The organism is Microbacterium sp. F1-18, assembly GCF_052921305.1.
This window is the reverse complement of record NZ_JBREVD010000004.1, coordinates 1-56727: the sequence shown is the minus strand read 5'-3', so window position 1 is coordinate 56727 and position 56727 is coordinate 1. Positions and strand designations below refer to the sequence as shown.

General features: G+C 70.2%; 53 protein-coding genes (1 of these 53 only partly in view). 26 read left to right on the top strand and 27 right to left on the bottom strand.

Going from position 1 to position 56727, the window contains the following annotated elements:
• The 5 genes from ACU6RU_RS12255 to ACU6RU_RS12235 form a co-directional block, all read right to left on the bottom strand.
• Nucleotides 1-531 carry the 5' portion of a hypothetical protein gene (locus ACU6RU_RS12255; RefSeq protein WP_446726664.1) on the bottom strand. 225 nt of this gene lie to the left of the window's left edge, so the window shows 531 of its 756 coding nt (coding positions 1-531); the start codon lies at nt 529-531; its stop codon lies off the left edge, out of view.
• A gap of 161 nt (nt 532-692) precedes the next feature.
• On the bottom strand, nt 693-1667 hold the full coding sequence (locus ACU6RU_RS12250) for a hypothetical protein (RefSeq protein ID WP_446726663.1): 975 nt from the start codon (nt 1665-1667) through the stop codon (nt 693-695).
• Nucleotides 1664-2878: an amidohydrolase gene (locus tag ACU6RU_RS12245; RefSeq protein WP_446726662.1), complete on the bottom strand. Its 1215-nt coding sequence runs from the start codon at nt 2876-2878 to the stop codon at nt 1664-1666. The genes ACU6RU_RS12250 and ACU6RU_RS12245 overlap by 4 nt, the downstream gene beginning before the upstream one ends.
• Before the next feature lie 53 nt (nt 2879-2931).
• Complete coding sequence (locus ACU6RU_RS12240) at nt 2932-3936, bottom strand: LacI family DNA-binding transcriptional regulator (protein ID WP_289330622.1); 1005 nt, start codon at nt 3934-3936, stop codon at nt 2932-2934.
• A gap of 15 nt (nt 3937-3951) precedes the next feature.
• Nucleotides 3952-5667, bottom strand: a complete 1716-nt coding sequence (locus tag ACU6RU_RS12235; protein ID WP_446726661.1) for a glycoside hydrolase family 13 protein — start codon at nt 5665-5667, stop codon at nt 3952-3954.
• A 78-nt stretch (nt 5668-5745) separates the two neighbouring features.
• On the opposite strand from ACU6RU_RS12235, the gene ACU6RU_RS12230 reads away from it, so the two are divergent.
• A complete protein-coding gene (locus tag ACU6RU_RS12230) occupies nt 5746-6264 on the top strand; it encodes an adenine phosphoribosyltransferase (RefSeq protein ID WP_446726660.1) in 519 nt (172 codons plus the stop codon).
• 335 nt (nt 6265-6599) lie between these two features.
• Here the strand turns inward: ACU6RU_RS12230 and ACU6RU_RS12225 are convergent, their stop codons facing one another.
• The 3 genes from ACU6RU_RS12225 to purS are packed head-to-tail and all read right to left on the bottom strand — an operon-like array spanning nt 6600 to nt 8522.
• The gene (locus tag ACU6RU_RS12225) at nt 6600-7529 is read right to left on the bottom strand and encodes a 2-hydroxyacid dehydrogenase (protein WP_446726659.1); all 930 of its coding nucleotides are present in this window, start codon (nt 7527-7529) and stop codon (nt 6600-6602) included.
• 46 nt (nt 7530-7575) lie between these two features.
• Nucleotides 7576-8280: a phosphoribosylformylglycinamidine synthase subunit PurQ gene (gene purQ / locus ACU6RU_RS12220; RefSeq protein ID WP_446726658.1), complete on the bottom strand. Its 705-nt coding sequence runs from the start codon at nt 8278-8280 to the stop codon at nt 7576-7578.
• The gene (gene purS / locus ACU6RU_RS12215; protein WP_446726657.1) at nt 8277-8522 is read right to left on the bottom strand and encodes a phosphoribosylformylglycinamidine synthase subunit PurS; all 246 of its coding nucleotides are present in this window, start codon (nt 8520-8522) and stop codon (nt 8277-8279) included. Before purS ends, purQ begins: the two co-directional genes overlap by 4 nt.
• 233 nt (nt 8523-8755) lie before the next feature.
• Here purS and ACU6RU_RS12210 point away from each other — a divergent pair, with 233 nt between their 5' ends.
• The 5 genes from ACU6RU_RS12210 (at nt 8756) to ACU6RU_RS12190 (ending at nt 14594) form a co-directional block, all read left to right on the top strand.
• The gene (locus ACU6RU_RS12210) at nt 8756-10018 is read left to right on the top strand and encodes an ABC transporter substrate-binding protein (protein ID WP_120263804.1); all 1263 of its coding nucleotides are present in this window, start codon (nt 8756-8758) and stop codon (nt 10016-10018) included.
• A 71-nt stretch (nt 10019-10089) separates the two neighbouring features.
• Nucleotides 10090-11145, top strand: coding sequence for a carbohydrate ABC transporter permease (locus ACU6RU_RS12205; RefSeq protein ID WP_396652157.1), 1056 nt, complete (start codon nt 10090-10092; stop codon nt 11143-11145).
• Nucleotides 11142-12059, top strand: a complete 918-nt coding sequence (locus ACU6RU_RS12200) for a carbohydrate ABC transporter permease (protein WP_120263803.1) — start codon at nt 11142-11144, stop codon at nt 12057-12059. Before ACU6RU_RS12205 ends, ACU6RU_RS12200 begins: the two co-directional genes overlap by 4 nt.
• Nucleotides 12056-13573 (top strand): GH1 family beta-glucosidase, encoded by a 1518-nt coding sequence (locus tag ACU6RU_RS12195; RefSeq protein ID WP_259455285.1) that lies wholly within the window; start codon nt 12056-12058, stop codon nt 13571-13573. The genes ACU6RU_RS12200 and ACU6RU_RS12195 overlap by 4 nt, the downstream gene beginning before the upstream one ends.
• A 7-nt stretch (nt 13574-13580) precedes the next feature.
• Nucleotides 13581-14594 carry a LacI family DNA-binding transcriptional regulator gene (locus tag ACU6RU_RS12190; RefSeq protein WP_120263802.1) on the top strand — a complete coding sequence of 338 codons (1014 nt, stop codon included), beginning with the start codon at nt 13581-13583 and terminating at the stop codon, nt 14592-14594.
• Nucleotides 14595-14606: 12 nt separating this feature from the next.
• Here ACU6RU_RS12190 and ACU6RU_RS12185 read toward each other — a convergent pair whose 3' ends face one another.
• From ACU6RU_RS12185 to ACU6RU_RS12175, 3 genes are all read right to left on the bottom strand, one after another.
• The gene (locus ACU6RU_RS12185) at nt 14607-15482 is read right to left on the bottom strand and encodes a VOC family protein (protein ID WP_446726656.1); all 876 of its coding nucleotides are present in this window, start codon (nt 15480-15482) and stop codon (nt 14607-14609) included.
• 141 nt (nt 15483-15623) lie between these two features.
• Entirely contained in the window at nt 15624-16964 is a 1341-nt protein-coding gene (locus tag ACU6RU_RS12180) for a uracil-xanthine permease family protein (protein ID WP_446726655.1), read from the bottom strand.
• A 133-nt stretch (nt 16965-17097) separates the two neighbouring features.
• Nucleotides 17098-17976, bottom strand: coding sequence for a phosphoribosylaminoimidazolesuccinocarboxamide synthase (locus tag ACU6RU_RS12175; RefSeq protein ID WP_446726654.1), 879 nt, complete (start codon nt 17974-17976; stop codon nt 17098-17100).
• Nucleotides 17977-18064: 88 nt separating this feature from the next.
• Between ACU6RU_RS12175 and ACU6RU_RS12170 the strand changes: the two genes are divergently transcribed.
• Nucleotides 18065-18688: a PadR family transcriptional regulator gene (locus ACU6RU_RS12170; RefSeq protein ID WP_120263798.1), complete on the top strand. Its 624-nt coding sequence runs from the start codon at nt 18065-18067 to the stop codon at nt 18686-18688.
• Nucleotides 18685-20178, top strand: coding sequence for a DHA2 family efflux MFS transporter permease subunit (locus ACU6RU_RS12165; RefSeq protein ID WP_289330632.1), 1494 nt, complete (start codon nt 18685-18687; stop codon nt 20176-20178). Before ACU6RU_RS12170 ends, ACU6RU_RS12165 begins: the two co-directional genes overlap by 4 nt.
• 123 nt (nt 20179-20301) lie before the next feature.
• Here the strand turns inward: ACU6RU_RS12165 and purD are convergent, their stop codons facing one another.
• Nucleotides 20302-21573: a phosphoribosylamine--glycine ligase gene (gene purD / locus ACU6RU_RS12160; RefSeq protein ID WP_446726653.1), complete on the bottom strand. Its 1272-nt coding sequence runs from the start codon at nt 21571-21573 to the stop codon at nt 20302-20304.
• A 35-nt stretch (nt 21574-21608) separates the two neighbouring features.
• Here purD and ACU6RU_RS12155 point away from each other — a divergent pair, with 35 nt between their 5' ends.
• The 7 genes from ACU6RU_RS12155 to ACU6RU_RS12125 all read left to right on the top strand — a co-directional run bounded on the left by ACU6RU_RS12155 (nt 21609) and on the right by ACU6RU_RS12125 (nt 29251).
• Complete coding sequence (locus ACU6RU_RS12155; RefSeq protein WP_120263795.1) at nt 21609-21977, top strand: sterol carrier family protein; 369 nt, start codon at nt 21609-21611, stop codon at nt 21975-21977.
• 51 nt (nt 21978-22028) lie between these two features.
• The gene (locus tag ACU6RU_RS12150; RefSeq protein ID WP_446726652.1) at nt 22029-22943 is read left to right on the top strand and encodes an HtaA domain-containing protein; all 915 of its coding nucleotides are present in this window, start codon (nt 22029-22031) and stop codon (nt 22941-22943) included.
• 2 nt (nt 22944-22945) lie between these two features.
• A complete protein-coding gene (locus ACU6RU_RS12145; protein ID WP_259455350.1) occupies nt 22946-24049 on the top strand; it encodes a heme/hemin ABC transporter substrate-binding protein in 1104 nt (367 codons plus the stop codon).
• The gene (locus ACU6RU_RS12140) at nt 24046-25095 is read left to right on the top strand and encodes a FecCD family ABC transporter permease (protein ID WP_120263793.1); all 1050 of its coding nucleotides are present in this window, start codon (nt 24046-24048) and stop codon (nt 25093-25095) included. Before ACU6RU_RS12145 ends, ACU6RU_RS12140 begins: the two co-directional genes overlap by 4 nt.
• A complete protein-coding gene (locus tag ACU6RU_RS12135; RefSeq protein WP_289330636.1) occupies nt 25092-25877 on the top strand; it encodes a heme ABC transporter ATP-binding protein in 786 nt (261 codons plus the stop codon). Before ACU6RU_RS12140 ends, ACU6RU_RS12135 begins: the two co-directional genes overlap by 4 nt.
• A gap of 104 nt (nt 25878-25981) precedes the next feature.
• Nucleotides 25982-28864 carry an HtaA domain-containing protein gene (locus tag ACU6RU_RS12130; RefSeq protein ID WP_446726651.1) on the top strand — a complete coding sequence of 961 codons (2883 nt, stop codon included), beginning with the start codon at nt 25982-25984 and terminating at the stop codon, nt 28862-28864.
• Nucleotides 28865-28927: 63 nt separating this feature from the next.
• On the top strand, nt 28928-29251 hold the full coding sequence (locus ACU6RU_RS12125) for a potassium transporter Trk (protein ID WP_289330638.1): 324 nt from the start codon (nt 28928-28930) through the stop codon (nt 29249-29251).
• Between the two features lie 136 nt (nt 29252-29387).
• Here the strand turns inward: ACU6RU_RS12125 and ACU6RU_RS12120 are convergent, their stop codons facing one another.
• Complete coding sequence (locus tag ACU6RU_RS12120) at nt 29388-29999, bottom strand: zinc-binding alcohol dehydrogenase (RefSeq protein WP_289330639.1); 612 nt, start codon at nt 29997-29999, stop codon at nt 29388-29390.
• A gap of 73 nt (nt 30000-30072) precedes the next feature.
• Nucleotides 30073-31992 (bottom strand): N-acetylglucosamine-specific PTS transporter subunit IIBC, encoded by a 1920-nt coding sequence (nagE, locus tag ACU6RU_RS12115; protein WP_446726650.1) that lies wholly within the window; start codon nt 31990-31992, stop codon nt 30073-30075.
• Nucleotides 31993-32090: 98 nt separating this feature from the next.
• Between nagE and ACU6RU_RS12110 the strand changes: the two genes are divergently transcribed.
• The 5 genes from ACU6RU_RS12110 (at nt 32091) to ACU6RU_RS12090 (ending at nt 38515) form a co-directional block, all read left to right on the top strand.
• Complete coding sequence (locus ACU6RU_RS12110; RefSeq protein ID WP_446726649.1) at nt 32091-33236, top strand: ROK family transcriptional regulator; 1146 nt, start codon at nt 32091-32093, stop codon at nt 33234-33236.
• Between the two features lie 69 nt (nt 33237-33305).
• Nucleotides 33306-34091, top strand: a complete 786-nt coding sequence (gene nagB, locus ACU6RU_RS12105; RefSeq protein WP_446726648.1) for a glucosamine-6-phosphate deaminase — start codon at nt 33306-33308, stop codon at nt 34089-34091.
• A gap of 618 nt (nt 34092-34709) precedes the next feature.
• Nucleotides 34710-35828, top strand: a complete 1119-nt coding sequence (gene purM / locus ACU6RU_RS12100; RefSeq protein ID WP_120263785.1) for a phosphoribosylformylglycinamidine cyclo-ligase — start codon at nt 34710-34712, stop codon at nt 35826-35828.
• A gap of 6 nt (nt 35829-35834) precedes the next feature.
• Nucleotides 35835-37295: an amidophosphoribosyltransferase gene (purF, locus tag ACU6RU_RS12095; RefSeq protein WP_120263784.1), complete on the top strand. Its 1461-nt coding sequence runs from the start codon at nt 35835-35837 to the stop codon at nt 37293-37295.
• Complete coding sequence (locus ACU6RU_RS12090; protein ID WP_446726647.1) at nt 37292-38515, top strand: MFS transporter; 1224 nt, start codon at nt 37292-37294, stop codon at nt 38513-38515. The genes purF and ACU6RU_RS12090 overlap by 4 nt, the downstream gene beginning before the upstream one ends.
• Nucleotides 38516-38524: 9 nt before the next feature.
• On the opposite strand, the gene ACU6RU_RS12085 is transcribed toward ACU6RU_RS12090, so the two are convergent.
• Nucleotides 38525-38701, bottom strand: a complete 177-nt coding sequence (locus ACU6RU_RS12085; protein WP_023953093.1) for a DUF3073 family protein — start codon at nt 38699-38701, stop codon at nt 38525-38527.
• A 148-nt stretch (nt 38702-38849) separates the two neighbouring features.
• Here ACU6RU_RS12085 and ACU6RU_RS12080 point away from each other — a divergent pair, with 148 nt between their 5' ends.
• Entirely contained in the window at nt 38850-39380 is a 531-nt protein-coding gene (locus ACU6RU_RS12080; RefSeq protein ID WP_120263782.1) for a universal stress protein, read from the top strand.
• A gap of 44 nt (nt 39381-39424) precedes the next feature.
• Here the strand turns inward: ACU6RU_RS12080 and ACU6RU_RS12075 are convergent, their stop codons facing one another.
• The 3 genes from ACU6RU_RS12075 to ACU6RU_RS12065 form a co-directional block, all read right to left on the bottom strand.
• On the bottom strand, nt 39425-40033 hold the full coding sequence (locus ACU6RU_RS12075) for a PadR family transcriptional regulator (RefSeq protein WP_120263781.1): 609 nt from the start codon (nt 40031-40033) through the stop codon (nt 39425-39427).
• Between the two features lie 2 nt (nt 40034-40035).
• Entirely contained in the window at nt 40036-40995 is a 960-nt protein-coding gene (locus ACU6RU_RS12070) for a DUF4097 family beta strand repeat-containing protein (protein WP_446726646.1), read from the bottom strand.
• Nucleotides 40996-41201: 206 nt separating this feature from the next.
• Nucleotides 41202-41366 (bottom strand): hypothetical protein, encoded by a 165-nt coding sequence (locus ACU6RU_RS12065; RefSeq protein WP_023953086.1) that lies wholly within the window; start codon nt 41364-41366, stop codon nt 41202-41204.
• A 318-nt stretch (nt 41367-41684) separates the two neighbouring features.
• Here ACU6RU_RS12065 and ACU6RU_RS12060 point away from each other — a divergent pair, with 318 nt between their 5' ends.
• Complete coding sequence (locus ACU6RU_RS12060; RefSeq protein ID WP_120263779.1) at nt 41685-41954, top strand: DUF7218 family protein; 270 nt, start codon at nt 41685-41687, stop codon at nt 41952-41954.
• 1 nt (nt 41955) lies between these two features.
• Complete coding sequence (locus ACU6RU_RS12055; RefSeq protein WP_446726645.1) at nt 41956-42918, top strand: DNA topoisomerase IB; 963 nt, start codon at nt 41956-41958, stop codon at nt 42916-42918.
• Between the two features lie 78 nt (nt 42919-42996).
• Here ACU6RU_RS12055 and ACU6RU_RS12050 read toward each other — a convergent pair whose 3' ends face one another.
• From ACU6RU_RS12050 to ACU6RU_RS12015, 8 genes are all read right to left on the bottom strand, one after another.
• Nucleotides 42997-44391 carry an MFS transporter gene (locus ACU6RU_RS12050; RefSeq protein ID WP_259455284.1) on the bottom strand — a complete coding sequence of 465 codons (1395 nt, stop codon included), beginning with the start codon at nt 44389-44391 and terminating at the stop codon, nt 42997-42999.
• 154 nt (nt 44392-44545) lie between these two features.
• The gene (locus ACU6RU_RS12045) at nt 44546-45316 is read right to left on the bottom strand and encodes an SDR family NAD(P)-dependent oxidoreductase (RefSeq protein WP_120263777.1); all 771 of its coding nucleotides are present in this window, start codon (nt 45314-45316) and stop codon (nt 44546-44548) included.
• An 11-nt stretch (nt 45317-45327) separates the two neighbouring features.
• Nucleotides 45328-46299, bottom strand: coding sequence for a 3-hydroxyacyl-CoA dehydrogenase family protein (locus ACU6RU_RS12040; protein WP_446726644.1), 972 nt, complete (start codon nt 46297-46299; stop codon nt 45328-45330).
• Between the two features lie 23 nt (nt 46300-46322).
• Nucleotides 46323-47270, bottom strand: coding sequence for a sugar phosphate isomerase/epimerase family protein (locus ACU6RU_RS12035; protein ID WP_120263775.1), 948 nt, complete (start codon nt 47268-47270; stop codon nt 46323-46325).
• Nucleotides 47271-47363: 93 nt separating this feature from the next.
• Entirely contained in the window at nt 47364-48086 is a 723-nt protein-coding gene (locus ACU6RU_RS12030; protein WP_120263774.1) for a GntR family transcriptional regulator, read from the bottom strand.
• A gap of 31 nt (nt 48087-48117) precedes the next feature.
• The gene (locus ACU6RU_RS12025; RefSeq protein WP_289330649.1) at nt 48118-48858 is read right to left on the bottom strand and encodes a triose-phosphate isomerase family protein; all 741 of its coding nucleotides are present in this window, start codon (nt 48856-48858) and stop codon (nt 48118-48120) included.
• Nucleotides 48859-48868: 10 nt separating this feature from the next.
• The gene (locus ACU6RU_RS12020) at nt 48869-49324 is read right to left on the bottom strand and encodes a ribose-5-phosphate isomerase (RefSeq protein WP_120263772.1); all 456 of its coding nucleotides are present in this window, start codon (nt 49322-49324) and stop codon (nt 48869-48871) included.
• A gap of 1 nt (nt 49325) precedes the next feature.
• Nucleotides 49326-51050: a dihydroxyacetone kinase family protein gene (locus ACU6RU_RS12015; protein WP_446726643.1), complete on the bottom strand. Its 1725-nt coding sequence runs from the start codon at nt 51048-51050 to the stop codon at nt 49326-49328.
• 117 nt (nt 51051-51167) lie between these two features.
• On the opposite strand from ACU6RU_RS12015, the gene ACU6RU_RS12010 reads away from it, so the two are divergent.
• The 3 genes from ACU6RU_RS12010 to ACU6RU_RS12000 all read left to right on the top strand — a co-directional run bounded on the left by ACU6RU_RS12010 (nt 51168) and on the right by ACU6RU_RS12000 (nt 55520).
• Nucleotides 51168-51572 carry a fluoride efflux transporter FluC gene (locus ACU6RU_RS12010; RefSeq protein WP_259455283.1) on the top strand — a complete coding sequence of 135 codons (405 nt, stop codon included), beginning with the start codon at nt 51168-51170 and terminating at the stop codon, nt 51570-51572.
• Nucleotides 51569-51955: a fluoride efflux transporter FluC gene (locus ACU6RU_RS12005; protein ID WP_259455282.1), complete on the top strand. Its 387-nt coding sequence runs from the start codon at nt 51569-51571 to the stop codon at nt 51953-51955. Before ACU6RU_RS12010 ends, ACU6RU_RS12005 begins: the two co-directional genes overlap by 4 nt.
• Nucleotides 51956-52076: 121 nt before the next feature.
• Nucleotides 52077-55520, top strand: coding sequence for an efflux RND transporter permease subunit (locus ACU6RU_RS12000; protein WP_446726642.1), 3444 nt, complete (start codon nt 52077-52079; stop codon nt 55518-55520).
• Nucleotides 55521-55758: 238 nt separating this feature from the next.
• Here ACU6RU_RS12000 and ACU6RU_RS11995 read toward each other — a convergent pair.
• Nucleotides 55759-56727 (bottom strand): hypothetical protein (locus ACU6RU_RS11995; protein ID WP_446726641.1); only part of this gene is annotated, 969 nt, incomplete at its 5' end.

Sequence of the window (56727 nt, the reverse complement as noted above, 5' to 3'; positions counted from 1 at the left end):
GAACTCAGACGTTATGGGCACTGTCTGTACTTCGTTCGCCCGGATGCTCACCCACGTCGGGATGCTGTATTCATCTCGCGGCTTGTTGCCGTCGACGAAGATCATGTCGTACAGGGTGAATCCGGCCCAGTCGTAGATCGTGTAGTCGGGGAAGTGGCTGCCGTCTCCGGTCTGGACACCGAGCTGAGGTTCGGTTCCGAACGCCTCGGTCAGAGCGGCGACGGCGGGCCCGACCTCATCGCGCCAGCGGAACTCGAGCAGCGTCGACCCGTCGTCGGCAACGATCGTGAAACCTGTCGCCGCCATGACGATCTCGGCCGCGAGGGGAGCGGCATCTGTCGGCGTCGTTGTCGGCGTGGGTGTTGGGGTAGGCGCCGGTGTCGCGCTGGTCGGAGCCGGCGACGACGGCGCCGCCGCGGGCGCGCCATCGCGCTGCGTGAGCAGGAACACGGCGACCGCCGCGACGATCAACAGCACCCCGGCCACGATCGAGAGCACGATGAGGGGCCGCCGCGATGTCGCTGTGGTCATACTCGCCATCCTGGCAGGGCAGTCACCGCCGGCGGCATCCCGGGGCGGTACGCGGATGCAACGAATCGGTCACAACGCGCCGCGTGCGGATGCCGCGCCGCGGCGTGTCGGTGACGAACCCTTGCATCGGCGTCCCCGGCACCCGGCGCCGGGGACCCGGATCAGCGACCGGCGCGGAAGGTGTAGGTGACGGTGACCTTGCTGCCCTCGACCGTGACGGCTGCCCCGAAGCGGCGCTGACCGTCCTGGTAGAACGTGTTGCGGTCCGAGCCGAACACGAACGACCCGCCCTGCCCGGAGTCGGGACCGAGCGCGGCGACCTCGTCGGCCGACATGTCGAGCTCGACGCCGAAGTCGTCGGTCACCGGGACGTCGATGTCGGAGTCGTACGAGATGAACGTCGGTGCGGGCACCTCGGCACGCGGACGGTTGCCCTCGCTCAGGAAGACGTCGTACAGGCGGAAGCCCTCCCAGGCGTAGATCTTGTACGCGTAGTTCTCGGCGTCGCCGTTCTGGAAGTCCTCGGTCGGCGCGGCACCGAAGAGCTCGGTGAGGGCAGCCACGGCGGGAGCCGCGTCATCCGCCCATGCGTGGGTGAAGACGGTCGAACCGCTCGCGTCGGCGATCGTGAACCCGTCGGCGGTCACCGCGACGCCCGACGTCGCCGCGGGGGCGCTCGGGCTCTCCGATGGCACCGGGGTGTCCGACGGCTGCGGAATCGACTGCGTCGCCGGAGCGGTCGGCACCGGATCAGCCGCGGGCTCCTGGCGCTGCGACTGCTGCGTCAGGTAGATCACGAAGACCACGACGACCGCGACGACCAGCAGCCCCGCGATGCTCGAGAGGATGACGAGCAGACGGCGGTCGCCGCCGCCTCCGTCGTCGTGCTGATCGGCCAGACGCGGCGCGAGGGGCTCGTCGGGCCAGCCCGCCATGACCGGCGCCATCCCCGACGCCTTCTCGCGCTTGGGTCCGGGCTCACGCGACGCGCGGGGCTTCTTCTCGCGAGGCTCGCGCTGCTCGCGAGGCGCCTTCTCACGAGGCTCGCGCGGCGTCTTCTCGCGCTTCGCGCGCCCGGGCTTTTCCGGGGGCTCGTACGGCTCGAAATCGGCGAACGGGTCGTTGGGGTCGCTCATGCGAGGAACTCCTTGGCTGCCACGACGAGGTTCTCGACACCGCGCTCGATCGTGGGGTGCATGACCGGCGCGAAGAACGGGGAGTGGTTTGTGGGGATGTCGCGCTCGACGGTCCCCGCCGCGACGGCATCCGCGAACTTCTGCGGGTCGACGCCGCCCCAGAACCAGAACACGAGGGGAACGCCGGCCTCGCGCGCGAACCACGAGACGTCCTCGCTGCCGGTGAACATGCCCGGGTCGACGACGCTCCCCTCGCCGAAGGCGCGCTCGAACGCGGCGCTCAGGCGGGCTGTCGCCGTGTGGTCGTTGATCGTCGGGGGCAGGGTGTGGTCGACGGTGATGGTGGGCTCGGTCTCCGCGCCCGACGCCGCCGCTTCGGCCCGCACGATGCGTTCGACCTTCGCCATCACGCGCTCGCGCGCGGCGTCGTCGGGGTAGCGCAGGCTGAGCTCGAGCTTCGCCTCGGCCGGGATGATGTTGTTCTTCAGGCCGGCGTGGATCGAGCCGACCGTCACGACGGCCACATCGCGAGGGTCGACCTCGCGCGAGACGATCGTCTGCAGGCGCATGACGGTCGCTGCCGCCATGACGACGGGATCGATCGTCGAGTGCGGGCGCGAGCCGTGTCCGCCGCGACCGTGCAGCACGACGCTGAGGCCGTCGGATGCCGCCATCTGCGTGCCGGGCCGCACGCCGATGACACCCGCGGGCAGGGGCGTGACGTGCTGGCCCAGCACGATGTCGGGCTTCGGGAAGCGGTCGAGCACGCCGTCGGCGATCATCGCCTGCGAGCCGGCTCCGTACTCTTCGGCGGGCTGGAAGACGGCGACGACGGTTCCCGACCACTCGTTCTGCGTGGCGATGAGCTGTTCGAGGGCGCCGAGGAGCGCGGTGACGTGCATGTCGTGGCCGCACGCATGCATGACGGGCACGTCGTTGCCGGCGGGGTCGACGCCGCGCGCCGTCGAGGCGTACTCGAGGCCGGTCTGCTCGGGCACCGGGAGGCCATCCATGTCGGCGCGCAGCCAGACGACCGGGCCGTCGCCGTTGCGGATGGCGGTGGCGACACCGGTGCGACCGATGCCTTCTTCGTACTCGAGGCCGAGCTCGCTCAACCGGGCCGCGATGACAGCGGCCGTCCGCGTCTCCTGGAACGACAGTTCCGGGTGCCGGTGGAGGTCCGTGTACAGGGCGTCGAGGTCCAAAGCCATACATCGAGCCTACGGGAGCGCACCTGCACGCTGCCCGGGATGCCACGGCGGTTTCAGGCGGGCGGTGCGGTGCTCGACCGCTCCACGAGCGCGAAGTCGAGGTCGGCGGGGGGTTCGGATGCTGCCCCGCGCAGCCCCGCGATCATCGCCGAGGCCACGCGCTCGCCCTGTCGTCCCGGAAACTGATCGACCGTGGTGAGGCCGAAGAACCCGCCGAGGTCGTGGCCGTCGACCCCGATCACCGACAGGTCCTCCGGAACGCGCAGCCCGAGCTCGCGCGCGGCGAGCATCGCGCCGATCGCCATCTCGTCCGAGGCCGCGAAGATCGCGGTCGGGCGGGTCTCGGCGCCACGGAGCAGCCGCGTCGCGGCCTCGTGGCCGCCGGCCATCGTGAAATCGGCAGCCGCGAACCGGTCGCCACGCGCGGGCAGGCCGGCCTCGGCCAGTGCGGCCTCGAACCCGCGTCGCCGCTGTGACGGGATGTGGAAGTCGCCCTCGAACTGCGGATGCAGGCCGATGTGGGCGATGTCGCGGTGCCCGAGGTCGAGGAGATGCTCGGTCGCCGTCCGGGCGACCTCGATCTCATCGACGGTGAGCGAGCGCAGGCCGGCGAGCTGCCCGCCCATGGCGATCACCGGCAGGCCCAGGTCGCCCAGCTGCGCGATCTCGTCGCGGGCGAGGGCCATCGACACCACGATGACCCCGTCGACCCGCTGGCGTCGCAGCGAGGTGGCGAACACCCGGCGGCGCTCGTCGGCCTCGGCGGTCAGGGCGTACAGCGCGACGTCGTAGTCGTCACGCTGGAGGGTCGCGGCAATGCCTGTGAGCACGCGCGAGAAGAACCACCGGTCGAGCATCGGCACGAGTACGCCGATGTTGCGGGTGCGCCCGGATGCGAGACTCGACGCCGCCGACGAGACGACGTAGCCCAGGTCGGATGCCGCTCGCAGCACGCGCTCGCGCGTCGTGGGTGACACCGGGCCCCGGCCGCTGAGGGTGCGGGAGACGGTCGCCGTCGAGACCTCCGCGCGTCGCGCGACGTCGTCGATGCCGACCATCTCCCGCTCCTTCCGTCAGCTCGTGCGGATCCAGACCGCCGCGTCGACGGGCAGCTCGGAGCTTCCCGAGGTCGTCCCGGTGAGCCCCGCGACGCTCGAGACCAGGATCTCACCGGCGGGGAGCGTCACCGCGCTCGTGCCGGTGTTGGCGACGACGAGCACGTCGCCGTTGCGGAACGCCACGACGTCGTCGCCGAGCTGCAGGTCGACCCACTCGAGCGTGCCGGCGCCGAGGTCGTGCTGGCGACGAGCGGCGAGCAGTTCGCGGTAGAGGGTCAGGGTCGAGGCGGGGTCGCCGTCCTGGACCGAACGCGCGAGGTCGTGCCATTCCTCGGGCTGCGGCAGCCACGAGGCGCCCGTCGGGCTGAACCCGTAACCGGGGGCGTCGGCCTCCCACGGGATCGGCACGCGGCATCCGTCACGGCCGTAGCGCTCGCCGTCGGTACGGAACCAGGTCGGGTCCTGACGGGCGTCGTCGGGCAGGTGCACGACCTCGGGAAGCCCGAGCTCCTCGCCCTGGTAGAGGTAGGCCGAGCCGGGGAGGGCGAGCATGAGCGTCGTCGCGGCGCGGGCGCGGGCGAGTCCCACGACGGCATCCGGCTGGCCGGGGGAGTCGGGTCCGAGCCCGTGGCCCTGGGGGTTCTCCGCCGTGAGAGCCAGGCGCGAGGCGTGTCGGACGACGTCGTGGTTGGAGAGTACCCAGGTGGCGGGCGCGCCGACGGCGGGGAACGCGCGCAGCGACTCGGAGATCACCTCGGTGAGGTGATCGGCGTCCCACTCGGTCTGCAGGTAGGGGAAGTTGAACGCCTGGTGCATCTCGTCCTGGCGGACCCACAGGGCGGTCTCGTCGACGGTCGGCAGCCACGCTTCGGCGCACAGGGCGCGGTCGCCCTCGTACTCGGCGAGGATGCGGTTCCAGCGGCGGTAGATGTCGTGCACGCCCTCCTGGCCCCAATAGGGGACGTCGAGGCTGTCGCCGCCCATCGATCCGGCGTCCTCGGCCGGCACGAAGTCGGGCAGGCCGTCGGACTTGACGAGGCCGTGGGCGACGTCGACACGGAACCCGTCGACGCCGCGGTCGAGCCAGAACCGCAGGATGCGCTCGAACTCGTCGCCCACCTCGGGGTTGGCCCAGTCGAAGTCGGGCTGCGTCGAGTCGAACAGGTGCAGGTACCACTGGCCCGGGGTGCCGTCGGGGTTGGTCGTGCGGGTCCAGGCGGGGCCGCCGAAGACCGACTCCCAGTTGTTGGGCGCCTCCTCGCCGTTCTCGCCCTTGCCGTCGCGGAAGATGTAGCGCGCGCGCTCGGGGCTGCCGGGCTCGGCGGCGAGAGCGGCCTGGAACCACGCGTGCTGGTCGGACGAGTGGTTCGGGACGAGGTCGACGATGACCCGGATGCCGCGGTCGTGCGCCTCGTCGAGCATGGTGTCGAAGTCGGCGAGGGTGCCGAACAGCGGGTCGACATCGCAGTAGTCGGAGACGTCGTATCCGGCGTCCTTCTGCGGTGAACGGAAGAAGGGGCTCAACCACACGGCGTCGACGCCGAGCTCGGCGAGGTCGCTCAGGCGCGAGGTGATGCCGGCGAGGTCGCCGATGCCGTCTCCCGAGGCGTCGGCGAACGAGCGGGGATAGATCTGATAGATGACGGCGGTGCGCCACCACTCGGCGCCGGGCCGGGAGATCCCGATCGGGGCGAGGGTGGATGCCGCCGTGTCCACGGAGGAGGAGGTCATGGCGCTCACTCTAGTGCAAGCGCTTGCAGTCGCGGTTCCGCCGTCGGCGGCTCCTCGAAACGGGCCTAGGGTGGTTCGGTGACTTCAGACCCCCTCGAGCACGCCGAGTCGCTCATCGCGCTCATCCCGGACTTTCCCGAGCCGGGCATCCTCTTCCGCGACATCTCGCCGCTGCTCGCCGACGCGACCGCATTGCGCACCGTCATCGACGCCATCATCGCTCCGTTCGCGCGCGAGTTCGACGTCGTCGCGGGCGTCGAGGCGCGCGGCTTCCTCATCGCGGGAGCTGTCGCCGCTGCGAGCGGCGTCGGCATGGTGCCGATCCGCAAGGTGGGCAAGCTGCCGCGCCCGGCGGCATCCGTCTCGTACGACCTCGAGTACGGTCAGGCGACCATCGAGATGGCGGACGACCTGCCCCGCGGCACCCGCGTGCTGCTCGTCGACGATGTGCTGGCCACGGGCGGAACCCTGCGTGCGGCCCAGCGCCTGCTCGAAGGTCTCGGGCACCGGACCGTCGGGACCGCCGTGCTCATGGAGCTCACCGAGCTCGGCGGCCAGGACGTCTGCGGCCCGGTCCACACGATCTTCCGCGTCTGATCCGGACCGGTCCCGTGCACCTGTGCCGTGCGCAGGTTGAGCGTCGCGCGGAGACTCCTCGCGGCGGGTCCGGGACGTTCATCCTGTAGACGGGACGCGCAAGCCCCGAGCCCGACCCGGTGTGATGGCCGAGCGCGAGACTCAGCTCGGTGTCGAATCCGGGCCGCCGGGGTCGCGTGAACAGGCTCTTAAGCAGGCCGGCTTCAGGCTGAGCGTGCCGTGAGCGGGGCGACGGTGCCGTCCGACGGCTTTCAGCCTGCGTACGGCACCCGGGACCGCGGGCCGAGCCGTGCCCGAGACCGGCACGGGCCCGGCACGGGCCCGGCAGCGGCGGCTTAACCCTCGACGATGTTGATCGGCTCCTCGCCGGCGGCGAGGCGCTCGATCTGCGTGCGGACCAGCTTCGCGATGCGCGGGCGCATGGCGTCGGCGGCGCCGCCCACATGGGGCACGACGAGGGCGCCGGGGGCGTGCCACAGCGGGTGATCCTCGGGCAGCGGCTCGGGATCGACGACGTCGAGGGCGGCGCGCAGCCGCTCGGACTGCAACTCGGCCACCAGCGCGTCCGTATCGAGGACGGTGCCGCGACCGACGTTGACGACGAGCGCGCCGTCGGGGAGGAGCGCGAGCTCGCGCGCGCCGATCAGGCCCTTCGTCGGCTCGCCGCCGGGGAGTGTGATCATCAGGATGTCGGTGCTCGGCAGCAGCTCGTCGAGCTCGTCGATGCCGTGGATGTGCACCCCGTCCTCGTCGCGCGCGCGGGACGCGACCGGCACGATCGTCGTCTCGAAGGGCAGCAGGCGGGATGCCACGGCCTTGCCGACACCGCCGTAGCCGAGCACCAGCACCGTGCGGTCGGCGACGCTCCGGCTGAACTGCGGCGCCCAACGCGCGGCCTCCTGATTGCGGACGTAGTCGGCGAGGTCGCGCTGCGCGGCGATGGCGAGGCCGACGGCGATCTCGGCCGTCGCGGTCTCGTGAACGCTCGACGCGTTCGCGAGCGTCGTGCCCTCGGGCAGGTACGCGCCCATGCCCTCGTAGCCGATGGACTGGCTCTGGAGAAGCCCGACCTTCACGCCGCCGAGTGCGCTGAGCAGTCGCTTGCCCGACATATAGGGCGGGACCACCATGTCGAACGCGTCGCGGGGCGCGGGGGAGCGGAGGTCCCAGACGACCAGCTCGACACCGTCGGGAACGGCCCCGATGTCGGCTGCCAGCTCATCGGTGGGAACGCTGACGACGACGCTGCGGGGGGATTCGCTCATGCCCCCACGCTACCGACCCGGGAAGACGTCTCGGCCCGCGCCCGCGTCAGACGCGGGCGAGGACGGCGGCGACGGCCGACGTGAAGAAGGTGAGTCCGTCGGTGCCCGAGCGCATCGCGTCGGTGGTGTTCGGGCCGAAGCCCGGCTCGACCGCGTGCTCGGGGTGGGGCATGAGTCCGACGACGTTGCCGCGCTCGTTCGTGAGCCCGGCGATGTCGTCGAGCGAGCCGTTGGGGTTCACGCCGCGGTAGCGGAACGCGACGAGGCCGTCGCCCTCGATGCGCTTCAGCGTCTCGGCCGAGCAGGTGAAGCCGCCGTCGGCGTTCTTCAGCGGGATGACGATCTCTTGGCCCGCGTCGAATCCGCTCGTCCAGGCGGTGTCGGCGTTCTCGACGACGAGCCGCTGGTCGCGGCGGATGAACTGCTGGTGGGCGTTGCGGATGAGCCCGCCGGGCAGCAGGTGCGCCTCGACGAGCATCTGGAAGCCATTGCAGATGCCGAGGATGGGCATGCCCTTGTCTGCGGCATCCTTCACCTCGGCCATGATCGGCGCGAGCGCGGCGATCGCACCGGCGCGGAGGTAGTCGCCGTAGCTGAAGCCGCCGGGCAGCACGAGTGCGTCGACGCCGTCGAGGTCGTGCGAGCCGTGCCAGAGCGCGACGGGCTCGGCGCCGGCGAGACGGACGGCGCGCTGCGCGTCGCGGTCGTCGAGCGAGCCCGGGAAGGTGATGACCCCGATGCGCGCGGTCACTCCACGACCTCGATGTTCACGACGTCCTCGATGACCGAGTTCGACAGGATCTCGTCGGCGATGCGGCGAGCGGTCTCGAGAGTCGCCTCGTCGGCGCGGTCGACCGTGAGCTCGAAGCGCTTGCCGATGCGGACGTCGGTGAAGCCGGCCACGCCGAGGCGGGTCAGGGCGCCCGATACCGCCTTGCCCTGCGGATCCAGCAGCTCGGCCTTGGGCATGACGTCGACGACGATGGTGGGCATTGCTCGCTCCGGAGGTCGCGGGATGGGTGCGCGACCAGTCTACGGGTGGGATGCCGCGCCCCGTTGCCGCATCTGGCCGGCCTCGTGACCGGATCGTGACCATCGTCTTTGGGAGCGCTCCCTTGTGATCCTGGGAGCGCTCCCGTATGGTCATGGTCAATCGGTGAGAGCGCTCCCACAGTCGGGTGCGCAGCACCGCGCACCAGATACCCGCAATCACGAAGGAGTGACACGTGAATTCACGCGCACTGCGGCGGATCGGCCTCGTGGCCGGCGTCGCAACCACCTCGGCCATCGTCCTCGCCGGATGTTCGGGCGGAGGTGACCAGGCCGCATCCGGTGGCGACTCCGACACCGTCACCCTCGCGACGTTCAACGACTTCGGCTACACCGACGAACTGCTCGCGGAGTTCACCGAGGAGACCGGCATCAAGGTCGTCCACACCAAGGCGGCGACCTCGAACGACGCCCGCACCAACTTCTTCCAGAAGCTCGGCAAGACCGGACTCGCCGACGTCGAGGGCGTCGAGGTCGACTGGTTCCCCGAGATGATGCAGTACTCCGACCTCGTCGCGCCGGTGCCCGACGAGCTCGCGGGCCGCTGGCTCGACTGGAAGGAGAAGGCTGCGACCGACGCCGAGGGCAACCTCGTCGCGTACGGCACCGACGTCGGACCCCAGGCCATCTGCTACCGTGCCGACCTCTTCGAGGCCGCCGGACTGCCCACCGACCGTGAAGAGGTCGCTCAGCTCTTCCCGACGTGGGACGCGTTCTTCCAGGTCGGCAGCGACTACGTCGCCAAGACGGGTGAGCCCTTCATCGACTCGGCGAACTCCGTCCTCCAGGGCGTCGTGAACCAGCTCGAGGTCGCTTACGAGGAGCCGGACGGCACGGTCATCGCGACCGAGAACCCCGACATCCGCGAGGCCTACGACACCGTCGTCGACAAGGCGATCCCGATCTCGGCCTACGCCGGCCAGTGGTCCGACGACTGGTACGCCTCGATGGCGAGCGGTAAGTTCGCCGCGATGCTGTGCCCGCCGTGGATGCACGGCATCATCGAGGGCGAAGCACCCGACATCGCCGGCTGGGACATCGCCAACGCGTTCCCCGAGGGCGGCGGCAACTGGGGTGGTTCGTACCTCGTGGTCCCCGCGAACGGCAAGAACCTCACCAACGCGCAGAAGCTCGCCGACTGGCTGACGTCGCCTGAGACGCAGATCAAGGCCTTCAACAACGCCGGCACCTTCCCGAGCCAGCCCGAGGCGCAGTCGAGCCCCGACCTGACCGGGTTCGTCAACGAATACTTCAACAACGCTCCTTCGGGTCAGATCGGCATCGACCGCGCCAACGCGATCACCGTCACGACCTTCAAGGGTCCGAAGTACTTCCAGTTCCACGACGCCCTCGGCAACGCGATCACGCGCGTCTTCGACGGCATCGAGGACAAGGAGACCTCCTGGAAGACCTGGGAGACCGAGGTCGGAAGCTTCTGACCCGCCCTGTCGGGGCGCACCCCACCACAGGTGCGCCCCGGCGCTCCCCCTCTCGCACCCGAAGGACGATCGTGACCACGACTCAGCAGCGCCCGGCGACGCGCTCCCCCCGAAACGACGACGGCGGTCGTCCTCCGCGAGTCATCTCTTTCTCGCAGAAGCTCAGCAAGTGGGACATCCGCTTCTCGCCCTACCTCTACATCTCGCCCTTCTTCATCATGTTCGCGATCGTGGGGCTCTTCCCCATCGCGTACACCGCGGTGATCTCGTTCATGGACTGGGACCTCATCCGCGGCGAGGGTGAGTTCATCGGATTCGACCAGTACATCTGGATCCTGTCGCAGCCTCACTTCTGGACGGCGCTGCGCAACACCTTCAGCATCTTCCTGCTCTCGAGCGTTCCGCAGCTCGTGCTCGCGATCTTCATCGCCGCCGTGCTCGACCGGAACATCCGCGCCAAGACCTTCTGGCGCATGGCGGTTCTCGTTCCCTACGTCGTCGCGCCCATCGCCGTCGGCCTCATCTTCAACGCGATGTTCGCCGACCAGTCGGGCTTCATCAACGGCATCCTGCAGGCGATCGGCATCGGAGCCATCCCCTGGCACGTCGAGCCGTTCTGGAGCCACGTCGCGATCGCGACGATGGTGAACTACCGCTGGATGGGCTACAACACCCTCATCCTGCTCGCGGCCATGCAGGCCGTGAACCGCGACTTCTACGAGGCCGCCACCGTCGATGGCGCCGGTCCCGTACGGCAGTTCTTCTCGATCACGCTGCCGTCGCTGAAGCCGACCCTCATCTTCGTCATCATCACGGCCACGATCGGCGGCCTGCAGATCTTCGACGAGCCGCGCGTGTTCGACCAGTTCGGCCGCGGTGGATCCGCTCAGCAGTGGCTGACCATCACGCTCTACCTCTACGACGTCGGCTGGGGCCAGTGGAACTTCGGCCGCGCCGCGGCGATGGCGTGGATCCTGTTCATCATCATCGTGCTGATCGGTCTGGTGAACCTCGTGGTGACCCGCACCCTCGTCCGAGACGAGGGGCTGCGCCGGGAGCTCAGCAAACGGGAGCAGAAGAAGCAGGCCAAGCAGGCGCAGCGCGCGCTGAAGGAGAACCAGGCATGAGCACCATCGGCACTCCCGTCCCCCTCGCCACGGTGGAAGAGGGCATCCCGACCGCGGACAAGCAGCGTCGCGGTGCGCGCGCCCGCCGCATCCGTGGCAGCCGCCCCGGATTCTGGACCTACGGCATCCTCGGCGCGGTCTTCCTCTCGGCGGTGTTCCCCCTGTACTGGTCGTTCGTGATCGGCTCGGGTGACTCCTCCACACTGCGCGGCGATTTCCCATGGATCCCCGGAGGCAACTTCATCGAGAACGCCCTCTCGGTCATCTCCAACCCGGCCGTCAACTTCTGGCCGGCGCTGTGGAACTCCATCTACAGCTCGTTCCTCATCGCCGCCGCCGTCGTGATCACCTCGACGCTCGCGGGCTGGGCCTTCGCGAAGCTGCGCTTCCACGGCGGGCCCGGGCTGCTGATCTTCGTCGTGGCGACCATGGCCGTGCCGCAGCAGCTCGGCGTCGTGCCGCTGTACATCCTGTTCTCCGAGCTCGGGTGGACGGGGCAGATCGGTGCCATCATCATCCCGGCGCTCACGAGCGCGTTCGGGGTGTTCTGGATGACGCAGTACCTGCGTCAGGCGGTGCCCGACGAGCTGATCGAGGCCGCGCGCGTCGACGGCGCCTCGATGATCCGCACGTTCTGGACGGTCGGCATGACCGCGGCGCGTCCCGCGGCGGCGATGCTGTTCCTCTTCACCTTCGTCGGAGCCTGGAACAACTTCTTCTGGCCGTTCATCGTGCTCGACCGGCAGAACCCGACGCTCCCCGTGGCGCTGTCGCTGCTGCAGTCGAACTACTTCGTCGACTACTCCATCGTGCTCGCCGGCGTCATCCTCGCGACCATCCCGCTGCTGCTGCTGTTCATCTTCGCGGGCAAGCAGCTCGTCAGTGGCATCATGGCCGGGGCGGTGAAGGGATGACCCTGAACCTCGACCGCATTCAGCAGGAGAACATGAACGCTTCGCGCAGCTTTCCCACCGGCTTCCTCTTCGGAGCGGCCACCGCGGCGTACCAGATCGAGGGCGCGGCCTTCGAAGACGGACGCACCGCGTCGATCTGGGATGCGTTCGCCCGTGTGCCCGGTGCCGTGATCAACGCCGACAACGGTGACGTCGCGTGCGACCACTACCACCGCTATCGCGACGACGTCGCGCTCATGAAGGAACTCGGTCTCGACACCTACCGGTTCTCGACGTCGTGGTCGCGCGTGCGTCCCGACGGCGGACCGCTCAACCCGCAGGGCGTCGACTTCTACGAGCGTCTCGTCGACGAGCTGCTCGGCGCCGGCATCATCCCGTGGCTGACGCTCTACCACTGGGATCTGCCGCAGGCCATCGAGGAGCGGGGTGGCTGGACCCTTCGCGAGACGGCCGATCGCTTCACCGAGTACGCCCTCGACATGCACGACGCCCTCGGCGACCGCGTCCACCACTGGACGACGCTCAACGAGCCGTGGTGCTCGTCGTTCCTCAGCTACACCGCCGGCATCCACGCGCCGGGGCGGTTCGACATCGGCGACGGCATGCTCGCCGCCCACCACCTGCTGCTCGGCCACGGCCAGACCGTCGCCGCGCTGCGGGAGCGCGACGCGTCGCTGTCGCTCGGCATCACGCTGAACCTGACGGTCGCCGAGCCCGCCGACCCGACCGACGCCGCCGACGTCGACGCGGCGCGACGGATCGACGGACAGTTCAACCGCTGGTTCCTCGACCCGATCTTCCGGGCCGCGTACCCCGGCGACATCGTCGCCGACATCGAGAGAGTGGATGCCGCGGCGGTCGAGCGCTGGCGCGACGCCGTGCGCCCGGGCGACGCGGCGATCATCGCGCAGCCCCTCGATGCTCTCGGGGTGAACTACTACCACGGCGAGTTCGTGGGCGGTCGTCCCGACCCGAACCCGCCGGCCCCGGGCGACGCGCCGACCGATCGCGAGACCGGCTCGCCGTGGCCCGCCGGTCACGACATCTACTGGCACGAGCGGGGCCTGCCCCGCACGTCGATGCACTGGGAGGTGCAGCCCGCGGGGCTGACGCAGCTGCTCGAGCGCGTGTGGACCGAGTACGCGCAGCCCGTGGGCACGATCCTCTACGTCACCGAGAACGGCGCCGCGTACGACGACGAGCTCGTCGAGGTCGACGGCGAGAAGACGGTGCCCGACACCGAGCGCGCCGAGTTCCTGCGGGTGCACCTGGGCGCGATCCTCGACGCGCAGGATGCCGGTGTCGACGTCCGCGGCTACTTCTACTGGTCGCTGCTCGACAACTTCGAATGGGCCTGGGGGTACGAGAAGCGTTTCGGCATCGTGCACGTGGATTACCACACTCAGGAGCGGACGTTGAAGGACAGCGCGAAGGAGTATCGTCGGGTCATCGCAGATCGTGCGATCGACGTTCCCGCTGCGGCGGACGCCGCCCGGACCGCCGTCCCGAGGTAGCCCACCTGTGATCTCCGATCAGACCCGGACGGCCGCGACCATCGAAGAGGTCGCGGCCGTCGCCGGTGTGTCGCGCTCCACCGTCTCGCGCGTCGTCAACGGCTCGACCGCCGTCAGCCCCGCCGCTCTCGAGTCGGTGCGACGCGCGATAGCCGAGCTCAATTACGTCCCCAACCGTGCGGCGCGTTCGCTCGCCAGCCGATCGACGCTGGCGATCGCGCTCGTCGTGCCCGAAGACACCAACCGGGTGTTCGGCGACCCCTTCTTCGCTTCGGTCGTGTCGGGCATCAACTCGCGCATCAGCCGCAGCGACTATGTGCTGAACCTGATCATGGCCAGCGCCGACCCCGGCGACAAGACCGCCCAGTACGTGCGCAGCGGCGCCGTCGACGGTGCGATCATCGTGTCTCACCACACGAGCGACACCTTCATCGAACGCATCGCCGCCGCGGTCCCCGTCGTCTACGGCGGCCGCCCGGTGCGGTCCCGTGGGGGCGACTACTACATCGACGTCGACAACGTCGCCGGCGCACGCGACGCCACCGCCTACCTCATCGGGCGGGGCTGCCGTCACATCGGCGCCATCACCGGTCCGCCGTCGATGCCCGCTGGCGTCGACCGCGCCGAGGGGTACCGTGTCGCCCTTGCCGAGTCGGGCCTCACGCCCGCTCCCGTCGTGCAGGGCGACTTCACGACCGAGTCCGGCGCCGCGGCGATGCGTGCCATCCTCGCGGCGGGCGAGCCGCTGGACGGGCTCTTCGTCGCGAGCGATCTCATGGCGCGCGGCGCCATGCAGGTGCTCGCGGCCGAGGGCATCCGCATCCCCGACGAGGTCGCTGTCATGGGCTTCGACGATTCGCCGGTAGCGCTGACCACCGAGCCGCAGCTGACGACGATGCGGCAGCCCTCGTTCACGCAGGGCGAGTGCATGGCCGATGTCCTGCTCGCCCGGCTCGCGGGGATGTCGCCGCCCGAAGTGACGATCCTCGACACGGAGCTCATCGTCCGCGGCTCGGCCTGACGCGCGCTGCGCTCAGGCTACGGCGGCGTGGAGCGTGTTGTTCCACGGGTCGTCGAACGCGACCGTGCGGCCGTCGTCGCGAACGGCGACGCCGTGGTGGCGGAGGCGTTCGGCGAGAGCGCCGAGGTCGTCGGGCGTCGGCAGGGCGAGATCGACGCGGCCGAGGCCGAGCGCCGGCATGCGGGGCGCTGCGCCCCGAGAGTTCCAGACATTCATCGCCATGTGGTGGTGGTAGCCGCCGGCGCTGACGAAGAGGGCCTGATCGCCGAGCGCCGCAGTCGTGTCGAAGCCGAGGGCGCCGATGTAGAACGCCCGGGCCGTCGCCACGTCGCCGACGGAGAGGTGCACGTGCCCGACGCGGGCAGGATCGGACGGTGCGGAGCCGGCGCTGCCCGCGCCGTCGAGCGCCGCGGGGTCGAGGTGCTCGCGCAGGAAGGCGTTGGGGTCGAGGTAGAGCGTGTCCATCTCGACCTGCCCATGGGTCCACGACCAGGTGCTGCGATCGCGGTCCCAGTAGAGCTCGATGCCGTTGCCCTCGGGGTCGGTGAAGTAGAACGCCTGGCTGACGAGGTGGTCGGCGCTGCCGGTGAAGGTCGTCGGGGCGTGTCGGGCGACGCTGTAGAGCGCCGCGGCGAGGGCCGACTGCGTCTCGAAGAGGATGGCGGTGTGGAAGAGGCCCGCCGATCCGGCGGCCGCGTGGCGGAGCGCGGGCTCGTGGCGCAGGATCACGACCGGCCGGCGGGCGCGCCCGAGCGTGACGGTGTCGCCGTCGGCGGCGAGGACCTGCAGGGTCACGACGTCACGGTAGTAGCGCGTCATGCCGTCGAGGTTGCCGACCAGCAGGGTGACGGCGCCCATCGTCGTGGCATCTGCGAGCTTCTCATTCATACGCATACACAACCCCCGCCCCCCCCAATGTCATTCCCCCCGCCGCGTGGCCGCGAATGCACGACACAACGCCGAGTGCACGGCATCCTCGCGTCTGAAAGTCGGACAGTCGACGGGATGCCGTGCACTCGGCGTTACGGATTACTGGGGGTCGCCGCCCAGGGGGCCCACCGCGGGGAGGGGGCCACCGTCGTCGGCGCCGGTCTTGCGCCAGCGCGCGATCGCGTTGCCCGCGTGGTAGATGACGAGGGCGGCGATGGTGCCGAGCACGATCGCGCCGAACTGCAGCGAGCCGAGGTTCATCGCGAAGCCGGCGATCGCGATGACGAACGACACCGCGACGGTGTATTGGTTGACGGGGCGGGAGAAGTCGACGCGGTTGTCGACCCAGATCTTGATGCCGATCACGCCGATGAGGCCGTAGAGGGCGGTGGTGACGCCGCCGAGCACTCCCGCCGGGATCGTGTTGAACACGGCCCCGACCTTGGGCGAGAACGCGAGCAGGATCGCGACGATGCCCGCCACCCAGTACGCGGCCGTGGAGTAGACGCGGGTCGCGGCCATGACGCCGATGTTCTCGCCGTAGGTCGTGGTGCCCGAGCCGCCGAAGCCGCCGGCGAGGGTCGTCGCGACGCCGTCGGCGATGAGCGCGCGGCCGGTGTGCTTGTTGATCGACGGGTCGTCGGTCATGGTGGCGACACCGCGCACGTGGCCGACGTTCTCGGCGATCAGGACGAGCACGACCGGCAGGAACATCGGCACGATCGACCAGGCCGCGGCATCCCCGATGGCCACGAGGTGGAAGTCGGGAAGGCCGAACCAGTCGGCGGCCTCGACGGCCTCGAACTTCACCTGACCGGTGACGGCGGCCACGATGTAGCCGACGATCACGCCGAGGAAGATCGAGATCCGGCCGAGGAAACCGCGGAACAGCACGCTGAACAGGATGACGGCGCACAGGGTGACCGTGGCGATCTCTGGCTGAAGCTGGAAGTTGTTCCACGCCGCGGGCGCGAGGTTGAAGCCGATCAGCGCGACGATCGCGCCGGCGACCACGGGCGGCATGAGCTTTTCGATCCAGCCCGTGCCGAAGGCCTGCACGATGAAGCCGACCGCCGCGAGCAGGAGGCCCGCGACGACGACGCCGAGGAGCGCCTGCGTGATCTGCTCGCCGGTCTCGAGGCGGTTCCCGCCGTTGAGCGCCGTGATGGGCGCGATGAAGGCGAACGACGAGCCCAGGTAGCTGGGCAGCTTGTTGCGCGTGATCAGCAGGAAGACGAGGGTGCCGAGACCGGAGAAGAGCAGGGTCGTCGACACGGGGAAGCCGGTGATGATCGGCACGAGGAACGTCGCACCGAACATCGCGACGACGTGCTGCGCGCCGATGGCGATCGTGCCGGGCCAGTTCAGGCGCTCGCCGGGCTTGACGACGGCGCCGCGCGCGACGGTGCGACCGTCGCCGTGGAGGGACCAGATGGGCATGGGACTCCTCGGAAGGATGAGGGATTCGGGATGGAGCGCGAGAGCGGCCCTACCCTACCTGTGAGATCCCTGGATGCCCGGTCGGCGCTCCGCGGAACGCGCGGGCAACCGGTCGTCCCGACGCGTCGCGGGGTCAGCCGGCGAGCGTCTCGAGCAGCTCGCGGTACTTCGCCGCGGTGCGCTCGACGATCTCGGCAGGCAGCGCCGGGGGAGTGCCGGTCTTGTCCCAATTGGCGCCCAGCCAGTCGCGCACGATCTGCTTGTCGTAGCTCGCCATGCGCTCGGCGGGCGTCGTGCCGGTGCGCCAGGCCTCGGCATCCCAGTAGCGCGACGAGTCGCTCGTGAGCACCTCGTCGGCGAGGGTCAGCACGCCGTCGGCATCGAGCCCGAACTCGAACTTCGTGTCGGCGAGGATGAGCCCCTTGCTCTCGGCGAGGGCGGCGGCCCGTCGATAGATCTCGAGCGACGCGTCGCGCAGCGCGGCGGCGGTCTCGGCTCCGACGAGCTCGACGGTGCGCTCGAACGAGATGTTCTCATCGTGCTCGCCGAGCGGGGCCTTGTAGGCCGGCGTGTAGATCGGCTCGGGCAGGCGGTCGCCGTTCTCGAGGCCGTCGGGGAGCGGGATGCCGCACACCGTGCCGTTCTCGGAGTACTCGGCCCAGCCCGTGCCGGTCAGGTACCCGCGCACGATGCACTCGATCGGCTGCATGTCGAGTTCGCGAACGATCATGGCGCGGGCGGCGACGGCCGCCGGAGGCTGGAGCCCGAGCAGATGGTTGGGGATCGGCCGGCCGCCGTCACGGCCGGCGAGCTGGGCGAACCACCACAGGCTCAGGCGCGTCAGCAGCTCGCCCTTGCCGGGGATGCCGGGTTCGAGCACCTGGTCGAACGCACTCACGCGGTCGCTCGCGACGACCAGCATCCGATCGCGCGCTCCGTCGTCGGGGCGATACAGGTCGCGGACCTTGCCGGAGTAGACGTGCTTCCAGCCGGGCAGATCGAGGGCGCTCACCCGGCCATTATCCCGGAGCGGAACAGGTTGCGAGCACCCGTGAAAAAGGGGCGTATAGTCCACATGGACTAATCGAGAGGGGGGTGCCATGCCGGATGCCGTCGACCGACTCACCCCGCTGGGGCTGATGCTGCTCGCGCTGCTGCACGAGGACGACATGCACGCCTACGAGATGGTCCGTCTGCTGCGTGAGCGCAAGGCCGACCGCCTCGTCGCCCTGACGCACGGCACGATCTATCACACGGTCGCGCGTCTCGAGCGGCAGGGACTCATCGCCGAGGTCGGCACCGATCGTGACGGCAACCGTCCGGAGCGGACGACGTACACGCTGACGGGGGCCGGCGCCGACATGCTGATCGCGTGGGTGCGGCGCGAGCTCCCCGCCATCGACCGCCCCGAGCGTTTCCGCGTCGCGCTGGCCGAGTCGCACAACCTCGACCGCGCCGAAGTGGTGGCGCTCCTCAGCGAGCGACGCGACGCCCTGGCGGCATCCCTCGACGCGCACCGCCAGGCGCGCGACCACGCGATCGAACGCGGCTCCTACCCCCAGTTCTGGATCGAGGTGCATCGCGAGACGGCTCTGCTGTCGGCGGATGTCGCCTGGCTCGACGAAGCGGTCGAGTACATCCGTCGCCCCGACACCGTGTGGGGGGTCACCGACCTCGCACCGACCGACCGCTATCTGGCACAGAGAGAAGCCGCACGCGCATGAGCGAGAAGACCGACACCGTCCGCGCCCCCGGAGGCGCCCCATCCGCCGTCAACCCGTGGCCCGCCCTGTGGGCGATGGTCATCGGATTCTTCATGATCCTCGTCGACACGACGATCGTCTCGGTCGCGAATCCTGCGATCAAGGCCGCGCTCGACCCGTCGACGGGCAACCTCGACAACGTCGTGTGGGTCACGTCGTCGTACCTGCTCGCGTACGCCGTGCCGCTGCTGGTCACGGGCCGTCTCGGCGACCGGTTCGGGCCGAAGAACATCTACCTGATCGGGCTCGCGATCTTCACGGTCGCCTCCCTCGCTTGCGGGCTGTCGGGCTCCCTCGCCGTTCTCATCGTCGCCCGCGCCGTGCAGGGCCTCGGTGCAGCCCTCATGACTCCGCAGACGATGGCGGTCATCACCCGCACCTTCCCCGCCGAACGCCGAGGCGCCGCCATGGGCCTGTGGGGCGCCACCGCCGGTGTCGCCACCCTCGTCGGCCCCCTCGCGGGCGGCCTGCTCGTCGACGGTTTCGGCTGGGAGTGGATCTTCTTCGTCAACATCCCCGTCGGCGTCGTGGCGTTCGTGCTGGCGTGGCGCCTCGTGCCCCAGCTCGAGACGCACCCCCACCGCTTCGATGTCGTGGGCGTCGTGCTGAGCGCGATCGGACTCTTCCTCATCGTCTTCGGCCTGCAGGAGGGCGAGCACTATGACTGGGCCGCCGGCATCTGGGCGATGATCGCCGCAGGTGTGGTCGTCATGGCGGTCTTCGTCTGGACGCAGGGACGCACCAAGAGCGAGCCGCTCGTGCCGCTCGAGCTCTTCCGCGACCGCAACTTCGCGATCTCCAACATCGCGATCGCGGCCGTCGGGTTCACCGTGACGAGCATGGCTCTGCCGATGGCTTTCTTCACGCAGCTCGCGCGCGGCCTCACGCCGACGCAGTCGGCGCTGCTGCTGGTGCCGATGGCGATCCTCTCGGGTGCGCTCGCGCCGCTGGCCGGCCGCATCCTCGATCGGGTCGACCCGCGTCTGCTGCTCGTCCCCGGTCTGACGCTGATGGTGGTCGGCCTGGTCGGCTACGCGCTGCTGATGAACACCGAGGCGCCGGTGCTGCTGCTCCTCATCCCCGCTGCGATCATCGGCGTCGCCAACGCCGGCATGTGGGGACCCCTCGCCACGACGGCGACCCGCAACCTGCCGCCGCGCCAGGCCGGCGCGGGCTCGGGCATCTACAACACGACCCGAACGGTCGGCTCGGTGATCGGCTCGGCGGCGATCGCGGCGTACATGCAGTCGCGGCTCACCGCGAACCTCCCCGGTGCGGGGGATGCCGCGGGCGGCGACTTCGGTGGTGGCGGCGGCTCGATGCCTCCCGCGATCGCCGAGGGGTTCTCGGCCGCGATGGCTCAGGCGATGGTGCTGCCGGCCGTCGTCATCGGGGTCGCCGTGATCGTCGTGATCTTCCTCAAGCGTCCCGCGCACCTCGCGCAGCGCTGAGCTGGTTGACCCGCGGCCTGCCGTAACTCCTCAAGAACACGTCCAGCTCGGACGTCGCAGCCGACGTCAGGCTGGAGACGGCCCGAAATCGAGGAGTTGCGGCGGGCCGCGCCCCGCTGCGGGCTAGTCCGCGACGCGGGCGGCGATGTCGGTGCGGTGGTGCGAGCCCTCGAGCGTGATCTCGGACAGTGCGCGGTAGGCGCGGTCTCGGGCCTCGGCGAAGTCGGTGCCGACCGCGACGACGTTCAGCACCCGCCCGCCGGTGGCGACGAGCCCGTCGATCGTCTCGGCGGTCGCGGCGTGAGCGAGGTGCACGCCCTCGACGGATGCTGCGGCGTCGAGCCCCGCGAGAGGCCGCCCGGTGACGGGCTGCTCGGGGTAGCCCTCGCTCGCGAGCACGACGGTGACGGCGGTGTCGGTCGAGAACGTCGGGTCGGGCTCGGACTCGAGTCGACCGCTCGCGGCGGCCATCAGCAGCTCCGACAGCGATGACGTCAGCCGGGCGAGCACGACCTGCGTCTCGGGGTCACCGAAGCGCGCGTTGAACTCGATGACCTTGATTCCCGCGTCGGTGAGGATGAGGCCCGCGTAGAGGAGGCCGATGAAGGGGGTGCCCTCGGCGTCGAGGTGGCGGATGACGGGCTCGGCCACGTCGCGCGTGACCTCGGCGACGAACTCCGCCTCGCTGCCGAACCGGTCGGCGAGCCACGGCAGCGGCGAGTAGGCGCCCATGCCGCCGGTGTTCGGGCCGGCGTCGCCGTCGTAGGCGCGCTTGTAGTCCTGCGCGGGGCTGAGGGCGCGCACGGTGTCGCCGTCCGAGACGAAGAAGAGCGAGACCTCGGGGCCGGCGAGGAACTCCTCGATCAGCACCGGGCCGCCGGGCAGATACGTGTCGGCGTGGGCGAGCGCCGCCTCGCGGTCGTCGGTGACGATGACGCCCTTACCGGCTGCCAGGCCGTCGGCCTTGACCACGTGGGGTGCGCCGAGCTCGTCGAGCGCGGACTCGACCTCGGCTCGGCTGCGTGCCCGAACCGCGCGACCGGTCGGCACTCCGGCCTCGTCCATGACCCGCTTCGCGAAGGCCTTCGACCCTTCGAGCTGGGCAGCGACCTTGCCGGGGCCGAAGACCGGGATGCCGCGCTCGCGCAGCGCGTCGGCGACGCCGGCGATGAGCGGCGCCTCGGGGCCGACGACGACGAGGTCGACGTTCGCGCTGCCGGCGAACTCGGTCACCGCGACCGGGTCGTTCTGATCGAGGCCCGGGACGATCTGGGCGTCGCGGGCGATGCCGGCGTTGCCGGGGGCCGCGAGCAGTTCGTGGCCGGCGCCCTCCGCGGCGAGAGCGAGGATGATGGCGTGCTCGCGCGCGCCCGAGCCGAGGACCAGGATCTTCACCCGGCCAGCCTACCGACCGGGCTAGCGTGGAACCCATGGCCCGCAGCATCCTCACCGCCGATGGCCGTGCCGCGCTCGCCGCGGTCGCGGCCGCCGACTCCGCGGGCGAGAAGCCCGCTCGCCCCGACCTGGCGACGGCTGTGCGCTACCTGCTGCAGCTGCTCGTCGAGAAGGCGCCCGGCAACTCCGTCGAGATGCGCGTTCCGCCGTTCGGCGCCGTTCAGGTCGTCGAGGGTCCGCGTCATACCCGCGGCACGCCGCCCAACGTCGTCGAGACCGACGCGGCCACCTGGATCGCGCTGGCGCTGGGTGAGCTGGCGTGGGCGGATGCCGCGGCCGCGGGTCGGCTGCGCGCCTCGGGCACGCGCGCCGATCTCGACGCGCTGCTTCCGCTTCGGCCCTGACGTCGACTCCGATAAGGTTAGGCAAGCCTGACCTTACTTCTGGAGTCTGCTGTGCGCTCTTTCCTTCTGACTGGGGCGTCCCTGGGGACGCTCGCCGCCGCGTCGATCGTCCTCGGCGCCGCCGCACCCGCCTTCGCGATCGGCGACGTCACGTCCATGCGCTCCGAGCGCCCCGCCGCATCCGCCGCGCCATCCGGCTGCACCATCACCGACGCGACCGTCACGTGGGGCTTCAAGGAGTCGTTCCGGTCGTACATCTCCGGTTCCATCGCCAAGGGCGCCTGGGAGCCGTTCGGCGGCGTCGGCTACGAGACGCCCGCGTTCACATGGAGCGGCGGCACGGGCAACTACGACCCCGAGACCGGCACCGGCACGATCTCGTTCCCCGGCGGCATCCGCTTCACCGGCCACGGCGGACTCCTCGACTCGACGGTGCAGAACGCCGTGCTCGACCTCGCGCCGGCGTCGGGCCGTGTCGTCGTCGACCTCGCCGGGGTGTCGATGGAGAGCGCGCTGGCCGGAGACGACACCGTCGTCGCCACCCCTCAGGTGCCGCTCGTGACCGTCGACCTCGCGGGTCTCGAGAGCACTGTGGCGGGCGATGTCCTCACTCTCGCCGCGACCGATGCCGCCACCGCGATCACCGAGGAGGGGTACGCCGCCTTCGGCAACTACGAGACCGGAACCGCCTTCGACCCGCTCTCGTTCACCGCCAGCGGGGTGTGTGCGACCCCGACGCCGACCGCCGAGCCCGCGCCCGTCGTCGAGGCGTCACCCGCCGCGGATGCCGCAGAATCCGGCGATGACGAGAGCGGATCGGGCGGCGCGCTCCCCGTCGCGCTCTTCGCCGCCATCGGTGGCGCGCTCGTCGCGACGATCGGCGGGACGACCGCCGCGGTCGTCGCCTCGCGCCGCAGGCGCCGTGAGGCGCCTGCCGATGGCGCCGACGACGGGTCCGCCGCGTGAGGATGCGACGGCTCGCTGTCGCAGCGCTCGCCGCGGCCGCCCTCTCGCTGACCGCCTGCATGCCGGCGGCGACCTCAGGTGCCGAGGCTGGTGTCGAGGTCGCGATCGACCGGCCCCCGCTGAGCGAGCTCACGCCGGTGAGTGATCCGCGCTCGCTCGAGGGGCCGTCGACAGCCGTCCTCGCCGACGCCGAGGTCGACCCCGTCGGCGCGGATCCCGTGCAGAGCCTGCCGGTCACCGTGACCTCGCACGACCTCACGGGCGACGTCGAGGTGACGGTGACGGACGCCTCGCGCATCATCGCGATGGACCTCTCCGGGTCGCTGGCGGCGACCGTGTGGGGCCTGGGGCTCGGTGGCGACCTCGTCGGCCGCGACGTCTCGACGACCTTTCCCGGCGCGGCCGACCTTCCGGTGGTCACCGGCAGCGGCCACACGGTCAACGCCGAGTCGATCATCGGCCTCGCGCCGACCCTCGTCATCACCGACGGCAGCATCGGGCCGGTCGACGTCGTGCAGCAGCTGCGGGACGTCGGCATCACGGTGGTCTTCGTCGAGCGCTCCGCGTCGTTCGAGGGCGCCGCCGATCTCGCGCGATCGGTGGGTGAGGTGCTCGGTGTCGTCGAGGCGGGGGATCGGCTGGCTCAGCGCATCGCGGATGACGTCGATGCGACGCGGGCGCAGATCGCCGCGCTCGCGCCGGAGGCAGCCGACGACCGTCTGCGCATGGTCTTCCTCTACCTGCGCGGGTCGGCGGGGGTCTACTACCTGTTCGGGTCGGAGTCTGGTGCCGACCAGCTCATCACCGCGCTCGGTGGGGTCGACGTCGCCGGTGAGCTCGGCTGGAGCGGGATGCAGCCCCTCACGGACGAAGCGATGGTGGCCGCCGACCCCGACCTCATCCTCGTGATGACCGGCGGCCTGGAATCGGTCGGGGGCGTCGACGGCCTGCTCGCCGACAAGCCCGCGATCGCGCTCACCGCGGCCGGTCAGCACCGCCGCTTCGTCGACATGGCCGACGGGCAGATCCTGTCGTTCGGACCGCGCAGCGCGGGGGTGCTCGACGCGCTGGCGCGGGCCGTCTACGCCCCGGCTCCGGCCTCATGACCTCGGTTGCCGCGAGGCGCCGTGTCGTCATCGTCGCCGGCGTGACCGTGACCCTGCTGGCGGTGGGTGTCGTGCTCTCCGCCGGGCTCGGCCAGCTGCCCATCGGACCCGCCGAGGTCATCGGCTCCCTGCTGCGGTCGGTCGGCGTCCCCCTTCCGTGGGCACCGACCGAGCCGCTGATCGAGCAGACGCTGTGGCAGATCCGGTTCCCGCGCGTCGCGATGTCGTTGCTGGTCGGTGCCCTGCTCGCGGTCGCCGGCGCCGTCATGCAGGCGATCTTCGCCAACCCGCTCGCCGAGCCGGGCGTCGTCGGCGTCTCGTCGGGCGCAGCCGTGGGGGCCGCCGCCGCCATCACGCTCGGCTTGTCGTTCCTCGGTCCCTGGTCGATCGCCGTCTGCGCCTTCACGGGCGGACTCATCGCCACCCTGGTCGTCTACGCCGCCGCGCGCGCCCAGGGCCGCACCGAGTCGATCACGCTCATCCTCACGGGCATCGCTGTCAACGCGTTCGCGGGAGCCGGGCTGGCGCTGCTGATGTTCGTCGGCGACACGGCCTCTCGCGAGCAGATCGTCTTCTGGCAGCTCGGCTCGATGAACGGCTCGCGCTGGACCGAGGTCGCTGTGGTCGCGCTCGTCGGGGCACTCGGCACGGCGGCATCCCTCGCTCTCGCGCGTCGCTACGACCTCTTGGCGCTCGGCGATCGCACAGCCGTGCATCTCGGCGTGCGCGTCGAGGCACTCCGGATCGGGTCGATCGTCCTCGTCGCCCTGCTCACGGGGGTCGCCGTCGCGTTCGTCGGCATCATCGCCTTCGTCGGACTCGTGGTTCCCCACATCGTCCGCATGCTGCTCGGGCCCGCCCATCGCCCGCTCATCGTTCTCTCGGCCCTTGGCGGCGCGGTTGTGCTCGTCTTCGCCGACCTCCTGGCGCGGACGGTGGTGGTCTCGGCCGACCTGCCGATCGGCATCCTGACGTCGCTCGTGGGCGGCCCGTTCTTCTTCTGGCTCATCCGCCGCACGCGGCGCACCGCCGGGGGCTGGTCGTGACGGGCGTCGCGGTCGAGGTGCAGCACGCGAGCCTGCGGCTGGGAGATGCGACGATCCTCGACGATGTGACGATGGATGTCGGCTACGGCCGGCTGCTCGCGCTCGTCGGGCCCAACGGCGCCGGCAAGTCGAGCCTGCTGTCGCTGCTGACGGGCGACCGTGCGCCGTCCACGGGCGCCGTGCGTCTCGACGGGCGTCCGGTGGGCGACTGGTCCGCACGTGAGCTGTCGCGGCGGCGCTCGGTGCTGCTGCAGTCGAACCAGGTCGCCTTCTCGTTCTCGGCGGGCCAGGTCGTCGCGATGGGGCGGACCCCCTGGATCGGCACGCAGCACGCGGACGACGATGACGCGCGCATCGCCGAAGCGGTGGACCGCGCGGACGTCGCGCACCTGGTCCATCGCGCCTACCCGTCGCTCTCCGGCGGTGAGAAGGCGCGCGTGTCGCTCGCTCGGGTTCTCGCACAGGACACCCCCGTCGTGCTGCTCGACGAGCCGACCGCGGCCCTGGATCTCCGGCACCAGGAGGACGTCCTCCGTGTCGCACGCGGGCTGGCTCGCGAGGGGCGAGCCGTGGTCGTCGTGCTGCACGACCTGTCGCTCGCCGCGGCCTACGCCGATGAGGTCGCGATGATCGACGGCGGCCGGCTCGTCGCCCGCGGTGATGCCCGCGCCGTGCTGACCGCCGAGCGGGTCGCGACGGTTTACGGCACGCCGGTCCGGGTGCTCGACGACCCTGACACCGGACGTCCGGTCATCCTCCCGCGCCGTCACGCCGACCTCTGACTGCCAGCATCTTCACAAAAGCTGATTAGGTAAGGCTAAGCTAACTCGCGTCGCGTGCCCGACGCGCGAGCTTCACCCGCATCGAGATTCGGAGGGTTCCCATGATGAGAACCAGGAGGGCGGCGCTGCAGCGTCCGCTCGCAAGCGTGTTGACCGGCGCGCTCATAGCCATGGCCGCCGTCGTCGGCGTCGCCGCCCCGGCATCCGCCGCCGGGCCCACCCTGACGACGTCGACCACCGTCGTGGCGAACGAGAGGATCACGGTCTCCATCGCCGGCACCGGCTTCGAGGTCGCCCCGCAGTACCCCGGCCAGCCGAGCCGGCACGCCTACGTCGCGCTCGTCGAGAAGGGCGACCTGACGGTCGACCAGTCGAGCACGCCCAACGCCTCGCTCGACGTCTCCGCCGCGGGCGAGATCAGCGGAAGCCTCGAGCAGGTCGCAGCGGAACTCGACCGCACGAAGGCTTACGAGATCATCTCGTGGCCGTCGCGCTCGTTCCCCACCGAGGCGAACCTCCTCGCTCGCGCCGACGTCTCGATCGACTGGGCCGCGCTGTTCCCCGCCGTCGCCGAAGCGACCACGACGACACTGTCCGCCTCGCCCGACGGCACGGCCGTCGAAGGCGCGGACGTCACGCTGACGGCGACCGTCTCGCCCGCGGCGTCCGGGTCGGTCTCGTTCACCGCCGGCGACGCATCGCTCGGTTCGGCTCCGGTCGACGGCGGCGTCGCGAGCATCGTCGCCTCGTCGCTGGCCGTCGGCACGCACAGCATCGCGGCCGCGTTCACCCCGGCCGACGCTACGGCCTACTCCGCCTCGACGGCACCGGCGCTGAGCTACGCAGTCACCGCGACGGCGACCGAGCCCGAGACCCCGGTGCGGGTCCCCACCCTCACGCTGTCGACGTCGACGGGGCTCGACCCCGCAGGCGAGGAGATCACCGTCACGGGCACGGGCTACGACCCCGCCCAGCCGATCTACCTCACGACGTGCACCGACCGGCCGCTCTCGGAGGTCGACTTCGCCTTCATCTCGGCGGGCTGCACCGCCGGCGCCAAGCTCGTCACCTCGACGCCTCGCACCGACACGATGGTGAAGTTCGCGGCCGACGGCTCGTTCGAGACGACGCTGCGGGTCGCGCCGAAGGGCGACACCACGGCGGTCTACACGATCGCCGACCACACCGGCATGACCAACCGATCGCAGGACGCGAAGGCGGTGGTGTCGTTCGCGACCGCCCCGGCCGAGCCGCTCCCCGCGCCGACGCTCACGGTCACCCCGAACACGGATGTCGACCCGAGCGGTGCCACGCTGACCGTCGAGGGACGCAACTACCGCCAGAGTGAGGTCGGTGCCGGATTCGCGCTGCGCTTCGGCTGGGTCGCCGAGACGTGGAAGCCCACCGACGGGGCAGCGGATGCGGCGCGTCCGTCGATCTCGTACGTCCGGGTCTCCGACGCGCCGACCGGCGGTACCAACCTCCAGTGGAGCGAGAACGCCGACGGCACGGTCGACTTCTCGTGGAGTGTCGAGGTCGACCAGAAGTCCGCGAACGACAAGCGCCCCGGCGATGACTACCGACTCGGCGTGTTCACCTTCGGCAACAAGGTGTCGCAGGGCCTGCAGCCCGACAACGAGATCTTCGTCCCCGTGACGTGGGCCGAGGTCGCACCCCAGCCCGAGCCGACGAAGAGCCCGAGAATCACGGTGACCCCGAACGCGGACCTCGACCCGGCCATGTCCAACACGCTCACGGTCTCGGGCACCGGTTTCGTCGGCGACAGCGCCGCCAACGGCGCGTACGTCGTCTTCGGCGAGAAGTCGCTCTGGGCAGGCGCGGGACCGCTGCCCGCTGAGGGCTGGGTGCAGCTGGCCTGGGTGCGCCCGGGCTCGATCGTGGGCGGCGCGTTCACCGTCGAGCTGACGGTGCCCGCGGGCTCGCTCGACCCGACGAAGAGCTACCACGTCGCGACCTCCGCAGCGCACGCGCTGTCGATCACCGACCGGACGCTCGACACCTTCGCCGACGTCACCGTCGCTCAGCCGACGGCCCCGTTCGTCGCGTTCGCAGGCTCGGCGACGGTCGCCCAGGGTGGAGTGCTCGAATTCACCGGCGGCGGCTTCGCGCCCGGTGACGTCGTCACGGCCGTCGCGCACTCCGAGCCGGTCATGATCGGCACGGCGACGGCGGATGCCGGCGGACGCGTGTCGTTCTCGTGGGCGGTCCCGGCCGGATTCGCGACGGGCGACCACACGCTCGCGCTCAGCGTCGGCGGCGCCGTCGCGGCATCCGCGCCCTTCCGTGTCACGGCTGCCGCCGTCGCCGCAGCCGTCGAGTCGCCCGCCGAACCGTCGTGCGTCGCCCGGTCGGTCTCGGGCGCGACGATCGAGTGGGGTGTGAAGGAGTCGTACCGCTCGTACATCACCGGCCCGATCGCCAAGGGCGAGATCTCGGGCGGCTGGGGCAGCGGTTCGGGTGCGTACAGCCCCGAGAACGACCGCGGTCGCGTCAGCTTCGGCGGATCGGTGCACTACACCGGGCACAGCGGCCTGCTCGACATGACCCTCTCGAACCCGCGGGTGCAGATCACCGGCGCGAACACGGCCTCGCTGATCGTGAACGTGCAGTCGAAGGGCTACAACGGCTCGCCCGACGTGAACGCGAACGGCGTCGTCTTCGCGACGCTCTCGCTTCCCGCCGCCACGACGACGGCGAATCGGATCAGCTGGACGGGTGCATCGGCCACGCTGACGGCTGCCGGGGCCGAGGCCTTCGCGGGCTTCTACTCGGCCGGCGAAGCACTCGATTCCGTGAACATCACGTTCCCGCTCGGGGCCGAGGTGCCGTGCGACGCCTCGACCGACGCGACCCTCGCCGCGACCGGTGGACAGGCTCCCGTCGACACCCTGTGGCTGGGTGCCGGGATGCTGCTGATCGGCGCGCTCGCCGTGTCGTTCACGCGTCGCCGTCGCAGCGCGCTCTGACGATGCCCTGAGCCCTCTCGTCGCACCGCCCGGGCATGGCTCGGGCGGTGCGACAATGGACTCATGGCTGAGGAGATCACCGAACGGGTCGAGTCGGCGCACGTGCGTCGGGTGCCCAAGTACAGCGTGTTCCTCCTGCTCGGCGTCGCTGCGGGCATCATCGTCGCGCTGGCTCTGACGTTCGGCATCCCCGATGAGGGAGTCAGCACCAACACCGGCCTGCAGTACTCCGCGGGTCAGGTCTTCGGGTTCATCGCGCTCGGCGCCATCCCGATCTGCATGGCGATCGCGGGCGTCATCGCCCTCGTGCTCGACCGCGCTGCGCGTCGCCGTACGCGCGAGGTGCGCATCCTGCACGAGCGCGTGCGCACCCTCGACGACGCCTGACCTCGGCTCGGCCCGCCCGGTGTTCGGGCTTCGGGCGCACTTTCGCGCTTCGGCCCCAGTTCGAACTGCGCCTCATCCATGCAAGTGCGCCTCACGCGCCGGCGCGGGCGCGGCGGGCGGCGGGGGATGCCGCGGGTCAGGCGATCTCGGCGATGATCGGGGCGATCGCCGCGTCGAAGGCCACCACGTCGCTGCGCAGCCCGTCGGTGACCGCGATCGTCAGTGCGCCGATCCACCACACGCCACGCTGGCTCAGGGGAAGCACCTGCACGTTCAGCTCGAACGAGTGCGCCCGCCGGCCGATGCGGCGCTCGTGCTGGGCGAGCGCCCCGGCGTAGGCGCGGTAGGCCACGGCGCCGGCACCTGACGAACGCGCCGTGTACCGCGCGTGCACGTCTCGCGCGAACGCGACCGCCTCGGCGGCGTGCGGGCGCATCTCGAGCTCGAGCCGCTCGAATCCCTCCGTGGGCAACGCGACGAGCGTGTCGAACCCGTCGACCAGGTCGAGCGGCACGGGCGACGTGTGCGCGAGCGGCTCGACCGTCATCTCCCAGTACGCCCGCCACTGCCGTTCGAGCTCGGCTTGCGTCTCAGGGTCGCGTTCGATCGGGGCTGCCTCGACACCGCGCAGGTGCGGCAGCTCGTCGGGGGTGCGGATGCCGAGCACCTGACGCAGGTACAGCGCGACGACGACCGAGGGCGCAGCATCCTCCCGCACCACCCACTCGGGAGTCTTGGCCGCACTCATGGCGCCAGTTTAGAGCGGGGGTGGCCGGGTGTGGCCGGTGCCGAGGCGACGACCCCCGGCACCGGCCGAGGCGTCACTCGAACTCGACCGACGCGTGCTCGTTGTTCAGCACGATGACCGGGGTGATGGGGGAGTAGCCCGCCCCGCGGATCACGCCGGTGTCGATGCGCAGCAGCGGGTGTCCCGCGTGTACTCCTTCGCCCTGCTGCACGAGCGCCTGGAAGCCGCGGCCCTTGAGGTCGACGGTGTCGATGCCCACGTGGATCAGCAGCTCGGTGCCGTCGTCGAGCGTCATTCCCACGGCGTGACCGGTCGGGAACACCGTGGTCACGGTGCCGTCGGCGGGCGCGACAACGGTGTCTCCGGTCGGGTCGATCGCCAGGCCAGGCCCCATCGTCCCCTGCGAGAACATCGGGTCGGGAACCTCCGCGAGCGGCACGACCCTGCCGGCGATGGGCTGGCGCAGCCGCACGACCGCGGGGGCGCTGGTCGTCACCGTGCCCGCGCCCTGGGGTGCCGAGGATGCCGCGGGCGGCTCGACCTCGCGGCCGGCGAGCACGTCGTCCATCGCGTCCTTCACGAACTGCACGTTCAGCCCGTAGACCACCTGTACCGACTTGGCTCCGGAGATCATGGTTCCGGCGGCGCCGGCGCGCTTGAGTGCGTCGCTGTCGACGCGCGACGTGTCGGCGACCTCGAGCCGCAGGCGGGTGGCGCAGTTGTCGAGCTGGACGATGTTGTCCTTGCCGCCGAGGCCCGCGATCATCTTCTCCGCGGTCGGGCCGTAGCCCGCGTCGCGGCCCGAGGTCGCGGCATCCGCGTCGAGCGCGTCGTCGTCTTCGCGCCCCGGCGTCTTGAGGCGGAACTTCAGGATGAGGAAGCGGAACACGGCGAAGTAGATCACGAACCAGAACACGCCCATCACGGGGATCATCCAGGGGTTCTGCGCCAGCGGGTTGAACCACCCCAGGACGAGATCGATGAAGCCCGCCGAGAACCCGAAGCCCATGCGGGTGGGGAGGAGAGCTGCGATGAAGACCGAGATGCCGGTGAAGACGGCGTGGACGAGGTAGAGCCACGGCGCCAGAAACATGAAGGAGAACTCGAGCGGCTCGGTGATCCCGACGAAGAACGCGGCGACGGCCGACGAGAGCAGGATGCCGGCGACGACCTTCTTGCGCTTGTCCTTCGCGGTCACGTACATCGCCAGGGCGGCGCCCGGCAGGCCGAACATCATGATCGGGAAGAATCCGGTCATGTACTGGCCGGTCACCCCGTAGACGCCGTCGCCGTTCGCGCCGCCGAGGAAGTTGTTGAGGTCGTTGATGCCGGCGACATCGAACCAGAACACCGAGTTGAGGGCGTGATGGAGCCCGAACGGGATGAGCAGGCGGTTGAGGAACCCGTAAAGGCCGGCGCCGACGGGGCCGAGGGTGGCGATCCACTCACCGAAGGTCACCAGGCCGCCGTACACGAAGGGCCAGACGAACAGCAGCACGACGGCGACGACGAGGGAGATGCCTGCCGTGACGATCGCGACGGAGCGCTTGCCGGAGAAGAACGAGAGGGCGTCCGGCAGCTTGACGTCCTTGAAGCGGTTGTACGCCCAGGCGCCGATGAGGCCGCAGATGATCCCGACGAAGACGTTCTTGATGTTGGTGAACGCGGGATCGACCTCGGCGACATCCTCGATGCCGAAGAACTGAGCGACGGTGGCGGGCGCGAGGAGTGTCGTGACGGTGAGCCACGAAACGAGGCCGGCGAGGGCCGAGGTGCCGTCGGACTTGTTGGCCATGCCGATCGAGATGCCGATGGCGAAGAGAAGCGCCATGTTGTCGAGGACCGCACCGCCCGCTGCGAGGAGGAACGTCGAGGCGATGTTCTCGCCGGCGGCGGCGGCGATCCAGTTGCCGATGCCCATGAGGATGGCAGCGACGGGAAGCACGGCGACCGGCAGCATGATCGACCGGCCGAGTCGTTGGAAGAATTTCACGGGTCACTCCGATGTGCGCGAGGGGACGGGGTTCTGTCAGTATTGGTTAAGAACGTTTCCGAATTATTTCTCGGGAACTGTACTCGATCGGGGAACGCATGACTACGACGTCAACGGAAGGCGCTGCCTCGCGGAGGACGCGCGGACGCCGCATCCGTCCCGAAGATGCGCGCAGCAACAACCGCCGCCTCGTCCTGCAGGCGCTCCATCGTGAGGACGGTCTGTCGCGCGCCGACATCGCACGCGCCACCGGACTGTCGCGCGTGACGATCTCCGATCTGGTCGGTGAGCTGGTGGACGAGCAGCTCGTCGTCGAGAGCGGCCCTGGCCATCGGTCGGGTCCGGGCGCGCCCTCTCGGGCTCTCGCGCTGTCACGGTCGTCGCGCAACGTCGTCGCCGTGTCGATATCGAGCGGCGACACGATCGAGGGCGCCGTCGTCGACCTCGGTGGTGCCGTGATCGCCCGCGAGGTCGTCGAGCGGGGTGGGGCGACCGGGCCGGAGGCGCTCGAGGTGCTCGGCGACCTCATCGATCGGCTCGTGCGCTCCGCGGCGGCTCCGATCCTCGGAATCGGCGTCTCGACGCCGGGCGTCGTCGACGGCGCCGGCGTGGTGCGCGAGTCGTCGCACCTCGACTGGCACGACGTCGCCCTCCGCGGCATCCTGTTCGACCGCACCGGTCTGCCGGTCTCGGTCACCAACGGCCTCAACGCCGCCGGTATGGGAGAGCTGAGCTTCGGAAAGGTCGACCACGATCTGCTGCTGGTGCGGATCGGCGCGGGCGTCGGAGCCGCGGTCATCATCAACGGCGCGGTCGTCCACGGTCGCAACTGGGCGGCGGGCGAGATCGGCCACGTCGTCGTGACCGCGGGCGAGGGCCCCGTCTGCGCGTGCGGGCGTACCGGATGCCTCGAGGCCTGGCTGTCTGTGCCGAAGCTCGAGGCGCGGCTCGCCGGAGCGCCCGACGAGAGCGCCGCGTCTGACATTCGCCGCGAGGCGGGACGATGCCTGGGCATCGCGCTGTCACCGCTGGTCGCGACGCTCGGACTGACGGATGTCGTGCTGAGCGGGCCGGCCGAGCTGATCGAGGGAGAGCTCATCGAGGCGGCGCGCGAAGCCATCGCGGTCCGCGTGCTGCCGATCCTCTTCGACGATCTGACCGTGCGCCTCGCCGAGACCCACGGCGACCTCCGGCTACGGGGAGCGGCGGCCCTCGTGCTGTCGGAGACCCTGGGCCTCACCTGATCCACGCCGCGTCATCCGTCGTCCAGACCACACTCGAAAGCCAGACCGCACTCGAAAGAAGGAAGAGCCATGGCCGAAGTCGTCATCGTCCCGAGCGAGCAGGAGGCGGGCCGACTCGTCGGTGACGCGATCGTGGACCTCATCCGTCACCGTCCCGACGCCGTGCTCGGGCTGGCGACCGGGTCGACCCCGCTCGCGGTCTACAAGCATCTCGCCGCACGCGTGCGCGGCGAGGACATCGACGTGGCGAGCGTGCGCGGATTCGCCCTCGACGAGTACGTCGGACTGCCCGCCGGTCACCCGGAGAGCTACCGAAGCGTCATCGAGCGCGAGGTCGTCGAGCCGGTCGGCTTCGACCCGGCGCGCATCGAGGTGCCGCACGGCGACCTCGACGGCATCGAGACGGCCGGTGAGCAGTACGAGGCCGCGATCCGCGCGGCGGGCGGGGTCGATCTGCAGATCCTCGGCATCGGCCGCACCGGACACATCGGATTCAACGAGCCGGGCAGCTCGCTCGCCTCGCTGACGCGCGTCAAGACGCTCACGGAGGAGACGCGGGCCGACAACGCCCGCTTCTTCGACTCGCCCGATGACGTCCCGATGCACTGCATCACCCAGGGCATCGGCACCATCCTGCGCGCCCGCCACCTCGTGCTGCTGGCCTTCGGCGAAGCCAAGGCGGATGCCGTCGCCGCGGCCGTCGAAGGCCCGGTCAGCACCTCGGCACCGGGGTCGGCCGTGCAGCTGCATCCGCATGTCACGGTCGTCGTCGACGAGGCCGCCGCGAGCGCGCTCGCCCAGACGCGGTACTACCGCCACGCGTGGGCGAACAAGCCCACCTGGCAGGGCATCTGACCCGGGGTCTCTGTCGACCCGCGCCCCGCCGGTAGGAGCGCTCTTGTGCCGCGAACAGGCTGGGCGGTGCGACCCCGCCCTCCAGGTGGGGTTCGACGCGGCTGAGCCTGTTTGCGGCACGCGCTCGAGCTTCCCGCGGATCCCGACCGTCGCGGCTGACCGCCCCGATCAGCGCGCCCACCCGCCGACCCGCCGATCCGCCGACCCGAGCCCCATCGGTAGGAGCGCTCTTGTGCCGCGAACAGGCTGGGCGGAGGAGGGACGACCGCGACTGGCGGTTCGGCGCGGCCGAGCCTGTTTGCGGCACGCCTCGGCACGCCTGGGCACGCCTGGACGCGGGACGGGCGGCGGGGGAGAGGCGTCGGTGGGCCGCTGGCGTGTGGTTCGGTATAACCCCTGGTCCGCCCCGCTTGCTGTTCCGCGAACAGGCTGGGCTGTGTCGCCGCGCCTTGCTGGCGACCGTTGATCCAGCTGAGCCTGTTTACGGCACGGTCCGCGGGCTCCCCCGCGCCCCGCCCCACCGCGCGGCCCGTCCGCCGCGACCGCGTACCGGCTGAATCGGGCCTCGCGAGACACGCCCGGCGCTCGGGCGCTCCGCGGGCCGGTACTCTGGATGCCGTGGCCTCGAGTCCCACTGATCCCTATACCCAAGCCGGCGTCGACACCGCGGCGGGAGACCTCGCCGTCGAACTGATGAAGTCGGCGGTCCGGCGAACCCACGGCGACGAAGTCCTCGGGGGTGTCGGCGGCTTCGCCGGCCTCTTCGATGCGAGCGCGCTGCTCGGCTACACGAAGCCGCTGCTGGCGACCTCGACCGACGGCGTCGGCACGAAGGTCGCGATCGCGCAGGCCATCGACAAGCACGACACGATCGGGCAGGACCTGGTCGGCATGGTCGTCGACGACATCGTCGTGGTCGGCGCGAAGCCGCTGTTCATGACCGACTACATCGCGTGCGGCAAGGTCGTGCCCGAGCGCATCGCCGACATCGTGCGCGGCATCGCCGACGGCTGCTCCGCGACGGGCACGGCGCTCGTCGGCGGCGAGACGGCCGAGCACCCCGGCCTGCTGGGCGTGAACGACTACGACGTCGCGGGTGCCGCGACCGGTGTCGTCGAGTCGGCGCAGGTGCTGGGCGCCGACCGGGTCCGGGACGGCGACGTCGTGCTCGCCCTCGCCTCGAGCGGTCCGCATTCCAACGGCTACTCGCTCATCCGCCACATCATCACGGGCGCGGGGATCGGCTACGGCGACCAGGCCGCCGACTTCGGTCGCACGTGGGGCGAGCAGCTGCTCGAGCCCACGCGCCTGTACACATCGCCGCTGCTGCGCCTGATCGCCGAGCTCGGCGACGGCATCCACTCCCTCAGCCACGTCACAGGCGGTGGCATCGCGGCGAACCTCGCGCGCGTCCTGCCGAAGGACACCTGGGTCGACGTCGATCGCGCCACCTGGTCGCCTTCTCCGGTCTTCCGTGTGCTCGCCGACCTCGGCGGTCTCGAGATCGAGCGCACCGAGGGCACCTGGAACCTTGGCATCGGCTTCTTCGCCGTCGTGTCGCCGGCCGCAGCGGATGCCGCCATCGCGGCGCTTCGCGCGGACGGCATCGACAGCTGGCAGGTCGGTGTCGTCTCGACCGGTCCACGACCGGCGGGCGACTACGAACAGGGCGCCAAGGGCGTCGACGGCGGAGCCGTGCGTCTCGTCGGCGGTTACCGCGAATCAGGAGCGAACTGACCCCCTATGTGCGGAATCGTCGGAATCGTCGGGCAGTCGCCGGCGAACCAGGAGATCTACGACGCCCTCCTGCTGCTGCAGCACCGCGGCCAGGACTCGACGGGAATCGCGACCGCTGAGGACAGCGGCGTCTTCCACATCTTCAAGGCCAACGGCCAGGTCCGCGAGGCGGTCCGTACGCGCGACATGCGTTCGCTGCTCGGCAACATCGGGCTCGGTCACGTGCGCTACGCCACGAAGGGCACCGCGTCGAGCGAAGAAGAGGCTCAGCCCTTCTACGTCAACGCACCGTATGGCATCGTGCTCGTGCACAACGGCAACCTGACGAACACCCGCGAGCTGACCGACGAGCTGTTCAGCAAGGACCGCCGCCACCTCAACACCAGCTCCGACACCGAGCTGCTGGTCAACGTGCTCGCCAACGAGCTGCAGACCACGATCTCGGGTCTCGACCTCGACCCCGATCAGGTGTTCCAGGCCGTCGAGCGCGTGCACGAGCGCGTCGAGGGCTCGTACGCCGCGATCGCGCTGATCGCCGGTCACGGCCTGCTCGCTTTCCGCGACCCGTTCGGCATCCGTCCCCTCATCCTCGGTACGCGCCGGGCTGAGAACGGCCGCGACGAGTGGACGGTCGCCTCCGAGTCGCTCGTGCTCGAGAACGGTGGCTTCGAGGTCGTGCGCGACGTCGAGCCCGGCGAAGCCGTCTTCATCGACGCCGACGGCACCCTGCACACGCGCCAGTGCGCGCAGCAGACGCAGCTCGCGCCGTGCTCGTTCGAGTACGTGTACCTCGCTCGTCCCGACTCGATCATGAACGGCATCTCGGTGTACGAGGCTCGCCTGCGCATGGGTGAGCGTCTCGCCGACACGATCGCCAAGTACACGCCCCAGGGTGCGATCGACGTCGTGATGCCGATCCCCGACTCGTCGCGTCCGGCGGCCATGCAGGTCGCGCGCAAGCTCGGCATCGAGTACCGCGAGGGCTTCTACAAGAACCGCTACGTCGGCCGCACGTTCATCATGCCCGGCCAGGCTGTGCGCAAGAAGAGCGTGCGCCAGAAGCTCAACGCGATGTCGAGCGAGTTCAAGGGCAAGAACGTGCTCCTCATCGACGACTCGATCGTGCGTGGCACGACGTCGAAGGAGATCATCCAGATGGCTCGGGATGCCGGGGCCAAGAGCGTGACGTTCGCGTCGGCCGCGCCGCCGGTGCGCTACCCGCACGTGTACGGCATCAACATGCCCTCGCGTCATGAGCTGATCGCGCACGACCGGACGATCCCCGAGATCGCCGAGGAACTCGGCTGCGATTACCTCGTGTACCAGGAGATCGACGACCTCAAGGCAGCGATCGTCGAGGGCACGGAGATCGTCGACCTCGACATGAGCTGCTTCGACGGCCGCTACGTCACCGGAACCGTGAGCGACGAGTATCTGAACTGGGTCGAGGGCACCCAGCAGTCGTGACGTCACTCTGGCGCGGACGCGTCCTCGCTTTCCTCGGCGTCATCCTCGTCGCCTTCTCGCTGCGCTCTGCCGTCGCGTCACTGTCGCCGATCCTCACCGAGGTCGACGCCGATCTGGGCGTGCCGTCGTGGGTGGCCGGGCTCATCGGGGCGGCGCCGCCGGTGTGTTTCGCGGTGTTCGGCGTCGTCACCCCTATTCTCGAGCGTCGGTTCGGCCTGCAGCGGCTCGCGGTCGCGGCGATGGTCGTCGCCGCGGCGGCCCTCCTCGGCCGTGCGCTGGCACCGGATGCCGGCATCCTGTTGATCGCCACGACCGTCCTGTTCGCCGCCATCAGCACCGGGAACGTCGTGCTGCCGCCGCTGATCAAGACGTACTTCCCCGACCGCGTCGGGACCATGACGGCGGTCTACTCGACGATGCTCGCCGTCGCCGCGTTCGTGCCCCCGCTCGTCGCGGTGCCGATCGCCGACACGGCGGGATGGCGGTTCTCGCTCGGCCTGTGGTCGGTCTTCGCCGTGCTGGCGGTCGTTCCCTGGCTCGTGACGCTCCGCCGGTCGCGCATCGCCGCAGCGGCCGCGGATGCCGCGGTGCCTCCCCCTCCGTCTCCGAACGTGCTCGGCCGGCTGGTGCGGCTGCCGATGGCGTGGGCGATCGCGATCACGTTCGCGGTGTCGGCATCCAGCGTCTACGCGTCGTTCGCGTGGCTGCCGATCATCCTCGTCGACCTCGCGGGTGTGTCGCACGCCGCCGCCGGGTCGCTCCTCGCGCTCTTCGGCGCCATGGGGCTGCCGTGGTCGATCCTCGTGCCGCTCGTCATCACGCGATGGCAGCGGCTCGGCGCGATCTATGCGATCGCGGCGTCGGCCGGGCTCGTCGCCGTCGCAGGACTGCTCATCGCTCCGGGGTCAGCCGTCGTGCTGTGGGTCGTGCTGCTGGGCACGCCTCAGATGCTGTTTCCGGCGGCGCTGGTGTTCATCCAGCGCAAGACGAGGACCCACGAGGGCACGGTCGCCCTCAGCGGATTCGCCCAGAGCGTCGGCTATGCCGTGGCCGCCGTGTTCCCCATCTCGTTCGCGCTGCTGCACGAAGCGACGGGCGACTGGACGGCCCCGCTCATCATGGTCGGTGTGCTGATGCTCGCGGCGATCCCTGCGGGGATCGTCGTCACACGTCCCCACACGATCGAGGACGAGTGGGAGCAGCGCCACGGCGCATGGTGATGAGCCCGGTCAGGCCTTCTCGTCCTCGTACTCGTCGGAGTACTGGTCAGCCCACTTGTCGACGTACTGATCGTCGTCGGAATGAGCGAGCTCCTTCTCGAGCGAGGAGAAGTTGACATTGTAGGTGTCGTACTTCAGCTCACGTGCGATCTTGGTGTGCTTCGCCTTTTGACGGCCACGCCCCATGCGAGACCCCCTCATTTCTGAGTCACGGGCTGTTCAGCGGTGCCCGGAGCATTTCACGATCCGGCGATGTGCCGGGGAAGAGTAGCATTAAGACTAACACGGGGGCCCCGCGCCATCGCCGGTGCCGCCGCTCAGACAGGGGGCGACCATGGCCGATCAGCACTCCGCGGGCGACGAGAGCCGCCTTCCGCCTACGCCGGTCATCGTGGGGGTCATCCCCGGGCAGTCGCCTCGCGTCATCATCGAGGCCGCTCGATACGCGTCGATGCTCGGGGTCGGACTCATCGTGGTCCACGTCGACGTCACGCGGTTCGTGACCTACGAAGACCCCGACGGTTACGTCCACACCGCACCCATCGATCTCGGGGTGGTTTCCAGCGCGGCGCAGCTCGAGCAGATCCGCGCCTCGGCGGCGGAAGCGCTGGCATCGTCGTCGGTCGAGTGGACGGTGCATCAGCTCGTCGGCGACCCGGCGCTCGCGATCAAGCACCTCGCCGACCGCCTCGACGCGAAGCTGCTCGTGGTCGGGACGCGTCGCCGCGGCATCGGCGAGTCGATCCGTGAGTTCTTCACCGGATCGGTGGCTGCGCGGCTCGCGCATCGTCAGCAGCGCCCGATCCTCGTGGTGCCGCAGGGGCAGACCGCCGCAGACGACGAAGACCTCTGGCCCGAGCCCTGAGGCGGGCGGGCAGAGGTCCTCGTCGCGGGGTGGCGCTGCGCGGGTCAACCTCGCAGAGCCTGCAGCAGGTCCGTGCGAGCGCGGGTCAGCGTGTCGATGAGATCGTCGACGACGGATGCTGCGACGTCGCCCTCTCGCGCGACGTGCGACCGCAGGTCGGCTTTCACGTTCGCCCGGAACTCGGCGATCGCGGCATCCGCGCGCTGCGCTTGGGCCCGGGCCTCGGCGCGCGGGTTCTCGGGCGCCGAGGGACGCGTGGCCGTCTCGTGGTCGACGTTCGCCGCGGCGGCGAGGTCGGCTTGCAGGCTCTTCATGGCGGCGCGGACGCTGCCGCGCACTTCGTCGGCGATGAGACGGATGCTGTCGGCCAGGCCTGCCTGGATGCCGTCGAGATCGTGCCGCCGGGCTGAGAGCTCGTCGCGGCCGGCGTCCGTGATCTCGTAGACGGTCTTGCGGCCGTCGACGGTCTTGGTCACGAGTCCCTCGTCTTCGAGCTTCGCGAGGCGGGGGTAGATCGTGCCGGCGCTCGGAGAGTAGGTGCCGCCGGTGCGTTCGGTGAGAGCCTGCATGAGGTCGTAGCCGTGCCGCGGCGACTCGTCGAGCAGCGACAGCAGGTAGAGGCGCAGGTCGCCGTGGGAGAAGACGGGCGGCATGGTCAGTGCTCCTCGTGGCGCTGCACGTCGTCTTCGGTCACCGGGGCGGCGACGGCCGTCGGCGGCGCGGAGTCTGCCGGCGTCGCGGTATCCGTTTCGCCCGAAACCGCCGGTGCGGTCGTTGAGGTGACATCGGCGGGCGCACCGGCGGACCGACGCAGGACCGTCAGGTCGCCGGAGACCGAGTTGGTCCGGACATCGACGAACGAACCGCTGAGCTCGCCGGTCGAACCGGTGAAGCTCGTGAGCGGACCGGCGCCCTGGCCCGAGCGCACGACACCGTCGATGAGCACGCGCCCGCTGACGCTCCGCACCTGGTAGTTCGCGGGCAGGCTCTCGTCGAGGCGCACGGTCGCGTCGCCGCCGACGGTGTGAAGCGTGATCGACTGGATCGGTCCCGACGAGTCGACGAGCATGGCACCGGACACGGTGTCGATGTCCGCGGCCCGAAGGGCGCCGATCGCTGCGACGTCGCCCGACACCGATTTCGCGGTCAGTGCTCCGGTCAGCTCGCGGATCTGCACGTCGCCCGACACCGCGTTGGCGTTCACGTCGCCGGTGATGCCGTCGACGATGATGTCGCCGGAGACGGTGTTGAGGCGGGCGTCGGCCTCGAGCCCGGAAACGAGCGCGCTCGCACTGACGACGCCGAGCGTGAGGTCGGTGCCGCGGGGGACGGCGACGATGATCTCGGCCTTCGGCCCGGACGATCCGAAGTTGCGGAACACCTGCGTGAAGTTGTCCCACCGCAGCTGCGGGTGGTCGATCTCGACGACGTCGCCCGTCGCCTCGATGCGCAGGTCCTTGCCGGTGACGGCGTGCACCTCGATGCGGACGCCGGGTTCGTCGTGGGCGACGATGTCGATCTGCCCGCCGACCATGCTCACCTTGAGCTTGCGGATGTCGTCGATGTCGATCACCCGCGTCTCGTCGGGGTGGACGATCCATTTCTGCAGTGTCATGGCGTTCCCTCTTGTCAGGCGACGGTTGCCGCGAATGGTTCGCGATATATCGCGTGTGGCGAAGATAACACGATATATCGCGATTCGTCCAGGGGTGCCGAGCCGCGTCGGAGGGTTCGGGGGCTTCTCGCAGGGAGGGCGGGCGCCTCCCCGGGAAAAGCAGAACGCCCCCACCCGCAGGTGGAGGCGTTCGCGCAGCGCGGCGGTCAGACGCGCTTGTTGCCGCTGATCACTCGGAAGAGGAACGCGATGAGCGCGATCACACCGACGATCAGGGCAACCCAGAGCAGCCAGCTCAGGGCGCTGTTCAGGCCACTGACGATCGCGAGCACGATCGCAACGACGATGATGATGATGAGGAAGATGTTCATGGGGGCTCCTTGTCTGTCTCCCAATGTCCGTCCCACTGCGAGACGTTCCGGCCCCGTGAAGGGCTGAAGGCAACGTTAGAGAATGCCGAGCGTGAGCGCCGAGGCCTTGACGCAGCATCCGCCCCGGTGGTATCCGCGTCTGCACCCCTGCCCGCCCGCTGACCCGACGCGAATGGTCGTGTCAGCGCCGGGTGTGGTGCCATTCGCGTCGGCTCGCGCTTGGGGAACCGGCTACGCCCTCGCGCGAACCCCTGTCAAGCACGTGCAACGACCTTCGCGGCGGTCGTAATCTCGGCCTGACGAAGAGGGGAGACCGCCATGCCACAAGGACGCGGATCGAACAGTCTCAAAGACCCCGAACTGTACGAGGAGCTGCGCGAAGACGGCGCCTCGAAAGAGAAGGCCGCGCGCATCTCGAACGCCGCAGCCCGAGACGGCCGCAAGAAGGTCGGCAGTCGGGGCGGTCAGTCCGGCGACTACGAGGACTGGACCGTCGACGATCTGAAGAAGCGCGCCAAGGAACTCGGCATCTCGGGCTACTCCGGCAAGAAGAAGGCGCAGATCATCTCGATGCTGCGCAACCACTGAGGTGGCGCGGCTCGTCCGGGTCCGGCCCGACGTCGATGCCGGCATCCGCCGCATCCGCGCGGGCAAGGGGTTCCGATACACGGATGCCGCGGGCGCGGCCATCGGCCGGCGCGACCTCGCCCGCATCCGGACGGTCGTCATCCCGCCGGCCTGGCAGGACGTGTGGATCTGCGCGGATCCGCAGGGCCACATCCAGGTCGTCGGCACCGACGACGCGGGACGCCGTCAGTACATCTACCACCCGGACTGGACACGCAGCCGCGACAAGGGCAAGTACGCTCGAGCGCTCCAGCTCGCGGAGTCGCTGCCGCGCGCCCGGTCGCGGGCGACCGCGTCGTTGCGGCGGTCCGACCTCGACCGCGAGCGCGTCCTGGCGGCGGCGTTCCGACTGCTCGACCGCTCGGCGCTTCGGATCGGGTCGCAGCGCTACCTCCTTCAGCACGGCAGCCGCGGACTGACGACGCTTCGACGTCGCGACGCTTCGGTGGCCGACGCCGTCGTCAGCCTGGCCTTCTCGGGCAAGAGCGGGCAGCGGCAGGCGCTCGAGATCCCCGACCCCGATCTCGCCACGGCGATCATGCTCCTGATCGAGGGGCGGCCGTCGTCGCCGCTGCTGGCATGGCAGCGGCAGCGGCGGCGGGTGCCGCTCACCCCGAACGACGTCAACGCGTATGTGCGTGCGCTGACGGGCGGTCCTTTCACCGCGAAGGACTTCCGCACCCTCCGCGGCACCGTCGTCGCGGCGGATGCTCTCGCTCGCATGGGCATCGCCGAGACCGCTCGCGCTGTCCATCAGGCTGAAGTCGAAGCGGTGCGCGCCGCCGCGACGGCGCTGGGGAACACTCCCGCTGTTGCCCGCAGCTCGTACATCGACCCCCGCGTGTTCGAGCGCTACCGGTCGGGGATGCTGCTCGACACGACGGTCTCGCCCGAGTCCGCCATCCGTTCGCTCGTCCTCGGCTGACCGTACAGCCTCGGCGCAACGCCGAAACGGCCCGGGTCGCACGAGGCGACGCCGGGCCGTTCGAGAGAGCGCGACGCGTCAGCGGCGCGTGGTCTCTCCCGAGGTCAGGAGCGCGTCGGCCTTCGAGCTGAAGAACCGGGTCGCCCACATCATGACGGCGGCGAGGAACGCGAACAGTCCGAGCGACACCACGCCCCATGCTCCGCTCTCGGTCGGGACGGCCTCGTTGATCCCCGTGCGCATGATCGGGGCGACGAAGCCGCCGAGGTTGCCGAGGGAGTTGATGAGGCCGATGCCGGCCGCGGCCGCGGCGCCGGTGAGGAACGAGGTCGGGAACGACCACGTGATGGGGCCCGTCGACAGGAACGCCGCGACCGCGACGGTGATCGCGATGATGCCGAGCAGGCCCTGGCCGTTGGCCCCGGCCCACGCCGACACGAGGATGGCCGATCCCGTCACGAGGAAGAACAGCGCACCCCAGACGCGACGGCGGCGCACGGTGTCGGCGTGCTTGCCGACGTAGTAGCAGGCGAACAGGCCGACCGCCCACGGGATGGCCGACACCAGACCGACCTGCCAGCCGACCGACTGGCCGATCAGGTTCGACACCTGCTGCGGCAGGTAGAACGTCGTGCCGTACACCGCGATCTGCAGGCAGAAGTAGATGACGGTGAAGTACCAGACCTTCCAGTTGATGAGCGCCGCGCCGATGCCGCGGGGACCATCCGACTCCTTCACGCTGTCTTCGTGCTCCATCACCGCCTTCAGCGCGGCCTTCTCATCGTCGTCGAGGAACTTCGCCTTCTGCGGCGAATCGACGAGGAAGAACAGCGCGGCGATACCGGCGACGACGGCCATCATGCCCTCGACGAAGAACATCACCTGCCACCCGGCCCACGGGGTGACCTGGTCGCCGATGCTGATCAGGCCGCCCGAGAGGGGAGCGCCGAGCATCTGCGAGAACGGCTGCGCCAGGTAGAACAGCGCGAACATCTGCACGCGGCGCTTGTTGGGGAACCACTGCGCGAGGAACATGATGACGCCGGGGAACAGACCGGCCTCCGTGACGCCCAACAGGAAGCGCAGCACGATGAACATGGTCTCGCCGTTGACGAAGGCGAACAGCGAGGCGACGATTCCCCACGTCACCGCGATACGGGCGAGCCAGAAGCGCGCCCCGAACTTGTCGAGCAGCAGGTTCGAGGGGATCTCGAAGAGCGCGTATCCGATGAAGAAGATGCCGGCTCCGAGGGCGTACGCGCCCGCAGAGATGCCCCGGTCGACTTCGAGAGCGGATTCAGCGAACCCGACGTTCGTGCGGTCGAGGAACGCGACGAAGTACAGGATGATGAGCATCGGCATGAGCCGGTAGGTGGCCTTCTTGATGCCGCTCGCCAGGTGCGGGCTGCTCAGCAGCTCATTCGCGACCGTGACGTTGGCCCGCGTCGCGGGACCGTAGTCCGATGAGGACACAGTGACTCTCCTTCGAGTTCGTGTGAGGTGTGACGAGGTGGCGGCTCAGCCGCCGAGTGAGGGGATGATCAGGACGAGGCCGACGACCACGCAGATCACCCCGATGGCCAGGAACCCGAGGCGTCCGCGCGTCCATTTGCGGTTCACGGGAGCCTCAGTGCATGTAGAGGCCGCCGTCGACGTTCAGGGTCTGGCCCGTCACGAATCCCGCGTCCTCGCTGATCAGATACGCCACGGCCGCGGCGATGTCGGTGGGCGTGCCGATGCGAGGCAGGACGCCGTCGGCGGCCATCGCCGTCTTGCGCTCCTCCGTCAGCGTGCCGCCCATGATGTCGGTGTCGATCGGGCCCGGCGAGATGACGTTCGCCGTGATGCCGAGCGGTCCGAGCTCGCGTGCGACGGAGCGCATCAGACCGATCACCCCCGCCTTCGCCGCCGAGTAGGGCGTCTTCGAGAAGGTGCCGCCGCCGCGCTGCGCCGAGACGGACGAGATGCCCACCAGGCGGCCGACGCCGTTCGTGACGAGGGTGCGTGCAACGCGCTGGGTGACCCAGTGCACGCCGTCGAGGTTGATCGATTCGACGCGGTGCCATTCCTCGGGGGTGACCTCGAGGTACGGCACGGGTGATGAGACGCCCGCGAAGTTCACGAGGGCGACGATCTGCGGCAGCGACGCCTCGAGCGCGTCGATCGCGGCGACGGCCTGCTCGCGGTCGGCCACGTTCGCCCCGACGCCGACGGCCCGAACGCCGTGGGCCTCGGCAACCTCGGCGGCGGTCCGCTCGGCGGCCTGCGCGTCGACGTCGACGATGCCGATGTGCCAGCCGCGCTCGGCCAGGTGGAAGGCGGTCGTGCGGCCGATGCCCCGGGGGCTCGCGGCGCCGGTCAGGATGACGGTGCGTTCAGCGGGGAAGGCGGATGCCATGGCGGGTTCTCTCAGTCCTGTGCGGGGTGGATCGGGGCGGGGCCGAGCTCGTCGATGAGCTTCTTCATCGCGACGTACGCCTTGTTGCGGTAAGCGATGAGCTCCGGCGTGCGCTCGGCGGGCACGTCGAGGAAGCCGGCGCCCGACTTCGTGCCGAGCTTGCCGGCCGACACGAGCTGATCGAGGATGGGCGGCGTCGCGAACCGCTCGGGGAACTCGGTCTGCAGCGACGCGTAGCAGAACGCGTACACGTCGAGTCCGGCCATGTCGGCGATCGCGAAGGGTCCGAAGAACGGCAGGCGGAAGCCGAAGGTCGTGCGGACGATGGTGTCGATGTCCTCGGGAGTGGCCACGCCCTCCTCCACCAGTTGGGTCGCCTCGTGGAAGAGCGCGTACTGCAGGCGGTTGAGCACGAACCCGGTGGCATCCTTGACCCGCGCGGTCTCCTTGCCCGTCGCGGCGACGATGGCCTCGACGACGGGGAGCGCGGCCTCGTCCGTGCCGGCGTGGGGGATCAGCTCGACGCCCGGGATGAAGGGGGCGGGGTTGGAGAAGTGCACGCCGAGGAACCGGCCGGGGTTCGTCACGGCCTCGGCGAGACGCCCGATGAGGATCGTCGAGGTGTTGCTGCCGATGATCGCGTCGGGCGCTGCCGCCGCCGAGATGCGGCGGAGGGTCGCGTGCTTGATCTCGATCTTCTCGGGCACGGCCTCTTCGATGAAGGACGCGCCGGCGACGGCATCCTCGATCGTCATGGCGGTGACGCGGTCGGCGATGACAGCGTCGGCGTCGGCGGGGAAGAGCCCGTCGGCGGCGAACTGCGCGGCCTCGGCGATGAGGCGGTCGCGGTTGCCTCGGGCGACGTCGATGTCGACGTCGGCGATGCGCACGTCGGCGCCGGACAGGGCGAGCGACTGCGCGATGCCGCCGCCCATGTAGCCGCTTCCCACCACCGCGTACACGGGGCGTTCGTTCTCGGTCATGACGTTCTCCTCGTCGGTGTCGGTCAGGCTCCGGCGGTCGCCGGAAGCAGGGAGGTCAGGTAGTCGCGGTTGCGGGCGCAGACGCCGAGGCTGTCGCCGCCGTACTGCTCCATGAGGAAGGGGCCGCGGAACCCGAGTTCGAGCGCGCGGGCGACCATCGCCCGGTAGTTGATGAGGCCGAGCTCCATGCTCGTCGGCGTCGAGGTCTGCCAGCTGCCGTCGGCGGACTCGTCGCGTGCGTAGTTCTTCATGTGCCAGTAGTTGGCGTACGGCAGGGTCTTCTCGTGCATCTCGCGCCAGTCCTCGATGGGGCGGTGCAGGCGCACGAGGTTGCCGATGTCGGGGTTGAGGCCGACGTTGTCGAGCCCGATCTCCTCGATGAGGCGCACGGCGCTGTCGGCGGTGCCGAGATAGGTGTCCTCGTACATCTCGAGCGACATCGGCAGGCCGACGGATGCCGCGTGCTCGCCCAGTTCGCGCAGGCGCCGGACCGCGAGCGCGCGGGTGTCGGCGTCGTCCGGGTCGACGGGGCCCGGGGCCGTCCAGAACCACAGCGCGGCGCGCTGCGCGTCGCTGAAGGGCTGGTGGAGTCCCGTCGAGAACACGCTCATGCCGAGCTCGGCGGCCGCATCGATGGCGCGGTGCGCGTATGCGAGATTCTCTTCACCCTTGCCCGGCTGGATGACGCTCTGTCGCTGCACGTGCACCGAGACGAGCTCGACGCCGTGGCTCGTCGCGATCGACTTCAGCTCCGCGCGGCGGGATGCGGTCAGTTCGGACGGGCGGATGTGGCTGTCCGCGATCTCGACCGCGGTGAAGCCGAGCCGTTCGACCTGCGAGAACACGTCGTTCCAGGTCTCGGCGTCGGCGTCGTGCAGACGCGTCCCGTCTGCGGCGACCGGTGCGAAACCGTGCATGCAGACGGCGATCGGGCCGGGCGTAGGGGCGGACGGGTGCGACGGTGCATTCATGACGACTCCATTGGCGAGCGGGTCCGGTCGAGGACTCCCGTAGATCCTATAGGAAATAGAGAACGCTGCAAGAGCGAATTCCGGGCGACGACGTCAGGCTTGTTCGAGCCCGAGCGATCGCTGGCGCACCTGCTCGAGGTGGTGCAGCATCGACCGCTCCGGGGCGTCGGGGTCGTCGGTGGCGAAGGCGTCGACGAGCGCCTCATGCTCGGCGATCGCCTCGCGCACGTCCGTCACGCCATGCCGGACCGACTGCCGCATCCGGTGCAGCTGGGCTCCGAGGGTCTCGGACATCTCCGTCAGGTATCGATTGCCGCAGTGATCGAACACGACGCGGTGAAACGCCGCGTCGGCGACGAAGTAGGCCGCGGTCAGCTCGAGGTCGGGGGTGCCCGCGCTCAGGGCCTCGATGACACGCTTGCCGATGCTGCGATGCTCCTCCTCCGCGGCACGGAGCTCGTCGAGCATCTCGTCCGAGGCGGGTGTCGCGAGACGCGTGGCGTGGGTCTCGAGCATGATCCGGGCGTCGAAGAGCTCGCGCAGCTGATCGAGTCCGAGGGGCGGGGCGACGCGGTAACCGCGCAGCGCCTCACGCGTGACCAGACCGGTGCGCTCGAGCTGGACGAGCGCTTCGCGCACCGGGGTCTGCGACACGTCGAGCTGACGCGCGATCGTGTCGATCGACAGCCGGCGGCCCGGGACCGCCTCGCCGCTCAGCAGCAGCTGGAGGATGCGCTCGTAGACGTGGTCGCGCAGTCCCCGACGCTCGATCGTCGCATCGAGTCCCCGCAGGTTGCCGTCCCGTGATGCGGTCATCGTCCCTCTTCCGGTTCGCACGGCGCGCGCCTCACCCCGAGAGGGCGTCCACCTCATCGAGGATGTCACGAACTGCGCGCGGGTCGTGCGCGAACCGGCCGAGGAAGAGGCCGTCGACGTCGTCGGAGATCTGCGAGAGCAGTCCTGGTCCTGCGCTGCCGCCGTAGATGATCGAGACCTCGCGATCGACAATGCCGGACTGGGCTCGCAGCCCCGAGCAGACCGCGCGGATGTGGTCGGGCGTCGCAGGTGCCGGAGCGCCGATCGCCCACAGCGGCTCGTAGGCGACGACGACCGCCCCGCGCACGCCCGCATCGTCGGCGTCCGCGAGAGCGCTGCGCACCTGGTCGGCGCACGTGGCGATCGCGGCGTCGATCCCCGCCTCGTCGTCCTCGCCGACGCAGACGACCGGGATGAGGCCGTTCCGGAGAGCTGCGTGGGTCTTGGCCGACACCACGGTCTCGGTCTCGCCGAACATCCGGCGACGTTCGGCATGGCCGACCTCGGCGTAGCGGCATCCGAGCTCGGCGAGCACCGCTCCCGAGACCTCGCCGGTGTAGGCGCCGACATCGTGAACGGCGATGTCCTGCGCCCCGACCGCCAGACGTCCTGCGAGCTCGAGCGCGCCGGGAATCGAGGGGAATTGAGGTGCGACGAAGGCGGTGACCCGGTCACGGGCGGGATGGTCGTCGAGGATCGCCGCGACCGCCGACACCCAGGTCAGCGTGCGGGCGTGCGAGAAATAGGTCTTGAGGCTCGCACCGATGATCATCGGGCGGTCCTCACCCCTCTTCGTACGCGCAGATCTCGCGCACCTTCTCGGCCGAGGCGCTCGAGGTGTCGAAGGTGTAGGTCAGCCATTCCGCAGCCAGACGTCGCGCCAGCTCGATCCCGACGACGCGCTGGCCCATGCACAGCACCTGCGCGTCGTTCGAGAGGATCGACCGCTCGACCGAGTAGGAGTCGTGCGCCGTGACCGCGCGGATGCCGGTGACCTTGTTCGCGGCGATCGCGACACCGAGCCCGGTGCCGCAGATGAGGATCGCGCGATCGGCCTCGCCGTCGCGCACCCGCTCGGCGGCCGCGGTGGCGACCGCGGGGTAGTTGGTGTGGCTGTCGGCGTCCACGCCGACATCGATCACTTCGGCGACCAGGGGGTTCGCCTCCAGGTCGGCCTTGATGCGTTCCTTGTACTCGAAGCCGGCGTCATCCGAGCCGACGATCAGTCGCAGTGCCATGTCAGGCGTCCTCCTTCAGGACATCGAGAACCGTGCGGGTGACCAGTGCGAAAGAGATCGCACCGGGGTCGGGGGTGCCGAGGCTCCGGTCGCCGTGGGTACGGGCTCGACCGAGCCGGGCGGTGAGCTGGGCGGTCGCCTGAGCGGCGGCCTGTGCGGCGTCGGCGGCTGTCTCCCAGGCGTCGAGCAGGGCATCGCCCTGGGCGAGCCGGTCGCGGAGCGTGTCGGCGAACGGCACGATCGCGTCGATCATCGTCTTGTCGCCCACCGTGGCCTTGCCGAACGACATCACGGCATCCTTCATGCGTCCGACGCCGGCCGACAGGATCTCGGCATCGACCGCGTCGTCGTCGCCGAGGGCCGCGCCGAGGTCGAGGAGCATCTCGCCCCAGATCGCGCCCGACGTGCCGCCGCCCTTGTCGGCCCACGCGTCGCCGGCGTGCTGCAATGCCGTCCGCGCGCCCGCACCGGCGGCGATGGCCCGGGATGCCGCGTGCGCGGCGGCGCGGCTGCCGCGCTGCATCCCGATGCCGTGGTCGCCGTCGCCCGCGATGCGGTCGATGCGTCCGAGCTCGTCGGCCTGGTCGTCGAGCATCGCCGCGATGGCCTCGAGGGCGCGGGCGACGACGGCGGCCGCGCGGCGCGACTCCTCTGACGCCGGCCCGATCGCCTCGGTTTCATCGGCCTCGTCGTCGGCGACGGCCGTCACCGCGACCCGGCCGTCCACCGAGCCGCGACGGAACGCGGGGGTGTCGCACGAGGCGTGCCACAGCCGGTCGAGCTCGTCGTCGAGCCACAGCAGAGTGAGCGAGACGCCCGCCATGTCGAAGCTCGTGCAGAACTCGCCGACCTCGGGGGAGACGACCTCGACCCCCGCTTCGGTGAGCAGGCGGTCGACCGCCGCGTACACGACGTAGAGCTCTTCGTACTTCACCGAGCCGAGTCCGTTCAGGATCGGCACCACGCGGCCGGCCGGTGCGGCGTCGTCGGGTCGCTCCGCGAGGAGCCGCTCGACCAGCAGTCGCGCGAGCTCCGAGGCGGTGGGGATGTCGACCTCGTCGATGCCGGGCTCGCCGTGGATGCCGAGGCCGACTGCCATGCGGCCCTCCGGCACCGTGAAGAGCGGCTCGGTGGCGCCGGGCAGGGTGCACCCGCCGAACGCGACGCCGAGCGAGCGGGTGCGGTCGTTGGCGAGCCGCGCGAGGCGCTCGACGTCGTCGAGGTCGAGACCCTCCTCCGCGGCTGCGCCGGCGATCTTGAAGACGACGAGGTCACCGGCGATGCCCCGCCGCTTCTCGCGCTCGTGCGCCGGCGCGCTGGAGATGTCGTCGGTGACCGTCACGGTGCGGCAGTCGACGCCGGAATCGCGAAGGCGGTCCTGGGCTTGCGTGAAGTGCAGGACGTCGCCGGCGTAGTTGCCGTAGCTGAGCAGCACGCCGCGGCCCTCGTGGGCGGCCTTCGCGACGGAGCGCACCTGGTGCGCCGAGGGCGACGCGAACACGTTGCCCATCACCGCGCCGTGCGCGAGGCCCGGACCGACGAGCCCGGCGAACGCGGGGTAGTGGCCGCTGCCGCCCCCCACGACGACAGCGACCGTCGGCTCCGCGCCGCGGGTCGAGCGGACGACGCCTCCCGTGACGGGGCGGACCCACCGGGCGGATGCCGCGACGAAACCGGCGACGGAATCCTCGACGAACTCGTCGGGGTCGTTGAACAGACGCGTCATTGCGTTCTCCTCTGCGATGGGGGGAGCGAACCTTTCGTCGATCCTATAGGAAATGAGCCGAGGTGCGACCCGGAGTGGCGGCATCCGCCGATCGGCCGCCGGGTCTACGGTGGCGACGTGGTCGAGCGGGCGCGCATCTCGCCGCTCACGCTGATCCTCGTCGTGATCGGCGGTGCGGTCGGCGTCGCCGTGCGCGCCGCGTTCACCCTTCCGTTCACGGGATGGGCGCACCCGCTCGCGGTGCCCGCGGTCACGCTCGGCTGCAATCTGCTCGGATCGTTCCTGCTCGGCATCGTCGCGGGCCGGTGGGCTGCCACCCGGCCACGGCTCCGCGCGTTCGCCGGCACCGGCGTGCTCGGCGGTTTCACCACCTACAGCGCCTTCGCCGTGCAATCGATCCAGGTCGCCACCGCCGCGCCGATCGTCGGACTCGCCCTCATCGCGGTCAGCCTCGTCGGGGGTCTCGTCGCCGCGGCACTCGGACTCGCCCTCGGCACCCGCCCCGAAACGGATGCCGCATGAACGGGGTGAGCGCCGGGATGCTCGTGGGCCTCATCGTCGCAGGCGGCCTGGGGGCCGGCATCCGCTACGTCCTCGACGTCGTGCTCATGCGGGGGCGGCGCGACGCCTTCCCCGTCGGCATCCTGGTGATCAACGTCACGGGGTCCGGGCTGCTCGGGCTCCTGACCGGACTCGGCACGCTCGTCGCGCCCGACTGGCTGGCCGTTCTCGGCATCGGCCTGCTGGGCGGATACACGACGTTCAGCACGGTGTCGGTCGAGACGATCCAGCTGATGCGGCGTGGGCGGCGCGACTGGGCGGTCGTGAACCTGGTCGGCACCTTCGCGATGGCCGTCATCGCTGCGGCGATCGGCATCGTCATCGGGGGATTGCTCCCAGGCTGAGCCCACGCTCCGTCGGCGACCGCGTGGGATACTGAAGTCGATACATCCATGTATCGACGAGCGCGTCGCGTTCGCCTGCATCACACCTACCTGCGCCGGTCCGGTGCGCCCGAGGGAACCCGTGTCGAAACTCGCCGTCCTCAGCCTGAAGAACCGCGCTCTGATCGCGCTCATCACGATCGTCGCCGCGGTGTTCGGCGGGCTCGCGCTCACGAACCTCAAGCAGGAGCTCATCCCCTCGATCGAGCTGCCCCAGCTCTCCGTGGTCACGACCTACCCCGGCGCCTCGCCCGAAGTCGTCAACACCGATGTCTCGACCCCCATCGAGACCGCGATCCAGGGTGTTCCCGGGCTCGAGTCGACGACGGCGACCAGCTCGACGAACGCCTCGATCATCCAGGCGTCGTTCACCTACGGCACCGACCTGGCGACCGCCGAGCAGAAGATCCTGCAGGCCATCAACCGCATCGACAGCCAGCTGCCCGACGGGGTCACCCCGAACGTGCTGAGCTTCTCGCTCGACGACCTGCCCGTGATCCAGCTGGCGGTCACCGGCTACGACGACGCCGAATCGGTGCAGGCCCGCCTCGAGAGCACGGTCATCCCCGACCTCGAAGACGTCGACGGCGTCAACGCCGCACAGGTCGTCGGCGGCCGTGTCGAGCGCATCACGATCACCCCCGACCAGACCGCGCTCGCCGAGGCCGGCTTCACGCAGCAGGCCATCCGTGACGCGCTCGACCAGAACGGGGTGCTCTTCCCCGGTGGCGAGATCACCGAGGGCGACCAGTCGCTGACCGTGCAGACCGGCGCGAAGATCGCCTCGGTCGACGAGCTGTCGGCGCTGCCGCTCGTGCCGACGGATGCCGCGCAGCTCGCCGGGGGCACGACCACGATCGGCGACGTCGCCACCGTCGCGCAGGAACCGTCACCGGTCACCTCCATCTCGCGTGTCGACGGCGAGCCGGCGCTGACCATCGCGGTCACCAAGCTGCCCGCCGCCAACACCGTCGACGTGTCGCGCGGCGTGCTCGACGCCCTCCCCGCGCTCGAGGACGACCTCGGCGGCGACGCCCAGTTCACCGTCGTCTTCGACCAGGCTCCGTTCATCGAGCAGTCGATCGAGGCTCTCGCGCAGGAAGGCCTGCTCGGCCTCGTGTTCGCGGTGCTCGTGATCCTCGTCTTCCTGCTGTCAGTGCGCTCGACGATCGTGACCGCGATCTCGATCCCCACGAGCGTGCTCATCACCTTCGTCGGCATCCAGGCGTTCGGCTACTCGCTCAACATCCTGACCCTCGGTGCGCTCACGATCGCCATCGGCCGCGTCGTCGACGACTCGATCGTCGTCATCGAGAACATCAAACGGCACTACGTCGAGGGCGCCGACAAGCTCGCCGCCATCACCCTGGCCGTCCGAGAGGTGGCCGCCGCCATCACGGCGTCGACGATCACCACCGTCGCCGTGTTCCTGCCGATCGCCTTCGTCGGCGACCTGACCGGCGAGCTGTTCCGCCCGTTCGCCCTGACCGTGACCATCGCGATGTCGGCGTCGCTGTTCGTCTCGTTGACGATCGTGCCGGTGCTCGCATACTGGTTCCTCCGTCCGGGCAAGCCTGTCACCACGCCCGACGGCCGCCGCATCGACCCCGAAGACCCCGAGGCGCCGCCGTCGCGGCTGCAGAAGGCCTACCTCCCGATCCTCCGCTGGACCCTCCGCCACTCGGCCGTCACGCTCGTGCTGGCCGTCCTCGTGCTGGGCGGCACCCTGGCCGCTGTGCCGCTGATGAAGACGAACTTCCTCGGCGACTCGGGTCAGAACACCTTCACCATGACGCAGACGCTCGGGCCGGCGGCATCCCTCGAGGCCGAAGACGCCGCCGCGCAGCGCGTCGAAGACGCGATCACCGGGCTCGAGGGCATCGACGCCGTGCAGGTGTCGATCGGCTCGTCCGGATCACAGCTGCGCGACGCCTTCTCTGGCGGGGGCGGCGGAGTGACCTACTCGATCACAACCGACAGCTCGGCCGACCAGCTCGACGTGCGCGATCGCGTGCAGCGTGCCGTGGCCGACCTCGAGGGCGTCGGCGACATCCAGATCGCCGCGGGTGGCGGCGGATTCGGCTCGAGCGACATCGAGATCGACGTGACCGCGCCCGACCAGATGGCGCTGAGCGAAGCGACCGACGCCGTCGTCGCGTCGCTGCAGGATGCCGACGGCGTCAGCCAGGTCACGTCCAACCTCTCGGCCTCGTTGCCCTACATCGCCGTGACCGTCGACCGCGACGCGGCGGCATCCCGCGGCCTGTCGGAGGTCGCGGTGGGGGGCATCGTCTCGGGCACGATGCAACCGCAGTCGATCGGCACCGTCGAGATCGACGACACCTCGCTCACGGTCTACCTCGCGGCGTCGCAGGCACCCGCGTCGATCGACGAGCTGCGGCAGCTCACGATCCCGACCGCCGGCGGGCCCATCCCGCTGCAGGACGTCGCCACCGTCGAGCAGAGCGAGGGGCCGACCTCGATCACGACCCAGCGTGGTCAGCGCACCGCCACGGTCACCGTCACCCCCGCGGGCGACGACCTCAACGCGGCATCCGCTGTGGTCTCCGACGCGCTCGACGCCGTCGAGCTGCCGCAGGGCGCGGATGCCGAGATCGGCGGTGTGCTGACGCAGCAGCAGGATGCCTTCGGGCAGCTCGGACTCGCCGCGCTCGCCGCCATCCTCATCGTCTACATCGTGATGGTCGCGACTTTCAAGTCGCTGCGACAGCCCCTGCTGCTGCTGATCTCGGTGCCGTTCGCGGCGACCGGCGCGATCCTGCTGCAGATCGCGACGGGGGTGCCGCTGGGCGTCGCGTCGCTCATCGGCGTGCTGATGCTCATCGGCATCGTCGTGACCAACGCGATCGTGCTCATCGACCTGGTCAACCAGTACCGCGAGAAGGGGCTGTCGGCCCACGACGCGACCATGGCCGGAGGATCGCGTCGTCTGCGACCGATCCTCATGACCGCGCTCGCGACGATCTTCGCCCTGACGCCCATGGGCCTCGGGATCACCGGGCACGGCGGGTTCATCTCGCAGCCGCTGGCGATCGTCGTCATCGGCGGGCTCATCTCGTCGACGCTGCTGACCCTGCTCGTGCTGCCGACCCTGTACAACCTCGTCGAGGGCGCACGCGAGCGCCGTGAGGCGCGGCGCCGCGGGGACGCGGGTGCGGATGGTGCGGTGGGTGCGGGTGCTGCGGGGGCCGGGGCTGGTGATGGTGCTGGTTTGGCTGCCGGCGCCGGTGCGGCTGGTACGGCCCCGATGACTCGTCGCCAGCGGCGCCTCGCCGAGGCCGCGACGGCCGAGCCCACCCACCTCGTCGTGCCGGTGGACGGCTCGACCGACGCGCCGACGCATCTCGTCATCCCCGTCGCGGCTGACGACCACGCCGGGGCCGACGCCGATACCAGTGCCGGTCGCGCTGTGGAATCGGATGTGCCGGGGGCTGGGCCGTCCCGTCGTCAGGCTCAGCGCATCCCCGGGCCCTCTCGCGGACCCCGTCGCCGTCGTCTGGCCTGATTGCGGCACGTCTCGGGCTCGCGTCGACGCCGCCGCACCGCGGGAATCGGGCCTCGTGCGCTCGGCCCGACGGGCGATCGGCGTCCTCTGTCGGGGCTGTCGACTCGCCGCGATGCAATGGATCGCGCGCGGCGCGCCGTGGCCGGTGGTGACGAGTCGGGGTGTCGTGCCGGAAGCCTTGCGTCGCGGCACCCATCGAGTCCGGGCATCGGCACCGGGTAACCCGGCGGGCGGATTCTCAGGCGGATGCCGTATCGTGGGCGGGTCGGCTCTGGGCAGCGCGTGATCGCGACAGGTTTTGTGAGTCCATGGGGCCGATGGTGAGCGCCGATCGGCGCGCATGACCATCATGTGAATGGCCCCCGGCCGACGGATGTCCGGGTTTGCTCGCGTGCGCGCGGGCGCTGTTCTCGTGCAGAGAACCCAGAAGGACACACCCATGCCCAAGAACAAGAAGCCGGCCGGCGGCCGCGCTCAGAACTTCGAGCCCCGTTACGGCAAGAAGACCTCGTACCAGGACGCGAAGCGTCGCCCCGGACAGTCGTCGGCGGGAACCCCCGGCAGCAAGAGCCCCGGTCACCGCGGCTACCGTGCCGAGAGCGAAGACACCGGTCGCAAGAACCGCTGGTCCTCGCAGGACCGTGCGGGTCGTGACGAAGCCCGCAGCATCCGCTCGCAGGCGCGCGATGACCGCGGCGGACGCGGCGAGCGTTCTTTCCGCGATGACCGCGGCGGTCGCGATGACCGCGCACCGCGGGAGCAGCGCGGCTACGGAAACGATCGTCGATCGGATGCCGGTGGCCGCCGCCCCTATGAGGCGCAGCCGCGCGACGATCGCCGCACCTTCGGCGACGCGCGGCCCTCCTTCCGTGATGACCGTCCCCGTCGTGACGACCGCCCGGCTCGTTCGTTCGATGACCGGCCGCCTCGTGATTTCAGTGACCGCCCGAATCGTGATGACCGTCCGCGTCGTGACTCCGGCGACCGCCCGGCTCGTTCGTTCGGCGACCGTCCGCGTCGTGACTTCTCGGACCGCCCGAATCGTGATGACCGTCCCCGTCGTGACTTCGGCGACCGTCCGGCTCGTTCGTTCGGCGATCGTCCGCGTCGTGACTTCTCGGACCGCCCGAACCGTGATGACCGTCCCCGTCGTGACTTCGGCGACCGTCCGGCTCGTTCGTTCGATGATCGTCCGCGTCGTGACTTC

Coding starts and splice junctions, on each gene's coding strand:
- ACU6RU_RS12140 (WP_120263793.1), top strand. CDS start 24,046: ATGACCTCGGTTGCCGCGAGGCGCCGTGTCGTCATCGTCGCCGGCGTG.
- ACU6RU_RS12130 (WP_446726651.1), top strand. CDS start 25,982: ATGAGAACCAGGAGGGCGGCGCTGCAGCGTCCGCTCGCAAGCGTGTTG.
- ACU6RU_RS12040 (WP_446726644.1), bottom strand. CDS start 46,299: ATGACCGAGAACGAACGCCCCGTGTACGCGGTGGTGGGAAGCGGCTAC.
- purF (WP_120263784.1), top strand. CDS start 35,835: ATGTGCGGAATCGTCGGAATCGTCGGGCAGTCGCCGGCGAACCAGGAG.
- ACU6RU_RS12235 (WP_446726661.1), bottom strand. CDS start 5,667: ATGACCTCCTCCTCCGTGGACACGGCGGCATCCACCCTCGCCCCGATC.
- ACU6RU_RS12155 (WP_120263795.1), top strand. CDS start 21,609: ATGGCCCGCAGCATCCTCACCGCCGATGGCCGTGCCGCGCTCGCCGCG.
- ACU6RU_RS12030 (WP_120263774.1), bottom strand. CDS start 48,086: ATGACCGCATCACGGGACGGCAACCTGCGGGGACTCGATGCGACGATC.
- ACU6RU_RS12015 (WP_446726643.1), bottom strand. CDS start 51,050: ATGACGCGTCTGTTCAACGACCCCGACGAGTTCGTCGAGGATTCCGTC.
- nagB (WP_446726648.1), top strand. CDS start 33,306: ATGGCCGAAGTCGTCATCGTCCCGAGCGAGCAGGAGGCGGGCCGACTC.
- ACU6RU_RS12060 (WP_120263779.1), top strand. CDS start 41,685: ATGCCACAAGGACGCGGATCGAACAGTCTCAAAGACCCCGAACTGTAC.
- purS (WP_446726657.1), bottom strand. CDS start 8,522: ATGCCCACCATCGTCGTCGACGTCATGCCCAAGGCCGAGCTGCTGGAT.
- ACU6RU_RS12005 (WP_259455282.1), top strand. CDS start 51,569: ATGAACGGGGTGAGCGCCGGGATGCTCGTGGGCCTCATCGTCGCAGGC.
- ACU6RU_RS12145 (WP_259455350.1), top strand. CDS start 22,946: ATGCGACGGCTCGCTGTCGCAGCGCTCGCCGCGGCCGCCCTCTCGCTG.
- ACU6RU_RS12240 (WP_289330622.1), bottom strand. CDS start 3,936: ATGGTCGGCATCGACGACGTCGCGCGACGCGCGGAGGTCTCGACGGCG.
- ACU6RU_RS12120 (WP_289330639.1), bottom strand. CDS start 29,999: ATGAGTGCGGCCAAGACTCCCGAGTGGGTGGTGCGGGAGGATGCTGCG.
- ACU6RU_RS12080 (WP_120263782.1), top strand. CDS start 38,850: ATGGCCGATCAGCACTCCGCGGGCGACGAGAGCCGCCTTCCGCCTACG.
- ACU6RU_RS12245 (WP_446726662.1), bottom strand. CDS start 2,878: ATGGCTTTGGACCTCGACGCCCTGTACACGGACCTCCACCGGCACCCG.
- ACU6RU_RS12035 (WP_120263775.1), bottom strand. CDS start 47,270: ATGAATGCACCGTCGCACCCGTCCGCCCCTACGCCCGGCCCGATCGCC.
- ACU6RU_RS12045 (WP_120263777.1), bottom strand. CDS start 45,316: ATGGCATCCGCCTTCCCCGCTGAACGCACCGTCATCCTGACCGGCGCC.
- ACU6RU_RS12250 (WP_446726663.1), bottom strand. CDS start 1,667: ATGAGCGACCCCAACGACCCGTTCGCCGATTTCGAGCCGTACGAGCCC.
- ACU6RU_RS12070 (WP_446726646.1), bottom strand. CDS start 40,995: ATGACACTGCAGAAATGGATCGTCCACCCCGACGAGACGCGGGTGATC.
- ACU6RU_RS12125 (WP_289330638.1), top strand. CDS start 28,928: ATGGCTGAGGAGATCACCGAACGGGTCGAGTCGGCGCACGTGCGTCGG.
- ACU6RU_RS12200 (WP_120263803.1), top strand. CDS start 11,142: ATGAGCACCATCGGCACTCCCGTCCCCCTCGCCACGGTGGAAGAGGGC.
- ACU6RU_RS12065 (WP_023953086.1), bottom strand. CDS start 41,366: ATGAACATCTTCCTCATCATCATCATCGTCGTTGCGATCGTGCTCGCG.
- ACU6RU_RS12195 (WP_259455285.1), top strand. CDS start 12,056: ATGACCCTGAACCTCGACCGCATTCAGCAGGAGAACATGAACGCTTCG.
- ACU6RU_RS12180 (WP_446726655.1), bottom strand. CDS start 16,964: ATGCCCATCTGGTCCCTCCACGGCGACGGTCGCACCGTCGCGCGCGGC.
- ACU6RU_RS12025 (WP_289330649.1), bottom strand. CDS start 48,858: ATGATCATCGGTGCGAGCCTCAAGACCTATTTCTCGCACGCCCGCACG.
- ACU6RU_RS12185 (WP_446726656.1), bottom strand. CDS start 15,482: ATGAATGAGAAGCTCGCAGATGCCACGACGATGGGCGCCGTCACCCTG.
- ACU6RU_RS12020 (WP_120263772.1), bottom strand. CDS start 49,324: ATGGCACTGCGACTGATCGTCGGCTCGGATGACGCCGGCTTCGAGTAC.
- ACU6RU_RS12075 (WP_120263781.1), bottom strand. CDS start 40,033: ATGCCGCCCGTCTTCTCCCACGGCGACCTGCGCCTCTACCTGCTGTCG.
- ACU6RU_RS12225 (WP_446726659.1), bottom strand. CDS start 7,529: ATGAGCGAATCCCCCCGCAGCGTCGTCGTCAGCGTTCCCACCGATGAG.
- ACU6RU_RS12165 (WP_289330632.1), top strand. CDS start 18,685: ATGAGCGAGAAGACCGACACCGTCCGCGCCCCCGGAGGCGCCCCATCC.
- ACU6RU_RS12085 (WP_023953093.1), bottom strand. CDS start 38,701: ATGGGGCGTGGCCGTCAAAAGGCGAAGCACACCAAGATCGCACGTGAG.
- ACU6RU_RS12170 (WP_120263798.1), top strand. CDS start 18,065: ATGCCGGATGCCGTCGACCGACTCACCCCGCTGGGGCTGATGCTGCTC.
- ACU6RU_RS12110 (WP_446726649.1), top strand. CDS start 32,091: ATGACTACGACGTCAACGGAAGGCGCTGCCTCGCGGAGGACGCGCGGA.